Origin of the sequence: Ensifer canadensis (assembly GCF_017488845.2) — a bacterium.
GTDB classification, from domain to species: Bacteria; Pseudomonadota; Alphaproteobacteria; order Rhizobiales; family Rhizobiaceae; genus Ensifer; species Ensifer canadensis.
In genome coordinates this window covers 3,122,959-3,180,341 of record NZ_CP083370.1, presented here as the reverse complement: position 1 = coordinate 3,180,341, position 57,383 = coordinate 3,122,959, and the positions used below count along the sequence as shown (strand labels likewise).

The following is a 57,383-nucleotide window of genomic DNA, read 5'->3' as shown; positions in this document are numbered from 1 at the left end:
CGGCGCACGTCCTGGCGAACACATAGCTGCCTTATCCTTGCAGCGCGGCGCCCAGCAAGACCAGTCCCAAGATAATCACGAGCAGGGCGCCTGCGATCTCGATGCCGTTCGAGACGCGGGCGGCCGATGCGGCGCTTGACGCGTAGCGCACGGCGAAACCCTTTGCCGTGACGGCCAGCGTCGCCAGGATCGATACCGTGATGGCGGTGCCGATCGACATGGCGAAGACCGACAGGATGCCGCCGAGATAAAGGCCGTTGAGTAAGGCGAAGGACAGCACGATCAGTGCGCCCGAGCACGGACGCAGACCGACGGCGACGATCGCCGACCAGGCCTCGCTGATGGCGAAGCGATCGCCCTTGAGCATCGACGGATCCGGCGCATGCGCATGGCCGCAGGTGGAGCAGACTTCGCCGGCGCCATGGTCGTGGTGATGATGCGTGTGGTCATGGCGATGGTGGGCATGGTCGTGATGATCGTGTTCGTGCTCGACGTGAACATGCCCGCCGCCGGCCGTTGCCATGAGAGCCGTCGGACGCATCATCGAGCGCAGTTTGCGAAACAAGAGCCAGCCGCCGAAGGCTGCGATCAGGGCGTAGCTGGCAATTTCCAGAGAGCGCGTCGCGTCAGTCATGCTGATCGAGGATCCGCGCAAAAGAAGATAAACCGCGCCGACAAGCAGGATGGCGACGACCCCCTGCAGGATCGACGACATGAAGGAGAGCAGCACGCCGCGCTTCAGCTCAGTCTCGTTGGCGATCATGTAGGAGGAGATGACCGCCTTGCCATGGCCGGGGCCGGCGGCATGGAAGACGCCATAGGCAAAGGAAAGGCCAATCAGCGACCAGAGCTGCCAGGGGTTTTCGCGCATGCCCTTCAGCGAGCCTGTCAGCGTGCGGTAGAAGCCCTGCTGCTCTGCATTCACCCAGGCAAAGAAGCCGCCGAGAAAGCCGGTGGTCTGAAACGACGGTTCGGCAGTGCCGATGCCGAGCGGCGATTGCGCCGCGGCAAGGCCGGCCGACAGAGCGGTCAACACGAGCGTCGCGGCAATCAGGCGGCCGATCCTGCGGGTGTTCAGCATGTGATCTCTATCCTGGTTGCAAAGAGCTTCGACATGTCGGTGCCGGTCGGGTCGCTCCAGAAAGCATCGGTCAGCGTGTCCTTGTTCTCGGCAAGGACTTCGTCAGGATCAGGGCGGACGACCTTGTGTTCGCAGGCGGCGATCTTGTCGCCGACCACGGTCAGGTCGTCATCGGTCGGGAAATCCATGGCCGTGTACATGGTCGGGTCGTAGACGCCGAAGGAGAGCTTGCCCTTGAGCGGCATCGGCTCGGCCGGCTTGACCGCGAAGATCATCAGCAACTGGCCGTCCTTGTAGTCGACGGTGATGTGCTCAGGTTTGCTGACCTTGATGGATTTGCCGTTTTCCAGGGCCGTCGTGTAGTAGTTGTACTCCGACAGTGACTCCAGCACGGTCTGGCCGACTTCCGCCAGTTCGTCCGGGTCGAGCGTGGCGTTCGAGTTCTTGTCGAAGTCGAGAACGACACTTGCGGAAAATAGCTCGTCGAAACGCCAGACATTTCTCAGCTCGCTCACCTCACCCTTGTCGTCGGAGGCCACTTCCAGGCGGGCCTCGGCGAAGATGTGCGGATGGGCAAAGGCCAAAGTCGGCGCAAGCAGGATGGCAAGGCCGGCCACGACGAGGCGCTTAATTCTCATGAAACGGCAATCCTTTCAGTCAGGGCGCAGCAGTGCCTTCGAATCGTTCCCGCAATGTACTGGAAATGGGACGGATTTGGGACCTTGCCGCGTCAATGCGGCTTGCGGAACCAGGCGTGCAGGTAGTCGACGAGGGTGCGCACTTTGGCCGGCAGGTAGCGGCGGTGCGGATAGATCGCATAGATGCCGCGGTCCCTGGGCAGGAAATCGTCAAAGAGCGTGACGAGTTCGCCGGTGGCAACCTTGGGCCGTGCGATGAAATCGGGAACCAGCGCCACACCGATGCCGGAGACGGCAGCGCGCACCGAGGCAAGCGGACTGTTGACCTCGATCGGGCCACTGACGGGAACGGTGAAGGAGGAACCGTCAGGCTCGATGAAGCGCCAGTTGGAATAGGACTTTCCATTGGTGTCGAGAATGCAGGGGATCTTCGAAAGGTCGGTCGGATGTGCGATCGGCCCGACCTTCTCCACGAAGTCCGGAGCGGCACAGATCAGGACCTGGAAGTCGTCGAGCTTGCGCGCGATCAGCGTCGAATCCTCAAGTCGGGTGATACGGATGGCGACATCGAAGCCCTCTTCGACGAGGTCGACGAAGCGGTCGTCCGAAACGATCTCCAGCGACAGTTCCGGATGCTGCTTGCCGAAATCGACCAGCGACTGGCCGATCTCGGCGTCGACGAAAGTGCGGGGCGCGGTGATGCGCAGCCGGCCCTTGAGGTCGGAATTGTTGGCGCGCACGAGATCGGCGAGATTGTCGATTTCCTTCAGGATTTCCGACGCGGTGCGATAATAGGTGTGGCCGGCTTCCGTCATCGAGAATTGACGTGTCGTGCGGTTAAGCAGAAGCGCGCCGAGTTCGTCCTCAAGCTCGCGCACATATTTCGACAAGAGCGCCTTCGACCTGCCGACGCGGCGGGCGGCGGCCGAAAACCCTTCGGCGTCCACGACATCGATGAAGGCGCGGATGCGGGTGAGCGTGTCCATGGCCGGTGTTTCCTTCGTCTTTCCTGGTCGCGGGAGCCTTGATTCGCCGCGAATGCTTCTTTCACGTTTCTCTGTTCGGCGGCTGTCTTTGTGGCCGGTTCGGTCCGCTCTTCGAATTTTGACGACCGGATAGGCGAGGTCTTAAAATAAATCCAGTTCTTTCAAGCGTTTGTGGCGGTCACTGCGTCGCTGTCGATTGTTCAGTAAACGTGAACACTGACAGTGTTGCCGGTCTCGAAAAAAATTCAACAGCGGCCGCGAAAAAACTCTTGATTACGACAAGGTTTTTTCTTACCTACGCCCTTGCCCAAAGTCGCACGTGCCTGTGGGTGTCCGCCGACCCTCGATTAGGTGAGGGTATCGGTAAGGTACCTGGAACTAACCCCTCCAGTCGCTATTCCGGCCAACCGGGAAATGCGAGGACATCTTGAAGCAACGACGGTGCGGGCCTTTCTGGTGTCTGCCGGCTCTCCAACAGCCGGGGTTACTGAAGAGGCACACCTTCATTGCCGGAAGTGCGGTTGGGTTATCCCCTCCAATCCATGGCAGACAAAGCCGAATTGAAGCCTAGGCGGGCTTTGATTCACCGTTCGCGCATCGAGCGCATGCTTGGTTCCGGGGTCTCCACCGGCTGGTTCCAGAGCATTCGCGCGTATGCCCTTTGTCCTCCGCGAAAGCGGAGCATTTTGGATCAGGGGAATAAGGCCATGACCACGGCACGCATCATCGACTTCATCAACACCCGACGACCCGACGGCCCTTGCCTCGTTGTCGACCTCGACGTCGTGCGCAACAATTTCAAGGCCTTCCGCCACGCGATGCCGGACAGCTCGATCTATTACGCCGTCAAGGCAAACCCGGCGCCGGAAATCCTGCGCCTGCTCGCCGGCATGGGCTCCTCCTTCGATTGCGCGTCCGTCGCTGAAATCGAAATGGCGCTCGACGCCGGTGCGACCGCCCAGCGCATTTCCTATGGCAACACCATCAAGAAGGAGCGCGACATTGCCCGCGCGCACGCTCTCGGTGTGTCGCTCTTTGCCGTCGACAGCCATGAGGAAGTCGAGAAGGTTGCACGTGCCGCCCCTGGTGCCCGCGTGTTCTGCCGCGTCCTGACCGATGGCGAAGGCGCCGAATGGCCGCTGTCGCGCAAGTTCGGCTGCGTCCCGCAGATGGCTGTCGACGTGCTCGTCTACGCCCATCAGCATGGCCTCGTTTCCTACGGCGTCTCGTTCCATGTCGGTTCGCAGATGACGAAGCTCGACGCCTGGGATTCGGCTCTTGCCGATGCCAAGCGCGTCTTTGTGCAGCTGGCCAAGCAGGGCATCGAGCTCAAGATGGTCAACATGGGCGGTGGCTTCCCGACGAAGTACCTCAAGGACGTGCCGACCGCTGAAGCCTACGGCCAGGCGATCTTCGGCGCGCTGAAGAAGCACTTCGGCAACCACATCCCGGAAACGATCATCGAGCCGGGTCGCGGCATGGTCGGCAACGCCGGCGTGATCAAGGCGGAAGTCGTTCTCGTTTCGAAGAAGTCTGATAACGACAGCCACCGCTGGGTGTTCCTCGACATCGGCAAGTTCGGCGGTCTCGCCGAAACCATGGACGAGGCGATCCGCTACCCGATCCGCACGGCCCGTGACGGCGACGAAATGGAGCCCTGCGTGCTTGCCGGCCCGACCTGCGATTCGGCCGACGTGCTGTACGAGAAGAACATGTATCCGCTGCCGATCACGCTCTCGATCGGCGACGAGGTTCTGATCGAAGGCACCGGCGCCTACACCACGACCTACTCGGCCGTCGCCTTCAACGGCTTCGAGCCCTTGAAGTCCTACGTGATCTGATCCGGTTTGCTCCCGTCCTCGGGCGGGAGCGCCATTTCACAATTTCCTTAGATGCCGCCTGAAGCGGTTTTGATGACGGGAGGCCCGGATGGCCGCTGTTGTTGATGCCCTGCGCGCGTTTTTCGCGCCGTCCACATTCGTTATCGATAACGAAAACCCGGGTGACGTCGTTGCCCGCGAAAACCTGCTCGATCGGGCGATGGGGCCGGAGCGGCGTCGCAAGTCGTCGGAAAAGCTGCGCAGCGGCCGCGTGCCTGCCGAAGGCCTCGCCTTCGTCGCCCGCGATCTCGATGGTCACGTGATCGGCACCGTTCGCCTGTGGAATGTCGAGGCCGGCGTCAGCCGCGAAGGCCACAGCATTCCAGCCCTGCTGCTCGGTCCGCTGGCAGTCGATCCCGCCCATGAAGGCAAGGGCATCGGCGGCATGCTGATGCGTGCAGCGATCGAAGAGGCCAAGAACCGCGGTCACGGCGCGATCCTGCTGGTCGGGGATGCCGCCTATTACGAGCGTTTCGGCTTCTTCGCCGCGCGCACGCAGCATTTGGTCATGCCCGGTCCGTTCGAGCGCAACCGTTTCCTGGCGCTTGAGCTTCGGGATGCCTGGCTCGAGGGCGCTGCCGGCCTCATCGTCGCCAATGGCCGCAAGTTGGCGCTGCCGCCGGTCAGGCGCGCGGCCTGATCTCTTTCCGTCTCCAACCCTGCGGGGGCGGATTTTTCGCTGCTCCCCCATCCGCCTCATGCGAGGGGTGGGGGAGCAGGTCATAAAAACCCGAGATCACGCCTCCGTGGCAGACGGTCGCGCGTCGTAGCAGACGAAGGCAAGCTTGTTGCCATCGGGATCGCGCACATAGGCGGCGTAGAAGCCGTCTCCGTATTGCGGGCGAAAGCCCGGTTCGCCCTCGACACTGCCGCCCTGTTCCATCGCCGTTGCAAACAGCCGGTCGATGATCGCAGCGCTTGGCACGAGGAACGCGGTCATGGCGCCATTGCCGATGCCGGCGGGATTTCCGTCGAAGGGATAGCCGGTGAAGAAACGCGGCGCGCGGTCATCATCCTTGCGTCCCCAGGACGCCACCTGCTCGTCGCACCAGCAGCGCTCCTGACCGATCAACGCCATCAGCGGATCGTAGAACCGTTCGGCGCGTTTGAGATCGGTCGTTCCGACCATCGTATATCCGATCATGTCTTCTCCCTTGTCTTGGCTGGCATCGCTCATACCTGGCTAAGGAAGGACCGTCCGCGCGGCGACAGCCGATAGCCGACCGTCAGGCTTTCCGTCAGCCCTAGTTCCTTCAGTTTGCGGATGCGTGGCTTGAGCTTGAGTTTATCCATGCCGACCTGTTCAGCGATCTCGGCGGCGGTAATCCCGTCGCGCGAAGCAATCAGGCGGAGTGTCGCTTCGGCCCAGATCTGACCGGCGGCCTCGTCAAAGCGGGCGAGCCTGGCGGCAATCTTGGCCCAGTCGGATTTCGCAAGCGTCGCGTCATCGCGCAAGGACAGACGCGGATCGTCGCCCGCGCGGTGGAAGGCGATGCGGTAAAGCGTGCCATCGGGCCTGCCGTCGAGTTCGGCGAGCAATGCCTCACGCGTCGGGAACCCGGCGCGACGTGCGTCCTCTATGCTGATGTCTTCGGCCTCGGTGGTCTCGATCGCGTCGATCGACAATATGCCGGCCGCTGTGCGCAGGCTGCCGCCGGCCTTGACTGTTGGCCTGGTCCAGCGCCGAAAGGCCAGTGTCACGTCGCCCTTGGCGATCTGGTAGAGAATGGCCTTGCGGAACAGCATGTCAGTTTGTGGCGCGGCGATAGAAAGCGAGGGAACCGGCAAGGGCAAGCAGGGCGCCGCCACAGATACGCTCGAGCCAGACGGCCCCGGAATGCTTGAGAAAACGAGCCGCCTGGGAGCCGAGTAGCGCGTAACCGAGCATCACGGCAAAATCGACAGCGGCGAAGACCAGGGCAAGTACTGCGTATTGCGGCGCCTGCGGCAAGGCGAGGTCAATGAACTGCGGCAGGAAGGCCGAGAAGAAGAGATAACCCTTCGGGTTGGTGACGGCGACCAGAAAGCTCTTCAGAAAAATCGCAGGCGTCGCGACGTCGGCGGCGCCTTTGTCGATGGCGACATCGAGCGTTCCCTTCGACCGCAACAGCATGACGCCGAGAAAGGCGAGATAGGCGGCGCCGAGCCATTTGACGACCGTAAACCAGAATTCCGAGGCAGCGAGTAGCGCGCCGAGACCCAGCGCCACCGCGCCGATCAGCACGAAATCCGAGAGAACGGCGCCGATCATGCCCACAAGCGCACGCTTGATGCCGTAGCGCGAACCGTTGGTCAGCGCCAACAGCACGGTCGGGCCCGGCGTGGCGATACCGATGAAAGCGACAAAGGCGAATGCGAGGATGGTTGTACCGCCCATGGGACACTCCGGTGTGCAGGGCGAATCTGTCTCACACCTTTGGCGTCGGAGCAACCGCCAGAATGCGTTCAGAAAGATCCACCGAGCGCGCGACGACGAGATCGACGCGATGGTCCTTCTCGGGATCGGTCTCGCGCTGGAGGGAGTGGGGGTAATCGACTTCGAGTTGAGGCTTCCTCTCCGGCCCGAGCAGCAGCGATGCCGTCAGCGCCTGCGTTTTGCGCGGTAGAGATAGGCGCAATAGGTGCTGCGTCTCGTCTTGAGACGATGAGCTGATGACCCCCAGACATGTTATCCGCTCTTTTTCTTCGTCGGCAAGGCAAAACGCCGGATTTGACAGTTCAGGTCGCTGGCCCTAATGGACGCGGAGGGCAAGGGCCCCTGCCGTCCGCGAGCGTCATGCTTTGGTGAAGCCCTTCTTTCAGACACGGTCAGCCGAAACGGCATGCGAACCGGTGGCAATGCGGGCTCCCATCTCTGATAATGCATGCCGCAGCAGGAGACCCTGTCATGATGCGCGGATCAAACACGCTACCATCGCTCGATGCCCTCAAGGACCAGGCGAAACGCCTGCGATCGCGGCTATCCTGCGAAGGCGAGAATATCAACCACTCCCGTTCCCTCGAACTGGTCGCCGCCCAATATGGCTACCGCGATTGGAACACGCTTCACGCTGCCGCCGGCAATCGGCCGCCGTTCAATCCCTGGATGCTCGGCTCGCGGGTGAAGGGCCTTTATCTCGGTCAGCCCTTCGAAGGCGAAATCCTTTCAGTGCAGGCGCTGACGGCCCAGCCGGGGCGCTACCGGTTGACGATGAAATTCGACGAGCCGGTCGATGTCGTTACCTTCGAGAGTTTCTCCGCGTTTCGCCAGCGGGTGACCGCGACGGTCGACGAGACCGGGCGCACGATCGAGAAGACGTCCAACGGCCGCCCACAGTTGGAGCTGGAATGGTGAGCGGCCCTTGCTGCTGCCGTGCGATCATCACGGTTGCGACTTGCCGGCTGTTGGCTTTTCAGCAGACTTCCCCGAAGCCAAGTGCTTCGGGGACTTAATCACCGTAGCTTTTCGCGCGACGATACCCCACTGATGCACCAATCCGTTCATCGCATCCGTTGGCATCATCATTAGTTGCGAATGAGTTGCATTTGCATTATCAATGTAGTTGCGAACGGTTCGCAATAAGGCGAGCCGATCAAATCGGGCCTTGTGGCATCGCCTCTGCAATCCGGAGCGGACACGTGGAGCCGTATCGGGCGAGGGGCGACTTCTATGGACAATTCGGTGAGGCAAGATCTGCTGAAACGGCGCAGCCTGCTGATGGGTGGGCTGGCGGCCGCCGGCGGCACCGCGATCTGCGCCGGCGCGGCGCCGGCGCAGATCGCGTCCCACGGTGGCGGCCACCAGATGGCCGCGCGGGCGTCCGAAGGCATGGCGGCACCGATGCCGGCGATGGGGCACGGCGCCATGATGACGGTCGGCGACGTCGATAACACCGCCAACGGTTTCGATCCGACCGACATGCTGACCGACTGGGACACCGGCACCGTCTCGGTACTGCCGGATGGGCGAACGCTCCGGACCTTCGAGATGGCTGCCGAGGATCGCGACATCGAAATCGCGCCGGGCATCACCTTTCCGGCCTGGACCTATAACGGCCGCGTGCCTGGCCCGGCGCTTCGGGCCAAGGAGGGCGAGCGCCTGCGCATCGTCTTTCGCAACTACGCCTCACACCCGCATTCGATCCACTTTCACGGCATTCACGCGGCGCGGATGGATGGCGTACCGGGGGCCGGCATGGTCGATCCCGGCGATGAGTTCGTCTATGAATTCGACGCCAAGCCTTTCGGCTGCCATCTCTATCATTGCCATGCGATGCCGCTGCGTCGGCATATCCACAAGGGCATGTACGGCGCCTTCGTCATCGACCCGGACCCGGAGCGCCATCCGGATCAGATCGACGTCGCCCGCTCGCGGCTCATCGGCACGCCGGAGAACGCCGGCTGGCAGGAACTGGTGATGGTGATGAACGCCTTCGACACCAACTTCGATGCCGAAAACGAATTTTACGCGGTCAACACCGTCGCCCATGCCTTCATGAAGCGGCCCATCCGGATCGTGAAAAGCAAGCCGGTGCGCATCTACCTCATCAATGTCATCGAGTTCGATCCGATCAATTCGTTCCATCTGCACGCGAACTTCTTCGATTATTACGACCAGGGAACGACGTTGACGCCGACGCTTAGAACTGTCGACCTCATCACCCAGTGCCAGGCACAGCGCGGCATTCTGGAGTTCACCTTCGCCGAGCATGAACCCGGCCTCTACATGTTCCATCCGCACCAGACCGAGTTTACCGAACTGGGTTGGGTCGGCATGTTCGACGTCGTGGAGGCGCTGGCATGAACGAAACCCTGCCGAGGGCCGCTATCCGTGCGGCGAAAACCAATCTGGTTTGGCTGGCGCTGCCGCTCATCGCGTTGGCCATCGCCGTCGCCTGGATCCTGTCGGCCGATCCGCTGTCGGGCTTTCGCAACGGCGCGCCGCCGGTGGAAAACCTGACCTTCGAACGAACCGTGCTCGACGACAGCGGCCTTCGCCTCTTTGTTCGCGCCGGTGGATCGGAGCCGATGACGGTGGCGCAGGTTCAGGTGGATGACGCCTACTGGCAATTCACCCAGGATCCGCCTGGTCCGATCGCGCGGGGCAAGGCGGCATGGCTGAGCCTGCCCTTCCCATGGATGCTGGGCGAGGCGCATGCGCTGAAGGTGGTGACCAACACTGGCGCCACCTTCGCCCACGACATTGCCGTTGCCGTGCCGACGCCGCAGGCGACGGCAGGTCAATTGCGACTGCAGGCGCTGGTTGGCATCATCGTCGGCATCGTGCCGGTCGCCGTCGGCCTGATGTTCTACCCGCTGCTGCGTGGCGTCGGCCAGGCGGGCATGGCGTTTCTATTGTCGCTGACGATCGGCCTGCTCGCCTTCCTGCTGATCGATGCAAGTGCGGAAGCCCTGGAACTGGCGTCGCAGGCCGCGGCAATTTTCCAGGGGCCGGTCATGGTGGTGCTTGCGGGGCTTGGCAGCTTCCTGTTGCTGATGGCGATCGGCCGGCGCGGCGGCGTGCCGACCGGGCTGGCGCTTTCCACCTATATCGCGCTTGGCATCGGGCTGCACAATCTCGGCGAGGGGCTGGCGATCGGTGCTGCCTTTGCCGCAGGATCGGCCGGGCTCGGTACCTTCCTGGTGCTCGGCTTCGCCCTGCACAATGTGACCGAAGGCATCGGCATCGCCGCGCCGATCCTGAAACAGCGGCCCTCGCTATGGGTCTTTGTCGGCCTGACGCTGCTTGCCGGCGGGCCGGCGGTGATCGGCATGTGGCTCGGCAGCCTGGCAACGTCGGCGCAATGGTCGGCGCTGGCGCTGGCGATCGGGGCCGGCGCGATCCTGCAGGTGATCGTCGAGGTCAGCGCTTACCTGATGCGCCAGAGCGGAAAGCGGATCGAGGTCCTCCTGACGCCGCCCGTCATGAGCGGGCTCGTTGCCGGCGTCGCCTTCATGTACGTGACCGCGGCAGTGGTGAAAATCTGATTGTTTGTGGATCGCTGTCATGAGCGATTTGGCAGCCCCTCATCCCGCTGCCGCGACCTTCTCCCCGCAGGCGGGGAGAAGGGACTCGTGGCGCGGTTTCGTCCGGCCAGATATTTCGGCATTCTTTGACAGAGCGTATGCCACGTCCCCTCGCCCCGCTTGCGGGGAGAGGGTTAGGGTGAGGGGCAACTGCGCTAACGCCGTCGAAGAGCGTCGAGCGAATGTTATCCGGCGATATCGACGATGCCGCAGTCGCCCTCGGCCGAGCCGAAAACGAGCTGGCGCCCGTCCTTGCTCCAGGCCATGGCGGTGACCGCACCCTTGCCGGGACGGCGCAACAGCACTTCCTTGCTGTCGGCGAAACGGGCGGCGAGGATCATGCCGTCCTGATAGCCGATGGCGACGATGTCTTCGGCCGGATGACAGGCGACGGAAGTCACCATGATGTCGGCGCGGGTGCCGAGTTCCAGCGGCGCCTTGCCCATCGGTCCGTCTTTGCCCTGGAAGGGCCAGACGATGGCGGCCGGCGCGCCCGAAGATGCGAGCCACTTGCCCTTCGCGGACCAGGAGAGCGACTTCACCTTGGCCGGGTAGCCGGTCATGCGCATGTGGCGTGCCTCGCCGCCGGGCTTTGCGTCGAGCTTCCAGCCGTGCAGGGCATTTTCCTGCATCGTGGTCACGAGGAAACGGCCGTCGGGCGAGAAGGTGACGCCGGTATGGGCGCCCTTCCAGTCGAGATCAATCGGCTGGCCCGCGGTCGCGACCCAGTGCATCGACACGCCGTTGTAGCGGGCGGCGGCAACACGCAAGCCCTTCGGCGCAAAGGCGACGCCCTCGACCGTGCGCTCCTCGGCAAATTCTTTCGTCGTGCCGTCGGCCAGCCGCACATGGGTGGTCTTGCCATAGGCATAGCCGACGGCGCCCTGCGGGCCGGCTGCGACTTGGGCGATCCACTTGCGCGGCGCTTCGGCAACCAGCGTCGCGGTGCCGTCGGCAGCCGTGCGCATCACCTTGCCGTCCTCGCCGCCGGTCAGAAGCGTTTCGTTCGCCTCGTCGAGAACCAGAGACAGCAGGCCCTCGTGGACTTCCGTCGTCTTGTGGCCGTGGTCGAGGCGGTGGATGGCGCCGGTGGCTTCGGCGAAGAAAGGTATGCCCTTGAGAAAGGCCACGCCAACGACGTGGCCTTCGAGATCGAGCGGAGCGACTGTCGGCATCAGATTGTCATGGTCCCCTGGTTCGGCATGCTGTTGGAGCATGATGCCGAAAAGGACCGACGCCATGCTCTCCTTAATTTGATCTTAGAGCCGCATCGCGGCTTCCGGAATCAGGCTGAAGCTTCGCAGGCCTTGAACGTGCGCTCCAGCTTTTCGCGGTCGAGGTCGCGGCCGATGAAGACCAGGCGGCTTTCGCGCTTTTCGCCTTCCTTCCAGGCACGCTGATGGTCGCCCTCGATGATCATGTGCACGCCCTGCACGACATAACGCTCGGCGTCGCCGGCAAAGGCGATGATGCCCTTCAGGCGCAGGATGTTCGGGCCGTCCGTCTGGGTGATCTTCTGGATCCAGGGGAAGAAGCGATCAGCGTTCATCTCGCCGCCGCGCAGCGAGATCGATTGCACCGTCACATCATGGATCGGCGAGGGGGCGTGGTCATGGTGGTGATGGTCGTGATCATGATGGTGGTGATGATCATGGTCATGATGATCGTGGTGATCGTGGCCGCAATCCGGGCCGCAGGTGTGATCGTGCTCGTGATCGTCCTGGTCGAGGAAATGCGGGTCGTTTTCCAGCGCTCTCTCAAGGTTGAACGCGCCCTGGTCGAGAACCTTGGTGAGGTCGATCTCGGAGCGCTGCGTTCTGTAGATGCGGGCCGACGGATTTATGACGCGAACCGTCGCCTCGATCCGCTCCAGCTCTTCCGGGCTGACGAGGTCGGTCTTGTTGAGGAGCACGACGTCGGCAAAGGCGATCTGGTCTTCGGCCTCGCGGCTGTCCTTCAGCCGGAGCGGCAGGTGCTTGGCGTCTACCAGCGCGACGACGGCATCAAGCTCGGTCTTGGCGCGCACATCGTCGTCCATGAAGAAGGTCTGGGCGACCGGAACCGGATCGGCAAGACCGGTGGTTTCCACGATGATCGCATCGAAGCGACCGGGCCGGCGCATCAGGCCTTCCACCACGCGGATCAGGTCGCCGCGCACGGTGCAGCAGACGCAGCCGTTGTTCATCTCGTAGATTTCCTCGTCGGATTCGACGATCAGGTCGTTGTCGATGCCGATCTCGCCGAATTCGTTGACGATGACGGCGTATTTGCGCCCGTGGTTCTCGCTGAGGATGCGGTTCAACAGCGTCGTCTTGCCGGCGCCGAGATATCCGGTGAGCACGGTGACGGGAATCGGCTTCTGCGGGGATGTTTCGGTCATGGGAACCTCTGGGATCTCGGGATGCGGGGAGCGGGCATCCATGTCGCGTTTCATATAGGAGATGCGGCGGCGATGCGCAAATGGCGAAGCCGATTTTGGCCACGCCATTGCCGCCTCCGGGACGGGCGAACCGGGCAGCGATAACGCTCCTTTCATCAAAATCAGGGAGAGTTCGCGTCCTACCGAAGGGGTGCATGCGTGAAGACGATTTCCATCAACGGCCGGTTCCTGACTCAGCCGCTCACCGGCGTGCAGCGCTTTGCCCGCGAGATCACCCGCGCGCTCGATGCCCGCATTGCCGCGGGCGACGTGCCGCCGGCGCTGAAGGATGTGCGCTGGCGGTTGCTGGCTCCAGCGTCCGCGCCGGATGATCTGCCACTGTCGGCGATATCGATCGAGCGTTTCGGCTCAGGCCCGGGCCATCTCTGGGAGCAGGGGCCGCTCTATTGGCGGACGCGGCGCGATACGCTGGTCGGCCTCGGGGGCAGCGGACCGGTGCTGCATTCCGACCAAGTGGTGGTGATCCACGACGTCACGCTCTTCCGTCATCCGGCTTCCTTCGGGCGCGGCTACCGGCTGTTCCACGGCGCGCTCGGCTACATCCTGACGCGTCGCGCGAAGATCGGCACCGTTTCCTATTTTTCGCGCGGTGAACTGGCGGATGTCTTTCGCGTTCCAGCATCGGGTATTGACGTGATCTACAACGCCACAGATCACTTTTCCGACCTTCAGCCGGACCGGGAGATCGTTGCGAAGCTGGGGCTTGCCGAGACCCCCTTCTTCCTTCTCGTCGGCACACTGAAGCCCAACAAGAACGTCGAGTTTGCGGTGCGTGCCTTCGAAGCCCTGGGTGCTACCGGCAGCAAGCTCGTGGTCGTCGGCGGTACGGATCCCAGCGTTTTTCGCGACATCGCCCCGACGTCGCGGGGCAACCTGATCTTTCCCGGGCGGCTGACGGACGCCGAGATCGCCGGGCTGCAGCGCCACGCCACCGCCTTCCTGTTCCCGAGCCTCTATGAAGGGTTCGGTATCCCGCCGCTCGAGGCGATGACACAAGGGTGCCCGGTGCTGGCCGCTGACATACCCCCGGTCAGGGAAGCCTGCGGCGAGGCGGCTCTCTATTTCGATCCGGCGAAGGCGGAAACCCTCGTCGAGGTTATGCGGAAGATATCCGCCGATGATGCGCTTCGGCGACAGCTGGGGCGTTCGGGGCATGAAAATGCAATGCGGTTCTCATGGAACGCAAGCGCGGTCATTCTGCTCAACCTGCTGGTCGCAGGGCAGGGCTGACTAGCTTGCTTATTCGGAACTGAACGCGCGATTAGAGTTCGAGTGTGCGCAGCGGATCTATCCTGCCGCGTAGGAGATCTACGAGGGCGATAAGGTTTCCCTTAAGGCGGCCCCGTCTGTCGACAAGCCCCTGAGATTTCAGACTGCCGACGATGTTTGCGGCGATGTTGGAGCTCAAAAGCTTCAATGCCCAGCCCAGACCGACCGTGCCTTTGCGGAAAAGGTAGAGCGGGTTTGCCACCTGTGAGTAACCGAAGCGCAAACCCGAAGTACGTCCCCGTTTGTTGCCGAGATGGACGCCGCGCAGGGTGGCGCTGCGCACAATGCGGCCGTGGCGGGCGAGGCGGCGGCAGAAGTCGACATCCTCCTGCCAGCCGTAAAGCGGCAGGTTTTCGTCGAAGCGGGTGGCGTCGGCTTCAATGGCCGACACGCGAAAAACCATATTGCAGCCATAGGCGTTGTAAACGGGTTCGAGGGTGGCCTGTCTGCCCGTTGCCCGATCGCGCGCAAGGATTTCCAACCCTTCCTTGACCGGGATGCCCGGGCCATGAATGCCATCGGCCAGCACCAGGCCGGTCGCCACGGCAATGTCGGCCCTCTTCTCGAAGAGGGTTTCGACTTCAGCCAGAAAATCGCACTGGGGCAGGAAATCATCGTCGAAAAACACGATGATATCGGCGGTCCCCGTGTGGTCGAGGATGGCGTTGCGCTGCGCACAGGAGCCCTTGCTGCCCGTGACCAGGGTGATCTCCGATGCGAGCGTGCTGACAAAGTCGAGATCGACGTCCTGCGGCGACGAGGGGCAGACGAGGATCGCGTCCGCCTGGCGATCCTGCCGGCTCAGGTGCAGCAGTGTTTCGGACAGCACTTCGCGGCGACCCGCCGTGGCTATTCCGACAATGATCTTCATGGTGTTCTTCGCCTCTCGGTTTGCCCAGATCTAAACCGAAAGAGGTTCAGTTTTCCTTATCGCGCCCGGTTCACTATCGCGCCCGAGATCACGCGGCGGTTGACGCGCGCATGCCGAGCCGCAGGCGATTGAGCGCCAAGAGGCAGCAGACCCCACCAATGACAATCCCGGCGGCAGTAGCGACGGTGGCGGACCGGTAAGACAGCACGAAGGCGACAATGGTGACTCCAAGGCCGGCAGCGGCGAGGAGAACCGGCGACCAGGTGAAGTCGAAGGGCAAGGTCGCCATCAGGCGCAGGCCGATCAAGGATGCGAATATGGCGCCGAGCGCGCCGCCTGCCATCAGTGTGGCGGCGCTTGGCGCCAAAAGGAACGCGCTGGCAAGCGCGAAGAGATTGAGAAGCGCGCAGTCGATGGCCGCGAGCGCGAAGATCGCGGTCAGGCGCTGCTTCAAGTGCAGCGGTGTCGGCAGCATGATCTGGGTCAGAACGCGCGCGAGCGAAAGGATAATGACGAACGGGGCCGTCGCGAGGAAGCCGGCCTGCAGGTCAGGGCTGATGACCAGCCATGTCGCCGGCACCAGAACGGCGAAGATGCCTGCCGCCATCATCAGCGCGAAGCTGGTGAGCAGCGCGTAGTATTGTCCGAGCTCACGGCGAAGCGCCAGGGTATCGCCGCCCTTGTCGTGAGCAGCGACGATTTCGGGATACTGGATCGCCTGGAGGGCGGAGACGATCAGCACGAACGGGCGCTGCAGCAGATCGAGCGCCAGCAGCGCACCGGCAGCGCCGCCGGGGCCGAGGACCGAGGTGAATATCGCCTTCAGCGCAAGCGGTGCAAACATCGAGGCGCTGGCGGCACCCGCCGAAACGCTGCCATAGACGAGGTGCTTTCGCACGCGCGCCATGTCGAGCGAGGCGGAAGACCGCGGGCCTGATCTGCGCGAAAGTAGGGTTGCGAGCAGAGCGTAGAGAGCATAACCGCCAAGCAGGCCGGTGACCGTCGACAGGAAGGTTGGCGATACGAGCGCGCCGATCAACGTTCCCGCCGCCAGGATGGTGGCGCGAGATCCCTGGAGTACCGAGAAGGCGCGAAAATCCTGGCGGAAGCGCAGCATGGTCAGGTGCAGGTCGCTGCCGCCTTGCGCAACGGCAACGAGGCCGCCGACCAGCGCCACCAGCGGCGAGACGCCGAAGGCGAGCGACGCGGCCGCAGCGACAAGGCAGAAAAGCGCGCAGGCCGCTGCCTCCGCAACGATCGTTCGCCGCTCCGCCGCTTCGATTTCCGCCGTCTGGCCGGGATAGAAGCGCATGCAGGAGAAACGCACCCATTCGAAAGCGGCGATCGCGCCGAATTGGCTGAGCGAGATGAACAGCGAATAGGCGGCATAGTCGACTGGGGCCAGCCAGTGGGCGACGACGATCAGCAGGCCGAAGGCGATCAGGGCCTGGTAGAAATAGGCGCCGAGCGCGATGATCTTCGCCATGGGGTTCCGGCCTAGCGCCGCCTGTCGTCGTTTGCTGCTGTCCATGCTGATAGCGCAAAAGCACAAACAAAGTGTTTTGTCGGCGCGCCCTGCCGGTCCTTCAGGCGAATTCGGTCATGTCGAAGTCGGCGACATCGGTCAAAAGCTCGATCACGCCCGTAACCGCGTGGGCCAGCAACTGTTCGCCGCGCGCCGCGGTTGCCACCGAGGCATTGCCGGCAACACCGTCACGGTTGAGGTCGGACATCTTCCAGCCGAAGGCATGCGGGCCATAGGCGCGCAAATGCCGGAAGCGTCCGGCGTAGTCGCTCTGGCGCGAGGGGAAGGCGCGGGCTTTCGCCATCTCGACCTTTTCGGGATGGAGCGCCAGCATCACCGACGTCTCGATCTCGCCGCCGTGAATGTCGATCGCCTTGTCTTCGGGCGCGATCCAGCCATCTGGCTGGCCGAAACGGGTCCAGCTGGTCGCCACCGCCAGCATGCCGAAACGCACTCGCGCCTCAGTCGCAACGATCGTCATCAGCGGCGAATTGCCGCCATGGGCGTTCAGCATCACGAATTTGCTGAGGCCGAGACCGTGCAGGTTTTCGGCGATCCCAAGCCAGCGACGCACGGCTTCGTCGTAGCCGAGCGACCGGCTGCCGGCCACATCCATATGCTCGATCGAATAGCCGACGGGTTCGGTCGGCAGGAAAGTAACGGGCAAGTTCGCGGGCAGGGCGGCGATGCAGCGTTCGACAATACCCTCGGCAATCAGCGTGTCCGTATCGAAGGGCAGATGCGGTCCATGCTGCTCATGGGCGCCGAGCGGCAGCACGGCGATCCAGTCGCGGCGGGCCTGTTGCGGAAGATCGGTCGGATTGTCCTGCCATCGGGCTTGGGGCATCGACATCTCTCTTCGATCCTTCACGTCAATTGTCGTAAAAATGTTATTTGAGTCATACAGTTCGTAATCGCAAGCTGTATTGCTATAAATGTCTGAGGCGGGATTCGGCAGGAGGTCCAATGGGCAAGAAGAACAAGGCCGAAAAGAAGGGCAAGAACGGCAAGAAGAAGGACGATCTTCTCGCCGAACCGCACGATCTTGCCTCGATCCTTGTCCAGGCGGCGCGTTCGATGCGCACGGTGATGTCGCGCAATCTGCTCGAAAGCGGTCTCTATGCCGGCCAGGACGGTGTGATGCTGGCGCTTGCCGAAATGGACGGGCTGACGGCGGGCGGGCTTGCCGCCAAGCTCGGCGTCAAGGCGCCGACGATGACGCGCACGATCGGTCGCATGGAAGCGCAAGGTTTCCTCGAGCGGCGCCCTGATGATGACGATGCGCGGCTGACCAAGGTCTATCTCACCGAACCGGGGCGCAACCGGCTGCAGACGATCGCCGAGGCCGGCCAGCATTCGGAAAACCTTGCGACGCGCGGACTGACCGACAAGCAGGTGCGCACGCTGATGAAGCTTTTGCGGGCTGTCGACAGCAACCTGCAGGCGGCACGCGCAGCCGACTGAGCCTTGTTTCGCGGCATATTGCGGCGGCGATTTAAACAGTTTAAATAGGATTTAAATTTGAGGGTAGGCAACTAGGCTTAAACAGGGGGCATCGTGGCGCAAAAAGTCAAGCTTTCGACGATCGCGGAAACACTCGGTCTTTCGACGGCAACAGTATCCCTGGCATTGCGTGACAGCCCATTGGTGGCGACCCTCACACGCGATAAGATCAAGGAGCAGGCCCGCGCACTCGGTTATATCTATAACCGCCGCGCTGCCAGCCTCAGAACCTCCCGGTCCGGCATCATCGGCGTCGTCGTGCACGACATCATGAACCCGTTCTACGGGGAAATCCTGAAGGCGATCGAAGCGGAGCTCGACCGCGACAAGCAGACCTTCATCCTCTCCAACCATTACGATTCGGTCGACAAGCAGCGCGATTTTATCGAAACGCTGCTGCAGCTCGGCGGCGACGGCGTCATCATGTCGCCGGCGATCGGCACGCCGCCGGAAGATATCCAGCTTGCCGAGGACAACGGCATGCCGGCGATCCTGATCGCCCGTTCGATTGAGGGGCTCGACGTGCCGATCTTCCGCGGCGACGACGCCTATGGCATCTCGCTGGCGACCAACCATCTGATCGGCCTTGGCCATCGCTGCATCGCCATGGTCGGCGGCACCGACCAGACCTCGACCGGTCGCGACCGCTATCAGGGTTATGTCAACGCGCTGCGCAAGGCCAACATCGAGGTCGATCCGGAATTGCGCATTCCCGGCCCGCGCTCCAAGCAGGGCGGCTTCGAGGCGGCTGTGCATCTGCTGTCGCTGCCGCAGAAGCCGACCGCAGTCGTCTGCTGGAACGATCTGGTGGCGATCGGCATGATGAACGGCATCGCGCGTGCGGGCCTTGTTCCAGGCGTCGATATCTCCGTCACCGGCTATGACGACCTCGAGGAGGCCTCGATCGCGACACCGGCGCTGACCACCGTCTGGAACGGCCAGGCCGATGTCGGCCGCAGTGCGGCACGCGCACTTCTCGACAAGCTTTCCGGCAGCCACGAACCCGACGGCATCCACCTGATCAAGCCGGAAATGCGCATCCGCCAGTCGACAGGCCCGTTGCGCGTCACCGCCTGAAGAAATCCCTAATGCATGTCGCGCAAAAGTGTGCAGCGGTTTTGCGAAGGCGACATGCACAAAAGCAAGAACCTAAAGTGCGGCAAGCGAATCCTGGAGATCGCGACGCGCTTTAATACCAGGAGTGCCCATGTCCGCGAGCCTTCCCCGCATCCTCGTGCCCGGAAAAATCAACGAACAGGTGCTGCTGCGGTTGCCCGAGATGTTCGAGATCGTGCGGCTGGACCGTGCGGACCCTGACCTTGTGACGGCAGACATGGCCGATATCAGGGGTATCGCCGTCTCTGGCCGCGTTCCCGCCGGTCTGATGGATGCGCTGCCCGGTCTTGAGATCGTTGCCAATTTCGGTGTCGGTTATGACGGGGTCGACGTGAAACATGCCGCCTCCAAGGGCATCGTCGTCACCAACACGCCTGACGTTCTGAGCGAAGAGGTCGCCGATACCGCCATCGGCCTGCTCATCAACACGCTGCGCCTGCTGCCGCAGGCGGAACAGTGGCTGCGCCAGGGGCGTTGGGTGCGGGATGGCGCCTTTGCGCTTTCGCCCTTGTCATTGCGGGGTCGCACGGTCGGGCTTTACGGCCTCGGACGCATCGGGCTTGCCATTGCCAAGCGGCTCGAAGCCTTCGGCGTCTCGGTCGCCTACCATACGCGCAGCCCACGCGATGGGCTTGCCTATGCCTATCACCCGACGCTCGAACGGCTTGCCGCCGCCGTCGATACGCTTGTTGTCATTGTTCCGGGAACGGAGGCGACACGAAAGACGGTCAACGCCGCGGTGCTTTCGGCACTGGGAAGCAATGGCGTCCTGATCAATGTCGGGCGCGGCTCGACGGTTGACGAGGCAGTGCTGGTCTCAGCACTTCAGGCCGGTGTGATTGCGGGGGCGGGGCTCGACGTTTTCGACAACGAACCGCATGTGCCCGATGCGCTGCTGGGGTTGCCGAATGTTTCGCTGTTGCCGCATGTGGCGTCGGCTTCGGTTGTTACCCGCAACGCCATGGCGGATCTGGTGGTCGATAACCTCATGGCCTGGTTTTCGACCGGCAAGGCACTGACGCCAGTGCCGGAAACGCCGTTCACGCGCCGAGCCGGTTAAAGCGTTGCCGGTTCAGACGGAGGTGCAGAAACGCTCCATCTCTTTGTTTTTGCGCATTTGCTGATGGAAAACCGCTTCGCACTTTTCCTGGAAATGCCCTAGGCGGCCATGCGCCGCGCCGCGTAGGCGCGCACGGCATCGCCGAAAGCCCTGAACAGGCTCGCCGACGGTGCGTCCGTCCGCACCCAGTATTCCGGATGCCATTGCACGCCGACGGCGAACGCCTTGGCGCCAATCACCGAGACCGCCTCGATGGTGCCATCGTCGGCAACGGCTTCGACGGCGAGGCGCGGCGCCGTTGCGCCGATGGCCTGGCGATGCAGGGAATTGACGCGAACGCGACCGGCACCCAGCACCGGCGCAAGACAGCTGCCTTCCTTGACGATCACGTCCTGGCGGATGCCGTAGGCGACATCCAGCTCGGAAACGTCGGGCTTGCGGTGATCCCAGACACCCGGCTGCTCCTGGATTTCGCTTGCGAGCGTGCCACCGAGGGCAACGTTGAGCTCCTGGATGCCGCGGCAGATGGCAAACAGCGGAACGCCGCGCTCGAGCGCGCGCCGGATCAACGGCAGGCTGGTGGCATCGCGGCCAGGATCGAAGGGGCCGTCGGTGTCCTTGGCCTCGCGGCCGTAGAGCGAGGGATGAACGTTGGATCGGGCGCCGCTTGCCAGCACGCCGTCGACGCGATCGAGGATCTCGTCGATATCGTTGCCGGTCTCAAGCGCCGGAATGAGGAAGGGCATGACGCCGGCGCCTTCGACGGCGGCACGGACATACTGGTTGGCAACGACATGCCAAACATTGCCGTCGAATTCGCGGAAATCGCAGGGGATGGCAACGACAGGTTTCGACATCATCAGGCTCCGTATCTCGCTTTGCAAAGCCTTGCCGCCAGATGTGGCTGAAAGTCAACTGCGAAGCGCGCAGATGTGATGGTGATACCGGCCGCAACTAGGCTCGTATGTGCATGGCAGGAATTGATGCGTTTTCTTCAGCTTTGGGTAACCACATCCTGAGTGAATCGGTGGATGTGATGTTTGCCAAGCAGAATTGCCTTAAATACAATGTCAGAAAGCAAAACGTGATTTTGTCTATGCATGGTTGTAGAAGGCATCCGCCGGCCGTTGGTTTCGCAATACTAGGTTGAGTTTGGGAAAAACTCCCATGGGGCACCGTTTGAATGTTGCAATACAAGGCTTGGAGGCGGTGTTTTCACGAAATCTTTCGTTAAATCATCGCCTCTAAAAATCCGGAAAACCGGAGCTATGGGTTCATGACGCGCAATGAACGGGGCGCTCTCCCGACGGATGTCTATCTGTCGTCCGTGAGCTCGCTCTACGAACATCGCAGGACTCTGCTGATCGGCATGCTTTCGCATGTCGTGACTTTCGTGCTCGTCTATTTCAAGACCACCGACCCGCTCTATCTCTTCTGCACGGCCGCCATCGTTGTGCTCTGGGGGCTGCGCAACCTCGACATGGCGCGCTTTGATCGCCAGGATTTCTCCAACGCCGACCGAGCGATGGTCCGGAAATGGGAGAATCGCTACATTCTCGGCGGCGTCAGCGTGACGCTCACCTGTGGTATTGCCTGCGGCTACGCGATCGCCGTCAGCCGGGATTCCTTCTCGGAACTGGCCTGCATCTCCGTCACGCTCGCGTCGATGATCTCGCTGGTCGGGCGAAACTACGGCTCCGAACGGGCGGTGCTGCTTCTGTCCTCGTCCGCCTGCCTGCCGATCGTGATCGGGCTGATCACGCTTCAGGATGGTTTCATGCTCATCCTGGCGGTTCTGATCCTGCCATTCATCTTTTCGACCTGGATGATGGCCAACAATGTGCGCGCGTTTCTCTACGAGAACGTGCTGGCCGCCCGAGAAATCGCAACGATCGCCGGCCAGTTCGACGCAGCACTCAACAACATGACGCACGGGCTGCTGATGCTCGACCGCGACAACCGGATCGTCGTTGCCAACGAGCGCGCCTGCGCGCTGCTGATGCTGGGCGACAAGGCCGACCTGAGGGATCGGCTGCTGGATGACGTCGTGCGCCGCGGCGTCCGGCGCATGTCGCTCAGTGTCGAAGAGACGCGCGCGATCTCGCGGCAGCTCGACCTTCTGATCAAGGGCAAGAAGACTCAGGTTCTGGTGCCGGTCACCGACAACCTCTTTCTCGAGTTTTCCGCTGGGCGACACGAGAACGGTGAGGTCGTGCTGATATTCGAGGACGTGACCGCACGCGTCCAGGCCGACAGACAGATCCTTCAGATGGTGCGCTTCGACACGCTGACCGGCTTGCCGAGCCGCGATTACTTCGCCGAACTTGCCCACAGCGCTGTGGCGCTCGAAGGCAAGGAGGACGTCGAGGTCGGGCTGATGGTGCTCGACGTTGCCGAGTTCAAGCATGTCAACGACATGCGCGGCCACATCGTCGGCGACAGGCTATTGCAGGCGATTGCCGGGCGGCTGAAGACACTGGTCGGCAATACGGCGATCGCCGCGCGCCTGATGGGCGACGAATTCGTCGTCTTCTTCCCCAACAGGATGCATCGGCCGGATCTCGAAGAGCAGATGCGCGCGGTTCACGCCGGGTTGCGCGGTGCCTATATGGCGAATGGCTTTACCTTCAACGTGACCATGAGCGCCGGCGTCGTTCTCGTGCCGAGCAGCGCCTTCCGGCTGGAAGAACTCCAGATCAAGGCCGATCTTGCGCTGTCGGAAACCAAGGCACGCAACAAGGGCGGCTGCACCGTATTCGAAGAAGAGATGGATGCCCGCTATCTCGACCGCCAGAAACTGAAGAGCGATCTGCGCGATGCGATCAATGCTGGTGCCCTGACGCTTTCCTACCAGCCGATGTTCACGCCGAACGGCGCGCGTCTCGAATGCTGCGAGGCTTTGGCGCGCTGGACGCATCCCGAGCGCGGCCCGGTACCGCCGAATGTCTTCATCCAGCTTGCCGAGGAACTGGGGCTCGTCACCGAGATCACCCGCTTCGTGCTGGAGCAGGCGTGCAAGGATTGCATGGGCTGGCCCGGCGAGGTTTCCGTTTCGGTCAATCTGTCGGTGCTCGACCTGCGCAGCAACGACATCGTCACGGTGGTGGCGGATACGCTGCGGGCCACCGGGCTCGATGCTTCGCGGCTGCATCTCGAAGTCACAGAGAGCTGCCTGATGGATGAGCCGGCCAAGGTGCAGGCCATTCTCGGCGAGCTGCGTGACAGCGGCATAACGATCGCCATCGACGATTTCGGCACAGGCTATTCCAGCCTCAGCTACCTGGATGCGCTGCCGGTCAACATCATCAAGATCGATCGCTCTTTCGTGCGCAACATCCGCGAGGACTCGCGCCGCTTCAAGCTGCTGCGCGGCACAGCCAACCTCGGTCGTGCTCTCGGCCTGAAGATCGTCGTCGAGGGTGTGGAGACGGCGGATCAATTGCAGCTGATCAACGACTACCACTGCGCCGATCTGATACAGGGTTTTGTGTTCGCGGCCCCGATGCCGGCGTCCGCCATCGCGGCCTTCTGCAAGAATGGTGTCCAGAAACCGGTCACCACGCCGTCAAGCAAGCGTATCGCCTGACAACTCGCCACGTCGCCCGTCATTTCCTCCGCGATCCGCGTCCTCCATCCTCTTCCTTGCTCCGCCGCTTGTCCAAGATGGTGAGGTGGCGGGCTTAACCAATCGTTAACCATAAAACTTTACGAAATATTAAGGTTAACAATAGGTTAATCGTAATGTGTGCCATTTTGTTGTTGCTGCTGTGCCGACCGTCAATAGGTTAACGATCTGTTAACCATGAGGGTCAGGAAATGGGTGAAGGTCTTCACCGGGCGGAGCCTGGGAGTTTTTCTGAGAAGCTGATGCTTCTTCTCGATCGCGTCGAATACCGGCGGGTCGAGACGGGCGAGGACATGGAGGATATCGCCCGGCTCCGCTACAAGGCCTACAAGGCCGTCAATCTGATGGAACTCACCGGCTCGACCTTGATCGACGATCTCGATTTCGACAGTCACGCCTATGTCTTCGGTATCTATCTCGACGAGAACCTGGTCAGCACGGTGCGTGTTCATCACGTGACGCCTGAGCACAGGGCGAGCACGTCTGGGCTGATCTTCGGGCCCGAGATCGACGTCTTTCTCGACGCGGGCATGGTGCTGGTCGACCCCGGCCGGTTGGCTGTCGACCCCGATGTCACCGGCGACGAGATGCGCGCGCTTCCCTACCTGACGCTGCGCCCGGTGGCGATGGCATGCGAATACTTCACCGCCGACCGGTGCCTGACCGCCTGCCGGCCGCGGCATGCGGCGTCTACAAGCGCATTTTTGCGTCGGAGACCGTTGTCGCCAAGCGCGAGAACCTCGGCGTCTACAATGCCGACGGTGCGCTGCTGGTTGCGCAGGTGAGGGGGCAGCGGCCCTCGATCCTCGATCGCTATCCGATCTTCGATTCGGAGCCGTTCGAGCGTCGCCTGATGTTCGCGGGCCGACAGGAAGTGCCGTTCGCGCCTTTGACGATTCTGCCGACGGCGCGGATCGCACAGAACGGTTCCGGCCGTTCCTATCGCACATCCGTATTCCGCTAGAGACGCACGCGGCATATCGCCCCAGGTGACCGGGCGCAGCGGCGGGTTTTCGTTGCGCCCGGGCCTGGCATTGTGTATGGGCAGCTAAAGGGCTTCCGTGCGGTTTTCCGCCAAAGCCGTTTCGTGGATCAAGGTTGAAGGGCGGCGAGGGCCAAGGGTCGGGCCGCAGCATTCTGGGAGAATTGGACGATGGCTGAGCATCATTCTGGACCGGTCGAAATGGGCGCTCCGATGGATTATGCGGAACACGAGAAGACCTACAATTTCTTCCTCAGTGCAACGAAATACCTCACGCTGTTCTGCGTGGCTCTGCTGATCGCCATGGCTGCCGCCTTCTTCACCACGATGGGCTTCTTCAGCTCGCTGGTGCTGTTCATCCTTATCAACGTCGCTGGTTTCTTCTTCCTTCGTTAATCGGCACTACTGACACGACTTGCCAGGGACAGGCCGGGTGGAGGCTTGCCCTTGGCTGCCGGACTCAAGGTCCGGATTGAAGCCGCATGACATCGACCGGGAGCGTCGATGGTCTTGCTTCGGCTGATGAAAGTTCGCAGCGCCTTGAAGCGTTCGTTGGAGAACGCGCGGCGCTTATCCTCACTGCGTGAGGGGGAGAGTGGAGGACAGGCTGAGCCTGTCTCCAGGGGAATGTGTGCTTTGCACATGGGAGGGCGCCTGCTCGCATGAGCGGCCGCTTTGCAGTCGGACAGGATGCCCGCATTCCAGCCTTGGCTCGATTGCGGCCAGGGAGGGGACTTGTGAGCGAAATTGTCTTTATTGCCAAGGAAACGGATCCGAACGAGGGTCGCGTTGCGGCATCGCCGGATAGCGTGAAGAAACTGAAAGGGCTGGGCTTCGACGTCGTCGTCGAGACCGGCGCCGGGTTTCTGTCGCGTATTCCGGATACAGAATATGAGAAGGCTGGTGCCAGGATCGGTGCTGTTGCCGATGCGAAGACGGCGGATGTCGTCCTTCGGGTTCGCCGGCCGAACAGCGCCGAAATCGCCGGCTATAAGTCCGGCGCCATCGTCATCGCCATCATGGATCCCTACGGCAACGAGGATGCGGTCGCCGAAATGGCCAAGGCCGGCCTTAGCGCCTTTGCGATGGAGCTGATGCCGCGCATCACCCGCGCGCAGTCGATGGACGTGCTGTCGAGCCAGGCAAACCTTGCCGGCTACCAGGCGGTGATCGATGCGGCCTGCGAATATGACCGGGCGCTGCCGATGATGATGACGGCGGCCGGCACGGTTCCCGCGGCGAAGGTCTTCGTCATGGGTGCCGGCGTTGCCGGCTTGCAGGCAATCGCGACGGCCCGCCGTCTCGGCGCCATGGTTTCGGCGACCGACGTGCGTCCCGCCGCCAAGGAGCAGGTGGCCTCGCTCGGCGCCAAGTTCATCGCCGTCGAGGACGAGGAATTCAAGGCGGCCGAAACCGCCGGCGGCTACGCCAAGGAAATGTCCAAAGAGTATCAGGCGAAACAGGCGGCACTCGTCGCCGAGCACATCGCCAAGCAGGACATCGTCATCACCACGGCGCTGATCCCGGGCCGGCCGGCGCCGCGCCTCGTCACGCGCGAAATGTTGAAGGCGATGAAGCCTGGTTCCATTGCGGTCGACCTCGCTGTCGAGCGCGGCGGCAACGTCGAAGGCGCCGAGGCCGGCAGGGTCGCCGATGTCGAGGGCGTCAAGGTCATTGGCCACCTCAACGTGCCCGGTCGGATCGCCGCATCGGCTTCCGGTCTCTACGCCAAGAACCTCGTGACCTTCCTCGAGACCATGGTCTCCAAGGAAACGAAGGCGCTGGCGCTCAACATGGAGGACGAGCTCGTCAAGGCGACGGCGCTCACCCATGGCGGCGCCATCGTCAATGCGAATTTCGAGCCGAAGAAGAAGGGGGATCTTTGATGGCGAACGAAGCATTGGAAAAAGCGCTCGATGCGCTCGACAAGGCGGTTGCCGCTGTCCAGCAGGCAGCGCTGAACCTTCCCGATGCCGCGGAAGCTGCCGGCGCGCTCGCGCACGGCGCCACCGGCGGCGCAATTGATCCGTTCGTCTTCCGACTGGCGATCTTCGTCCTGTCGATTTTCGTCGGCTACTATGTCGTCTGGTCGGTGACGCCGGCCCTGCACACGCCGTTGATGGCGGTCACCAACGCGATCTCTTCGGTCATCGTCGTTGGTGCACTGCTCGCCGTCGGCATCTCGGCCTCCGGGCTTGCGACCGGTTTCGGTTTCATCGCGCTCGTGCTCGCCTCGGTCAACATCTTTGGCGGCTTCCTGGTCACCCAGCGCATGCTCGCCATGTACAAGAAAAAAGACAAGTGAGGCCGGCCGATGAACGCTAACTTCGCAGCCTTCCTCTATCTCGTCTCGGGCGTGCTCTTCATCACGGCGCTCCGCGGCCTGTCGCACCCGGCCACCAGCCGCAAGGGCAACACCTACGGCATGGTCGGCATGGGCATTGCCATCGTCACCACGCTGCTGCTGGCCAAGCCCACCTTCGGCGGCTTCCTCTTGATCGTGCTCGGCCTTGCCATCGGCGGCGGTGCCGGCGCGGTCATCGCCCGCCGCATCGCCATGACGTCGATGCCGCAGCTTGTCGCCGCCTTCCATTCGCTCGTCGGTCTGGCGGCGGTGATGGTCGCGGCCGCGGCGATGTATGCGCCCGAGAGCTTCGGCATCGGCACGCTCGGTGACATCCACGCCCAGGCGCTGGTCGAAATGTCGCTCGGTGTCGCCATCGGCGCGGTCACCTTTACCGGTTCGGTCATCGCCTTCCTCAAGCTCGACGGACGCATGTCCGGCAAGCCGATCCTGTTGACCGGCCGTCACTTCGTCAACGCTGGCCTGGCGATCGCGCTCGTCGTCCTGGTGATCATGCTGGTCTTCACCCAGAGCACGACCGTGTTCTGGCTGATCGTCGCCCTGTCGCTGGCGCTCGGCGTGCTGATCATCATCCCGATCGGCGGCGCCGACATGCCGGTGGTCGTCTCGATGCTCAACTCCTATTCGGGTTGGGCCGCGGCCGGCATCGGCTTCACGCTCGGCAACCTGGCGCTGATCATCACCGGCGCGCTCGTCGGCTCGTCGGGTGCGATCCTGTCCTATATCATGTGCAAGGGAATGAACCGCTCGTTCATCTCGGTCATCCTCGGCGGCTTCGGCGGCGAGGCGGCGGCAGCCGCTGTTGACGATGGCGTCCAGCGCACCGTCAAGCAGGGCGCGGCCGACGACGCGGCATTCCTGATGGCCAATGCCTCCAAGGTGATCATCGTCCCGGGCTACGGCATGGCCGTCGCCCAGGCGCAGCATGCGCTGCGTGAACTCGGTGATCAGCTGAAGGCGGCGGGCGTCGACGTGAAATACGCCATCCATCCGGTTGCCGGCCGCATGCCCGGTCATATGAACGTGCTGCTCGCGGAAGCAAACGTGCCCTATGACGAGGTGTTCGAGCTCGAAGACATCAACTCGGAATTCGCCCAGGCGGATGTCGCCTATGTCATCGGCGCCAACGACGTGACCAACCCGGCAGCCCGCGACGACCCGTCGTCGCCGATCTACGGCATGCCGATCCTCGACGTCGACAAGGCCAAGACCTGCCTGTTCGTCAAGCGCTCGCTCGGCTCCGGTTACGCCGGCATCGACAACACGCTGTTCTACAAGGACGGCACCATGATGCTGCTCGGCGACGCCAAGAAGGTGACGGAAGACATCGTCAAGGCCATGAACCACTGAGGTTCCTTGCCATTCGGGTGAGCGACACAAAGGCGTCTATCCGTTGGGTCAAATGTTGGAAAAGAAAACGCCCGCCACATGGCGGGCGTTTTCGTTTGATGCGTCGAACTGCCGGCGAAGGTCGTCTTGCCGACTTTTCGTCATCTCGCCTTATCAGCTAGCCGGGGCGAGCGTCAGTTCGTCGACGCCGATCGCGATGTTCAGTCCTTCCTGGACCTGCACGTTAACTGGCTGCAGCATGAAGGCCTTGTTGGTACCGCCGCCGATCACCTTGGCGCCGCCGCCAACGGCAAGGCTCGCGTCGGCGCCGATGCCGTAATATTCACCGGCAAGCGCGTATTTGGTGATCGGAGTACCTGTCTTGGCCAGGACATCCCAGACCATCGTGCTCTTGCCGGTCTTGCCGATGTCGATGCCGATCTTGCGAATGGTGCCGGCATAGCTTGCGGCCGGCGCGCCGTTGGCGGGCCTGAAGGTGCACAGCAGGTTCTTTGTCGAGGTCAGAATCTGCCCCGTGCCGCCGTCGGAGCCGCAGACAAGGCGGCCGAGCGCGACATAATTCTGCGCTGCGGACGGGCCGGCGCAAAGGGCTGCCAGGGCCAGTGTCGCGATGAAGGTTTTCTTGATCATTGGCTCAGTCTCCGTTTTTCGTTCCTGGGCAAACGGATGGTGGCCGGGAAGGTTCCGTTCGTCATTGGAGGAGCAAATGGCTAATTCCTTAAATCGACATCGATTTATGGACAAAATTACGCAGCAGGTTCAGGGCGTTACGGCGTCCTTTACGCGTCATGCCGGACGCGCGGCGCAACGACGTGACGAAAAAACGAAAACGGCCGCGAACCGGTCGCGGGCGTTGAAACGGGAGAAGTGCTTTTCTCTCCTAAGAGGCTAAGCGGCTTTCACGCGGGCGAGACCTGCGCGCGCCGGCTCGTATTTCGGGTCGAGCTGCAGTGCGTGCGAGTAGGACTTCGCTGCCTTGGCCTTGTCGCCCTTGCGCTCGTAGACCAGCGCCTGGTTTGCCCAGGATTCGGCAACCTTGCCGTCGAGCGTGATCGCGGTGTTGAAGTCGGAGAAGGCATTGTCGTCATCGCCCTGGGCGACGTAGGAGATGCCGCGGCCGTTATAGGGCTCCGGCGAGCTCGGCGACAGCGAGATCGCCGTCGAGAAGTCTTCGATCGCCTGGCCGTGCTGGTTGCGGGCCTGGTAGATCAGGCCGCGATTGTGGTAGGCGCGCGGGTCGGTGGTGTCGAGCTGGATCGCCTTGTTGAAATCGTTGAAGGCGGAATCGAGCTGGCCGGCCTGGCGATAGAGATTGCCGCGGCCGATATAGGCGACGTCGTAGTTGGGGTTCAGCTGCAGCGCCATGTTGTAGTCGGCAAGTGCGGCCTGGGTGTTGCCCATGTTGCGGTGAACGAGCGCGCGGTTGGCATATGCCTGGTAGAAGCGCGGGTTGAGCTGGATCGCCTGATCGAAATCGGCCAGGGCGCGGCGGTATTCGCCTGCACGGCCATAGGCGGAGCCGCGGACGTTATAGCCCTCGGGGTCGCTCGGGTTGGAGGCGATCACGCTCGACAGCGATGCGATATTTCCCTGGGAGCCCTGTTCGCGCTCGACCTTGGCCATCGATTCCGGCCCTTCGGTCTGGCATGCCGACAGAAGCAGAGCCGATCCGAGGAGGAACAGGGCCGCAAGCTTCGGCTTGCGCTGGTGGCGGCGGCGCGCCTCTTGGGTGGTGAAACCGGCGACGTCCGCAGTCATGGCAGCAAGTGTCAAAGGTCGATCCCTCAATGCGACTAGGTCCGAAAGCCAACGGCTTCCCGTTCAAGGAGGCCGGCGAATTTCGCGGGGCCCCACAGCCGAGGCTACCAGGGCCTGCGGCAAACCGTCCGGCGTCAAGCGCCGCGACCGGCTACCGTTGCCGGCTGCATTGTCACGCTAGCCCGACGACGGAAAAGATGTCCATACCAAAAGAAAGGCGGCGGCGATATTTCGCCCCCGCCACGACTTAGATCGAAAAGTGTCGAAAAATCGACAAATTAACGGGCCACGAGGCCTTCGCGCTGTGCACGCTTGCGCGCCAGCTTGCGAACGCGGCGAACGGCTTCAGCCTTTTCGCGGGCGCGCTTCTGGGACGGCTTTTCGTAGAAATCACGCATCTTCATTTCGCGGAAAATGCCTTCGCGCTGCATCTTCTTCTTGAGAGCGCGGAGCGCCTGGTCAACATTGTTATCGCGGACAAGTACCTGCACGTGAAATCCCGTTCCTTTGGTTGTTTCGAGTTGTTGCCTCACGTCAGGTGTCGGAGGCAAAAAAAGCTACGTTCGCTGAGCCGAAAGCTCGACGATTGAAGGTGCGGATACCAGATCGTCAGCGGAAAGTCCAGCGAGGACATGAGGCTGTGCTGAAAAATCCGCAATGACGCCACGCTATGTGTATCATCGCGCCGCAGATGGTGTGATGCAGCGATGTCGCAACTCCGCGCAAGTCCGCCCGTTTGCGTCGCAAAAGAAACGTTGCGCAGGCGTCGGATTTGCGATTTCTAACGCCAACGAGAATGATCACCGGGGTTCATGGAGTAACAGGCGGATGCGCAAATATTCAGTTTTTGCCGTGGCGCGCGAGGCTTTGCGCGGCCACAAGGGATGGGGTCCGCAATGGGCCTCGCCCGAGCCCCGCAAGGACTATGATGTGATCATCATTGGCGGTGGTGGCCATGGGCTGGGCGCTGCCTACTATCTTGCCAAGGAGCATGGCATCACCAATGTCGCGGTGCTCGAAAAGGGTTGGATCGGCGGCGGCAACACCGGCCGCAACACGACGATCATCCGGTCCAACTATCTCTATGAAGAGAGCATGGACATCTACGAGCATTCGCTGAAGCTCTGGGAAAACCTGTCGCAGGACCTCAACTACAACGTCATGTATTCGCCGCGCGGCGTCATGATGCTCTCGCACAACATCCACGACCAGCAGTCGTTCAAGCGCCATATCAACGCCAACCGCCTCTATGGCATCGACAATGAGTGGCTGACGCCGGAACAGGCCAAGGCCTACTGCCCGCCGCTCGATATCGCCAAGAACGCCCGCTACCCGATCAACGGCGCAGCGCTGCAGCGTCGCGGCGGTACGGCTCGGCATGACGCGGTTGCCTGGGGCTATGCCCGCGGCGCGTCCGACCGTGGCGTGCACATCATCCAGAATTGCGAAGTGACCGGCATCCGCCGTGACGAGAACGGCCGGGTGACCGGCGTCGACACCAGTCGCGGTTTCATCGGCGCCAAGAAGATCGGCGTTTCTGCCGCCGGCCACTCGTCGGTGCTGATGGAAATGGCCGACGTGCGCGTGCCGCTGCAGAGCCAGCCGCTGCAGGCGCTGGTCTCCGAGCCGCTGAAGCCGATGTTCCCCTGCGTCGTCATGTCGAACTCGGTGCATGCCTATATCTCGCAGTCCGACAAGGGCGAGCTCGTCATCGGCGCCGGCACCGACCAGTACAATTCCTACTCCCAGACGGGCGGCCTGCAGATCATCACCCATACGCTGGATGCGATCTGTGAACTCTTCCCGATGTTCCGCCGCGTCAAGATGATGCGGCAGTGGGGCGGCATCGTCGACGTGACACAGGACCGTTCGCCGATCCAGGGTGTCACCCCGGTTCCGGGCCTGTTCCTCAATGCCGGCTGGGGTACGGGTGGCTTCAAGGCGACGCCGGGTTCGGCCAACCTCTTTGCGCACCTCATTGCGAGGGGCGAGCCGCATCGGCTGGCTGCCGGGCTGACGCTCGACCGTTTCCGCACCGGCCGACTGATCGACGAGGCGGCAGCTGCCGCCGTTGCGCACTGATTGCCAAGGATTTCGAGATGCTTTTGATCTATTGCCCCTATTGCGAAGAAGAGCGCTCCGAGCTCGAATTCCGCAATGCCGGTGACGCCCACATCGTCCGCCCTGCCAACATTGCCGAGATCAGCGACGAGGAGTTCGAGGAATTCTTCTTCCTCCGGCAGAACCCCAAGGGCCTGATCTTCGAACGCTGGCGCCATATCCACGGCTGCGGCCGCTTCTTCAATGCCGCGCGCGATACGGTCAGCGACCGGTTCTACACCACCTACAAGGCGGGCGAACCAAAGCCCGATGTTGCCGCCATTCTGAACAGCGAGCAGGACAAGGGAGCGGCACGATGAGCGGCACCAACCGTATTGCAGGTGCCGGCCGTCTGACGCCGGCGCGTACCGCCCGCTTCACCTTCGACGGACGCACGCTGACGGCGCTCGAAGGCGATACCGTCGCCTCGGCATTGCTTGCCAACGGCATCCATCTCGTCGGCCGCTCGTTCAAGTATCACCGTCCGCGCGGCATTCTTTCCGCCGGAGCCGAGGAGCCGAACGCGCTGCTCGATATTTCGCGCGATGCGGCCCGCCGCCAGCCGAACGTGCGCGCGACGGTGCAGGAAGTCTTCGATGGCATGAAGGTGGAATCGCAGAACCGCTGGCCGTCGCTCGCCTTCGACGTCGGCGGGTTCAACGACCTGCTGTCGCCGTTCTTTGCCGCCGGCTTCTACTATAAGACCTTCATGTGGCCGAAGGCTGCCTGGCACGCGATCTACGAACCCTTCATCCGCCGTGCGGCCGGTCTCGGCGTCGCGCCGACGGAAGCCGACCCGGACCATTATGCCAGTCGCTATGCCCATTGCGACGTGCTGGTGATCGGCGCCGGTGCTGCCGGCCTCTCCGCAGCGCTTGCAGCAGCCAAGGCCGGTGCCAAGGTGATCGTCTGCGACGAGCAGCCGGAAGTCGGTGGCGCGCTGCGCTATGAAGGCGGCACGACGATCGACGGCAAGGACGGCTGGGACTGGGCGCAGGCGACAGCCAGGGCGCTTGCCGCGATGGACAACGTCACGGTGCTCACGCGCACCACCGGCTTTGGCTACTACAACCACAATTTCGTCGGCCTCGTCGAAAGGGTGACGGACCATCTGTCCGTGCTCGACAAGGCATTGCCGCGCGAGCGCCTCTGGCAGGTGCGGGCGAAGAAGGTGATCCTCGCCAACGGCTCGATCGAACGCCACATGGTGTTTGCCAACAACGACCGCCCGGGCATCATGCTCGCTTCGGCCGGACGTACCTATCTCAACCATTACGGCGTTGCCGTCGGCTCCAAGGTCGGCGTCTACACCGCGCATGATTCCGCCTATGAGGCGGCCTTCGATCTCAAGCGCGCCGGCGTTGCCGTTCCTGCCATCGTCGACTGCCGCGACAATCCCGGCGAAGCGGTGCTTGCGGAAGCCCGTCGCCTCGGTATCGAGGTGCTGACCGGCCACTTCGTCGTCAATGCCGGCGGCAAGCTGCGCGTCTCCTCGATCAGCGTTGCCCGCAATGGCGGCGGGTCGGCGCGCAAGATCGCGGTCGATGCGCTGCTGGTTTCATCCGGCTGGACGCCGTCGGTGCACCTGTTCTCGCAGTCACGCGGCAAGGTGAAGTTCGATGCGGCAACGCAGCGCTTCCTGCCGGGCACCTATCTGCAGGATTGCCTGTCGATCGGCGCCTGCAACGGCACCGACGACCTGCAGGCAACGATCGACGAGGCGTTGGCAGCCGGCGAACTGACCGCACGCGCGGCAGGCGCCGAAGGTGGCGCCCAGGTGACGCTCCACGGCGACAATGCCTTCAGCTGGACCGGCGGCATGATCGGCGCTGCCGAAGGGGCCGGACCCGACACCACCGTCAAGGCCTTCATCGACTTCCAGCATGATGTCTGCGCCAAGGATATCCGGCTTGCGGTGCGCGAAGGCATGCATTCGATCGAGCATATCAAGCGCTTCACCACCAACGGCATGGCGTCAGACCAGGGCAAGCTGTCCAACATGCATGGCCTTGCCATTGCCGCCGAAGCGCTTGGCAAGGACATTCCGCAGGTGGGTCTGACGACCTTCCGCCAGCCCTACACGCCGGTAACCTTCGGCACGATCGTCAACCATTCGCGTGGAAGCCTGTTCGATCCTGCCCGCAAGACGCCTGTTCATGCCTGGGAAGAGGCGCATGGCGCCGAGTTCGAGGATGTCGGCAACTGGAAACGTGCCTGGTTCTACCCGAAGGCGGGCGAGAGCATGCATGAGGCGGTCGCGCGCGAATGCAAGACAGTACGCGAGGTCGCCGGCCTGTTCGACGCCTCGACGCTCGGCAAGATCGAGGTGGTCGGCCCGGATGCGGCCCAGTTCCTCAACCTGATGTACACCAACGCCTGGGACACGCTGAAGCCCGGCCGCTGCCGCTACGGCATCATGCTGCGCGACGACGGCTTCGTTTATGACGACGGCGTGGTCGGCAGGCTTGCCGAGGACCGCTTCCACGTGACGACCACCACCGGCGGTGCGCCGCGGGTGATGCACCATATGGAAGACTACCTGCAGACGGAGTTCCCGCACTTGAAGGTCTGGCTGACGTCGACGACGGAACAATGGGCCGTTATCGCCGTGCAGGGTCCGAAGGCGCGCGAGATCATCGCTCCGCTCGTCGAAGGCATCGATCTTTCCAACGAGGCTTTCCCGCATATGAGCGTGACCGAGGGCAAGATCTGCGGCGTGCCGACCCGGCTGTTCCGCATGTCGTTTACCGGCGAGCTCGGCTTCGAAGTCAACGTGCCGGCCGATTATGGCCAGGCGGTCTGGGAAGCGATCTGGGAGCGGGCCGAACCCATGGGCGCCTGCGCCTACGGCACCGAGACCATGCACGTGCTGCGCGCCGAGAAAGGCTACATCATCGTCGGCCAGGATACCGACGGGACGCTGACGCCCGACGATGCTGCCCTGTCCTGGGCAGTCTCGAAGAAGAAGGCCGATTTTGTCGGCATCCGCGGTCTCAAGCGCCCTGACCTCGTCAAGGATGGTCGTAAGCAGCTGGTCGGGCTCCTGACCAAGGATCCGAAGGTGGTGCTGGAGGAGGGCGCACAGATCGTCGCCGATCCGAACCAGCCGAAGCCGATGACGATGCTTGGCCATGTGACGTCGTCCTACTGGTCGGAAAATTGCGGCCGTTCGATCGCGCTCGCCGTCGTTGCTGGTGGCCGCGCACGCCTCGGTCAGACGCTGTACGTGCCGATGGCCGACAGGACGATCGCCGTCGAGGTGAGCGACATGGTGTTCTTTGACAAGGAAGGGGGTCGCCTCCATGGCTGATCTGGCAACTGCAACCCGCAAGGCTGCTCTTACTGCCCGCGGCGGTTTCGCCGAGGTGGTCCTGACGCCGGCACCCGCCGCTTCGCGCCTGTCGCTGCGCGCCGGTGCCGATGCGCTCTCCGGTCTTTCGGCGGCACTCGGCGTGACCTTGCCGGCACGGCCGAAGACCTCGGCTTTGAGCGGCAAACGCCATGCGCTCTGGCTCGGGCCGGACGAGTGGCTGGTGATCGACGAGAGCGAAGGTGACCTGATGGCCGCGGCCGCATCGAGCGGCACGCTGCACTCGGCGGTCGATGTCTCCCATCGCAACGTCGCCGTCATCGTCAGCGGTCCGGGCGCCGAAGTCGCGATCAACAGCGGCTGCCCGCAGGACCTGTCGCTGCCGATCTTCCCGGTAGGCGCCTGCTCGCGCACCATCCTCGGAAAGGTCGAGATCGTATTGCTGCGCCTCGCCGAGGACACGTTCCGCGTCGAATGCTGGCGGTCGTTTTCCCCCTATGTCTTCGGCATGCTGTCCGAAGGAGCGGCGGACGCTGGCCACTAAAGCTTTTCCAGGAAAACTGCGAAGCGCTCTTTCGTCAGGAAATGCGTACAACAAAGAAATATAGCGTTTTCAGGCGTTAAGCTGGAAACGCTCTCGGGCCGGCAAATTGCTGCGCGATCTTCGGGATGCGCAACGCCCTGTGGCCGGGTCCGCAATCCGACCTTGCCGCCGGCCTTCTCCGGCGGCTAAGCTGCCCCCGTTTGCAAGCGGGAGGACATCTTGAAGACACGGGCAGCAGGGCAGCAGTGCTCAGGCACGCACCGGTCGAGCGGCCCTATGCCAGGTCGCGACCGCTCTCGATCGAGACCGTCGACCTCGACACACCGGGACCCGACGAACTGCTGGTTCGCATCGGCGCTGCCGGTCTCTGCCACTCCGATCTTTCGGTGATCAACGGCGACAGGCCACGGCCCGTGCCGATGGCGCTCGGGCATGAGGCGGCAGGCACGGTGGAGGCCGTCGGCAGCGCAGTGCGCGATCTCAAGCCCGGCGATCGGGTGGTGATGAGCTTCATGCCGAGCTGCGGCGACTGCCAGCCTTGTGCGGAAGGGCGTCCGGCGCTCTGCATTCCAGGTGCCGAGGCGAATGGCAGGGGAACGCTGCTTTCCGGCGAGCGCCGGATTCGTTGCGACGCTGTTCCAGTCCATCATCACCTCGGCGTTTCCGGCTTTGCCGACTATGCGGTCGTCTCGCGCCATTCGGCAGTGAAGATCGAGGCGGACCTGCCGCTGGTCGAGGCGGCACTCTTCGGCTGCGCGGTGCTGACCGGCGTCGGTGCGATCGTCAATACCTGCCGCGTCCAGGCGGGCCAGTCGGCCGCCGTCGTCGGTCTCGGTGGCGTCGGGCTTGCCGCGGTGCTCGGAGCGGTCGCGTCGGGCGCGGAGCGGGTCGTCGCGATCGATCTCTCAAAGGACAAGCTGGCGCTGGCACGCTCGCTTGGCGCGACCGACACTTTTGTCGCCACCGATCCGGATGTGGGGGATGCGATCCGCGAGGCGACGTCAGGCGGTGTCGATCATGCGCTGGAGGCGGCCGGTTCGGTCAAGGCGTTCGAGCTTGCCTATCGCATCACCCGCCGCGGCGGAGCGACCGCGTCGGCCGGCCTTGCCCATCCCTCAAGCCAGATTGCCATCCCAGCCGTCAGCCTGGTCGCCGAAGAACGCACGCTTCGCGGCAGCTACATGGGAAGCTGCGTGCCGAGCCGCGATATTCCGCGCTTCATCGGGCTTTATCGGCGTGGCAAGCTGCCGGTCGACAGGCTGCTATCGAGCACCGGTCCGCTCGAGGAGATCAACGAGGCCTTCGACCTGCTCGACCAGGGCAAGGTCATCCGGCACGTGATTGCGTTTTGATCAGAGCCGCGCCGTAGAGGGTGAGCTTGGGCTGCCATCGCAGGATTTAGGCATCGGCAGGGCGGTCCTTCGGATCGAACTGGATGATCGTCTGCCAGGTGGCCGTCAGTGCCGGTTTGCGTTCACCCTCGATTTCGACCGTGACCTCATAGGTGATCATCAACATGCTGCTGCCACGGAAGCGCGCGTCTGCGATGGTGAAGTGCCCGCGCACGCGGGTGCCGCTCTTCACCGGTGCGATGAAGCGCACCTTCTCGAAGCCGTAGTTGATGCCCATCGTCTGTTCGCGGATTTTGGGCAGGCAGCTGTAATTCATCGCCGACAACAGCGACAGCGACAGGAAGCCGTGGGCGATCGTGCCGCCGAACGGCGTCTCGGCGGCGGCGCGCACCGGGTCGACATGGATATACTGATAATCGCCGGTTGCCTCGGCGAACTTGTCGATCGTGTCCTGCGTGACCGTGATCCAGTCGGAGACGCCGATCTCGGTGCCGACCAGCGGTCTGATTTCGGAAAGTGAAATATCCTTCAGCATATGGCTGTCCTGAAAGTGGCCCCCCAACGAATCTATAGGACGGTCGGGTGAGTTCTAGCAAGTGGTGGGAATAGTTCAGAAATTTTCGACGAAGAAGGAAACGGAGCGAGGAGGGACAAAGGTGGGTGGGAGTTCTGCAGAAAGCGCATCTTGCCACTGGCCGTCGAGGCTTTCGGGCAGATGGATCGGGTGCGGCGCGTGGCTGCGATTGACGACGACGGCAAGCCGCGTCGATCGCGTCTTCTTGCCGTCGCGTGTGGCAAGCACCATCGTCAGGTTGTCCGTTGCCGGGTGCTCCCAATCGGTCACCGCCATCGGGCGACCATCGAGGCGCAGCCATTCGACATCGTCCTTGCCGGTAAAGAATGTCGTCTCGCCGAACACACCGAAGCGCTTCCTCAGCGACGAAAGCGCTGCCGTATGGGCGACCAGCGTCTCATCCATCGCGCTCCAGTCGATCCAGGTGATGGCGTTGTCCTGGCAATAGGCATTGTTGTTGCCACGTTGGCTGCGTCCGCCTTCGTCGCCGGCGGTCAGCATGATCGTGCCGCGGGACGCAAACAGGGTGCCGAGAAGCGCCGCCACGTCATGCCGGCGCGCAACCGTGATCTCGGGGTCGGTTGTCGCGCCCTCGGCGCCGTTGTTCCAGGAATGGTTCTCGTTGTGGCCGTCACGGTTCTCTTCGCCGTTGGCCTCGTTATGCTTGCCGGCATAGGCAACGATGTCGGCAAGCGCAAAACCGTCATGGGCGGCGATGAAGTTGACCGTTCGGGTGCCGGTGTCGCCCCAGCGGGAAAACGTATCCGAAGAGCCCGCAAGCGCTGTCGCAAGCGCACCGATCACGTGCCGGTCGCCGCGCCAGTAGAGCCTGACGTCGTCGCGCGCCCGGTCGTTCCATTCCAGAAACGGAGCGGGAAAATTGCCGAGCTGGTAACCGCCGGGGCCGACATCCCAGGGCTCGGCGATCAGCACGCGGTCGGCAAGCACCGGATCGGCTTGGATTGCCTCAAACAGGGGAGCGTTCCGATGGAAACCGGTCATGTCGCGGCCGAGGACAGAGGCGAGATCGAAACGGAAGCCATCGACGCCGGCGGCCAGCACGAAGTGGCGCAGGCTGTCGAGGATCAGCGCCTGGACGACAGGGTGGTCGCAGGCGATCGTGTTGCCGCAGCCGGTGTCGTTGATGAGATCGCCCGGCCTGTCGGTGACGTGGCGATAATAGGCGAGGTTGTCGAGCCCTCGCATCGACAGCGTCGTGCCGAGCCGATCGCTTTCCCCGGAATGGTTGAAGACCAGATCGAGGATGACGCCGATGCCGGCCTTGCGCAGTGCCTCGACAGTCTGGCGAAGTTCCTTCAACCCGCCCGGCACCAGCCGTGGATCGAGCGCCATCGGCGCGATCGGATTGTAGCCCCAGCCATTGCTGAGCCCCAGTAGCGGCAGGTGACGTTCGTCGATCCAGGCGACGATCGGCATCAGTTCGACGGCGGAAACGCCGAGCCGCTTCAAATGGTCGATGATGACGGGCTCGGCGAGCGCTGCGACAGTGCCGCGTTTCGCCTCGGGAATGCCTTGATGCAGCGCTGTGAAGGGTTTGACGGCGATCTCGTAGATCAACCCGCCCGCCCTGAAGATCGGCGGCTTCGGCTTGGCTGTCTTGACGTCCCTGACGATTGCCTTAGGCACCAGATCGGCGGTGTCCTCGCCGAAGATGGTGAGCCTCGGATCGTGCCGGAAAGGCCGGTCGAGTTCGATGGCGTAGGGGTCGACGAGCAGCTTCGCTGGATCGAACCAGAGGCCGTGGTCGGGCGAATAGACCCCATCAGCGCGAAAACCGTAGCGGGTTCCCTTCGGCGCATCGGCAACCATCAGGCTATGCACATCGCCGTCGCGCAACATCGGCAGCTGACGCAATGCCTTGGCGCCCGCCTTGTCGAACAGGCAGAGGTCGATGCACGCAGCATTGCGCGACCAGACGGCAAACCGTGTACCGTCAGGGGTAAGCGTGGCGCCGAGGGGTAACAATGCATCGGTCGGCATTAATCAGTCACCCCTCGGGTTTTCTTGCTATATCAGTCTCTTGCGCGCCCCTGATGGGCGCTCCGTCAGGTGATCACGCTCGGCTCGGTGCGGCCGGTGCGGGTCTTGATGCCGGCGATCTCATCGGCAACGAGGATCAGGTCGGCGAGCGCCTCCTGGGTGTCGATATCATGGCGGGCCGGATCCGGCTCGAAACGCTCGATGTAGACACGCAGCGTTGCGCCTGATGTGCCGGTGCCCGACAGGCGGAAGACGACGCGCGATCCGCCCTCGAACAGGATGCGGATACCCTGGTTCTTGCTGACGGAATGGTCGACCGGATCGTGATAGGAAAAGTCGTCTGATGTCGCGACCTTGAGCGCGCCGAAGGATTTCCCGGGCAGGGTCGCGAGCTGGTCGCGGAGCGCTGCCACTAGGCCGTTGGCGGCATCGCTGTCCACTTCTTCGTAGTCGTGGCGCGAGTAGTAGTTGCGGCCGTAGGTCGCCCAGTGCTTGCGGGCGATGTCGAGCGCGCTTTCCTTGCGCACGGCAAGGATGTTGAGCCACAGGAGGACCGCCCAGAGGCCGTCTTTTTCGCGGACGTGGTTGGAGCCGGTGCCGGCACTTTCCTCGCCGCAGATCGTTGCCATGCCTTCATCGAGAAGGTTGCCGAAGAACTTCCAGCCGGTCGGCGTTTCGTAGAGGCCGATGCCGAGTTTTTCGGCGACACGGTCGGCGGCGCCGCTTGTCGGCATCGAACGGGCGATACCGGCAAGTCCCTTGGCATAGCCCGGCGCCAGATGGGCGTTGGCGGCCAGCATCGCCAGACTGTCGGACGGGGTGATGAAGATGCCGCGGCCGATGACGAGGTTGCGGTCGCCGTCGCCGTCGGAGGCTGCGCCGAAATCGGGGGCGTTGGGCGCCATCATTGTCTCGTAGAGCGCGCGGGCGTGTACGAGGTTCGGGTCCGGGTGATGGCCGCCGAAGTCCGGCAGCGGAATGAAGTTCATGACCGAGCCCTTCGGCGCGCCCAGACGCTTCTCGATGATCTCCTTGGCGTAAGGCCCGGTGACCGCGCTCATTGCATCGAAGACGACGCGGAAGCCGCCCGAGATCAGCTTGCGGATAGCGCCGAAGTCGAACAGGCTTTCCATCAGCGCGGCGTAGTCGGCCACCGGGTCGATGACGGTCACAGTCATGCCGTCGATCTCCTGCGAGCTCTCGGCATCGAGGTTGACGTCGGCGACATCCGAGATCTTGTAGGTGTCGATCACCTGGCTGCAGGCATAGATCGCGTCGGTGACCTTCTCCGGTGCCGGACCGCCATTGCCGATATTGTACTTGATGCCGAAGTCTTCGGTCGGGCCGCCGGGGTTGTGGCTGGCGGAGAGCACGATGCCGCCGAAGGCTTCGTATTTGCGGATGACGTTGGAGGCGGCCGGCGTCGACAGAATGCCGCCGCGGCCGACGAGTACGCGGCCGAAGCCGTTGGCGGCCGCCATCTTGATGGCGATCTGAATGACTTCGCGGTTGTAGAAGCGGCCGTCGCCGCCGATCACCAGGGTCTGACCGGCAAAGCCTTCGAGCGCGTCGAAGATCGACTGGATGAAGTTCTCGGCATAGTTCTTCTGCTGGAACACCGGAACCTTCTTGCGCAGGCCCGACGTGCCGGGTTTCTGATCGCCATAGGGTGTGGTGGTGACTGTTCTTATCATTCTGACTTAGCCTTTCCCGAGAAGACCGGAATATAGTGAGACGTAACGCTCGGCACTTCTGGCCCAGGAAACGTCCGATTTCATGCCCTGGGTCTGCAGACGCGCCCAGACTTTCGGTTCGTTGTATGCACGGAAGACGCGCCGGATCGCAAGACGCAACCCGTCGGCGGTGACCGGCGTGAACTGGAATCCGGTCGCCACCTTGGCTGACAACCCGGCTTCGTTCGCGTCGATGATGGTGTCGGCGAGGCCGCCGGTACGGGCAACCACCGGCACGCAACCGTAGCGCAGGCCGTAGAGTTGGGTCAGCCCGCAGGGCTCGAAGCGCGACGGAATGAGGATTGCGTCGGATCCCGCCTGCATCAGGTGCGACAGCGGTTCGTTATAGCCGGTAACCATGCCGACATGGCCGCGATGGCGCGAGGCGGCGGCGAGAAGCGCGCCTTCGAGCGCCGTGTCACCGGAGCCGAGAACGATGAGCTTGCCGCCCATCGCGACGATCTCGTCGGTGACTTCGGCGAGAAGGTCCATACCCTTTTGCCAGGTCAGCCGGCTGATGACGCAGAAGATCGGGCCGTTACCCTGTTCGAGCCCGAAGCGTTCCTCCAGCGCCCGGCGGTTGGCGGCGCGCTGCTTCAATGTCGTCGCGCTGAAATGCTGGGCGATAAAGGGGTCGCTGGCCGGATCCCAGACGTCGGCGTCGATGCCGTTGACGATGCCGGAGAGGTCGGAAACCCTGCTCTTGAGCAGGCCTTCAAAACCCATGCCGAAGTCCGGAGTCAGGATCTCCTGCGCATAGGATGGGCTGACGGTGGTGATCGCATTTGCGGTCTGCAGGCCACCTTTGAGGAAGCCGACATCGCCGTAATATTCGACGAACTGCGTCGAGAAGGCTTCGGGCGGAAGTGCCAACTCGGCGAAGATTTCCGGCCCAAATTGCCCCTGGAAGGCGATGTTGTGGATCGTCAACACTGTCGGCGTCGAGGCGGCGCGGCCAAAGCGCATATAGACCGGCGTCAGTGCCGTCTGCCAGTCGTGCACATGGACGATATCGGGCTTCCAGCCGGACACGACATCGCCGGCGGCGATTTCGGCCGCAGCCAGCGACAGGGCGGCGAAGCGGCGAAAGTTGTCGACATAATCGCGGCCGGTGGCGTCGACATAGGGGCCGCCGTCGCGCTCGTAGAGGGCAGGCAGATCGAGCACCAGCAGGTCGAGGCCGTCAAGATCGGCCGCGAGAACCGAGGCCGGGCTGCCGAACAGATTGGCAAAACTGCCGACCTTCTTTTTCTTCTTCAGTTTCTGCAGCACCGCGGGATAGCCGGGCACCAGGGTGCGGGTGCGGATGCCGTGCGGCGACAGTGCGGCCGGCAGGGCGCCGACGACATCGGCGAGCCCCCCGGTCTTGACCAGCGGATACACTTCGGACGCAACGGAGAGGATGTTCATCAGCGGCGGACCTACATTCCCAGTTTGTCGATCATTGTCTGGGTGATCAGGCAAACGCCGTTTTCCGAACGGCGGAAGCGCTTCGCATCCAGTTCCGGGTCTTCACCGACGACGAGGCCCTCCGGAATGACCACGCGGCTGTCGATCACCACGTTGCTGAGCAGCGCGCGGCGACCGATCTTCACATCGGGCAGTATGACGGCATTTTCCAGTCGCGAATATGAATTTACTCTGACGCCGGTGAAAAGCAGGCTGCGATTGAGGGCAGCGCCCGAGATGATGCAGTCGCCCGACACCAGCGACGAGGTCGCGGAGCCGCGGCGGTTCTCGTCGTCATGCACGAACTTTGCCGGCGGCTTGATCTCGGCGAAGGTCCAGATCGGCCAGGTGCTGTCGTAGATGTCGAGTTCGGGCGTTACATGCGTCAGGTCGATATTGGCCTGCCAATAGGCATCGATCGTGCCGACGTCGCGCCAGTAGGCTTCGCGTTCGAAGTCCGAGCGCACACAGGACTGGTTGAAGCGGTGGGCGACCGCCTTACCGTTGTCGACGATATACGGGATGATGTCCTTGCCGAAGTCGCGGCTCGACTTCGGATCGGCCGCGTCGCGGCGCAACAGATCCATCAGGAACTTGGTGTGGAACACGTAGATGCCCATCGAGGCGAGCGCCATCTCGGGATTGCCGGGAATGCCCGGCGGATCGGCCGGCTTCTCGACAAAGGCGATAATGCGATCCTTGTCGTCGACATGCATCACACCGAAGCCGGTCGCTTCCATGCGCGGCACTTCGAGGCAGCCGATGGTGACGTCGGCGCCGGAATCGACGTGCTGCTGCAGCATCAGTTCGTAGTCCATCTTGTAGATGTGGTCGCCCGCCAGGATGACCATGTATTCGACGCCGTGATCCTCGATGATGTCGATGTTCTGGTAGACCGCGTCGGCGGTGCCTTCGTACCACTGCGTTTCGGAAACGCGCTGGCTTGCCGGCAGGATATCGAAACTTTCGTTTCGCTCGGGGCGGAAGAAGTTCCAGCCGCGCTGCAGGTGGCGGATCAGCGAATGGGCCTTGTACTGCGTGGCGACGCCGATGCGACGGATGCCGGAGTTGAGGGCGTTCGAGAGTGCGAAGTCGATGATGCGGGCCTTGCCGCCGAAATAGACGGCCGGCTTTGCCCGTCGGTCGGTCAATTCCTTCAGGCGGCTGCCGCGGCCGCCAGCGAGAACATAGGCCATGGCATCACGGGCCAAGGGTTGCGTACGCTTTTCCACCATTTGTCCTCCCCAAAATCATTGTTCTTCGGGATCGTCACGGCGACCTTTGGCGACGCCTTGCGGCCCTCGAAATTTCTTCTTGCACTCCCGCCGTCCGGTTCACCCCGTCGGGCTGGAACACTCTGCAGCGCCGCGCGTCTTATTAGACTTAGACGCGCAAAGGTCGCTGTAGCACTTTGAATTGCTGCATGTTTTTATCCTTAAATCGAATAGGATTTAAGGAAACATGCAGCAGCATTTCCGATTTGAACCAAGTCGAAGAAACGCTCTATCCCTTTGTTTTTGCGCATTTCCTGACGGAAAACCGCTTCGCACTTCCTGGAAATGCTCTAGAGCGCCGTGCGTTCAGATGAACGCACAAAGGACGCTCTAGCACTTTGATTCTAGAGCATCTTATCCGCTTTCAGTGATTCCACTTGAAAGCGGGATGCTCTAGTCCTGCTCCAGCATCAGCGTTGCCAAAGGCGGCAAGGTGATGGTGGCTGCTATTGCTCCTGTCTGATCCTTTTGTGCCTGAACGGCGCCGCCGTTGCCCTTGCCACTCCCCCCATAGATTTCCGCATCGGTGTTCAATATTTCCTTCCAGCGACCCGCGACCGGAAGCGGGATCGTGTAGTTTTCCCGATAGACGGGCGTGAAATTGGTGATGACGGCGACGAGCTTTTCACCCGGCGCCTTGCGCAGCCACGCAAAGACCGAGTTGTCCCGGTCGTCTGCGAGCAGCCATTCGAATCCGTCGCCTTCGCAGTCGCGCGCATGCAGCGCCGGCTTCGAGCGATAGGTGCCGTTGAGATCGCGCACCAGTCGGCGCATGCCCTCATGCAGGTGATATTCCAGCAGGTTCCAGTCGAGCGCGCGCTCCTCCGACCATTCGCGCCACTGCGCAAACTCCTGCCCCATGAACAGGAGCTTCTTGCCGGGGTAGCCCCACATGAAGCCGTAGTAGGCGCGCAGGTTGGCGAACTTCTGCCAATCGTCGCCGGTCATCTTGGCAATGAGCGAACCTTTGCCGTGCACGACCTCGTCATGGGACAGCGGCAGCACGAAGTTTTCGCTGAAGGCGTAGAGCAGCCCGAACGTCAGGTCGTTGTGGTGGTGGCGACGGTGGATCGGCTCGCGCGACATGTATTGCAGCGTGTCGTGCATGAAGCCCATGTTCCACTTGAAGCCGAAGCCGAGACCGCCGGCATGGACCGGATGGGACACCTTGGGCCAGGACGTCGATTCCTCGGCGATCGTCAGGATGCCTTTGTGGACGCCGTAGATTTCGGTGTTCATCGTCTGAAGGAAGCGGACCGCCTCCAGGTTCTCGTTGCCGCCGTATTCGTTCGGCACCCATTCGCCGTGTTTGCGCGAATAGTCGAGGTAAAGCATCGAGGCGACGGCATCGACGCGCAGCCCGTCGACGTGGAATTTCTCCGCCCAATAGAGCGCGTTGTTGACGAGGAACGACAGCACTTCCTGCCGACCGAAATTGTAGATCGCCGTATTCCAGTCGGGGTGGAAACCCTGGCGCGGATCCTCATGCTCGTAGAGCGCGGTGCCGTCGAACCAGCGCAGCCCGTGCTCGTCGGTCGGGAAATGCGCGGGCACCCAGTCGAGGATGACGCCGAGGCCGACTTTGTGGCAGCCGTTGACGAAACGCGCAAACCCTTCCGGCTCGCCGAAGCGTGCCGTCGGCGCATAGAGGCCTGTCGTCTGGTAGCCCCAGGAGGGATCGTAGGGGAATTCGGAGATCGGCAGGAATTCGATATGGGTGAAACCCATGTCGACGCAGTAGGGGATCAGCCGGTCGGCGAGCTCATCCCAGGACAGCATGTCGCCATTGTCGCGGCGCTGCCACGAGCCGGCGTGGACCTCGTAGATCGAGATCGGCTGGCGGCGGGCGTCAGTCGATGCCCAATGGGCGCGGTGCGCCTCGTCTTCCCACACCTGTGCGATCTCAGGCGTCGTCACCGAGGCGGTGTTGGGCCGAAGCTCCGAACGGCGTGCGAAGGGATCCGCCTTCAGCGGCAGCAGCGTACCTTGGCGGTCAAGGATTTCGTATTTGTAGGCAAGGCCCGCCTCGACACCGGGGATGAAGATTTCCCAGATGCCGGTGTCGGTCCGCAGCCGCATGACATGGCGCCGCCCGTCCCAGCCGTTGAACTGGCCGACCACCGACACGCGCTTGGCGTTCGGGGCCCAGACGGCGAAATGGTAGCCTTGAGCGCCTTCATGGTCGGTCGGATGGGCGCCCATCTTGTCGAACAGCCGGAGATGCGAGCCCTCGCGGATGTAGTAGTCGTCCATCGGTCCGAGTACGGGGCCGAAGCTGTAGGGATCGACGACGATCCACTCGCCGCCATCGTTGCGGGCGCGATAACGCACCGGCTGGATCTTGCGCAGCGAGACCGGTCCCTCGAAGAAGCCGGCGTCGTCGCGCCGCTCGAGGGTTCCGAGTTCCTTGCCCGCCAGCGTTTCCGCAACGACGCTAGCGGCATCCGGGATGAAGCAGCGGGCGACGTAGTTTTTTCCCGCCGGATGCACGCCAAGAACGGCAAAGGGATCGTCGTGCGTGCCCGAAAGAATGGCCGCAATGGCCGGCATTGACAGCAGGGCTGCGGCTGCGGGTTCCGGGTCCTTGCCGGCCGAAGGGGTCATCCGGCTCTCCAAATTTCCCCGGCATATTGCCGGATGGTCCGATCGGACGAGAACCAGCCCATGCGCGCGGTGTTGCGTACGGCCTGCGAATACCACGCCGACGGCGTCGTCCACAGCTGGTCGATTTCACGCTGCGCCCGGGCATAGGCTTCGAAGTCGGCCGCGACCATGAACCAGTCGTGATTGTAGAGGCCATCGACGAGGCTGGTGAAGCGGTTGCGGTCATCGGGCGAAAACACACCCGAAGCGATCGCCTGCAACGCCTGCGACAGCTCGCGCGACCCTTCGATGATGGCGCGCGGATTGTGGCCTTCGGCGCGGGCGTTGGTGACTTCCTCGGCCGTCAGGCCGAAGATCTTGATGTTTTCCTCGCCGACCCAGTCGCGCATTTCGACATTGGCGCCGTCGAGCGTGCCGATCGTCAGCGCACCGTTCAGCGCAAACTTCATGTTGCCGGTGCCGGAGGCCTCCATGCCGGCCGTCGAGATCTGCTCGGACAGGTCGGCTGCGGGGACCATGATCTCGGCCAGCGAGACGTTGTAGTTCGGTACGAAGACGATCTTCAGAAGACCGCGCACCGCCGGGTCGTTGTTGACCACGCGGGCGACGTCGTTGGCCAGTTTGATGATCAGCTTGGCGTTGTGGTAGCTCGGCGCCGCCTTGCCCGCGAACAGCTTGACGCGCGGCACCCAGTCGAGCTCGGGATGCGAGCGGATCTGGTCGTAGAGCGCCACCGCCTCGATGATATTGAGGAGCTGGCGCTTGTACTCATGGATGCGCTTGATCTGGATGTCGAACATCGCCGACGGGTCGAGCCTGAGGCCGAGGCGGCTTTGCACAAGCTGCGCCAGCTTCACCTTGTTGGCGCGCTTGACCGCGGCAAAACGCTCCTGGAAATCCGGTTTGTCGGCGAAGGCATCGAGTGCCTGCAGCGCCTCGGTATTGTCCATGAATTCGTCGCCGATCGCCTCGCGGATCAGGCTGAACAGGCCGGGATTGCACTGCATCAGCCAGCGGCGGGGGGTGATGCCGTTGGTCTTGTTGTTGATGCGATCTGGATAGAGCCTGTGCAGGTCGGCAAAGACCGTTTCCTTCATCAGCTCGGTGTGCAGCGCCGACACGCCGTTGATCGAATGGGAGCCGACAAACGCAAGGTTGCCCATGCGCACCCGGCGGTCGCCGCTTTCGTCGATCAGCGAGATGTTGCGGATTTCCTGGTCGGTGGCGCCCTTCTGCTTGCGCGCCTCGATCAGGATCTTGGCGTTGATCGCATAGACGATCTGCATGTGGCGCGGTAGCAGACGTTCGAAGAGCGGCACGGGCCAGCTTTCGAGCGCTTCGGGCAAAAGCGTGTGGTTAGTGTAGGAAATGGTCCGGCGGGTGATCTCCCAGGCCTGTTCGAAATCTAGGCCGTGCAGATCCGTCAGCAGCCGGATCAGTTCGGCAATCGAGACCGCCGGATGCGTATCGTTGAGCTGGATCGCGACGGCATCGGGCAGCGAGGTGAAGTCGGGATACTGCTGCAGGTGGCGGCGCAGGATGTCCTGCAGAGACGCGGACGAGAAGAAATATTCCTGGCGCAGGCGAAGCTCCTGGCCGGCGGGCGTCGCGTCGGCGGGGTAGAGCACGCGGGTCAGGCTTTCGGCCTTGTTGCTTTCGCGCAGCGCGCCGATGTGGTCGCCGGCATTGAAGGCATCGAGCAGGATAGGGTCGATCGGCTGCGCCGTCCAGAGCCTGAGCGTATTGACGCGCTTGGCGCGCCAGCCGACGGCAGGCGTGTCGAAAGCGGTGGCGATCACACGCTCGGCCGGCTTCCACACGAAGCGCTGGATCTCCTCGTCGACATTGGCGGTTTCGACAACGCCGCCGAAGCCGATCTCATAGGAGCTTTCGCGCCGCTCGAACTCCCAGGGATTGCCATGGGCAAGCCAGGTCTCCGGCAGCTCTACCTGCCAGCCATCGGCCATCTGCTGGCGGAACAGGCCGTGCATGTAGCGGATGCCGTAGCCATAGGCTGGAACGTCCACCGTCGCCATCGATTCCATGAAACAGGCTGCAAGACGGCCGAGACCACCATTGCCGAGTGCTGCGTCGGGCTCGAGCAGGGCGATGACATCGATATCGACACCGAGCGAGGCGAGCGCATCGCGCATCTCCTCCATCAGGCCGATATTGGTCATGGCATCGCGCATCAGGCGGCCGATAAGGAACTCCAGCGACAGATAATAGACGCGCTTGGCACCGGTCGCGTAGGTCTGGCGGGTCGAATCCATCCACTTGTCGGTGATGCGGTCGCGCACCACGAGGATAGCCGCGGTCAGCCAGTCATGCGGCTTGGCGACCTTCGGATCCTTACCGATACGATACTTCAGGCGTTCGAGAATTTCGACGGCAAGCTGATCGGGTTCGGAAGAACGAAGTGCGGGCTGCGGCAGTTCGTTGGCGGAAATCTTGTTCATCATCAGAACTGTCTTACCCTTTTGCGTTGGGAGGTCGCAGGCCGGAACCGACCGGGGATGGGCAATTTATGCATCGATCCGAAGCGCTTGCAACAGCTGTTTTTAAAAGGATTAGAATTGCCTGAATAGAAGGGATACGCGACGAAGAGCCATGGGCTTGACGATTGCGCGAACGAAAAATGCCGCCCGGCGGGACCGGGCGGCACAGTGGTGCGCGCTTTTGTTGTTTACTTGGTCAGGCGGGTCGCCATGGCCGAAGCCTTCTCGCCGATCGCCTTGAAGGCCGCGATCAGGTCGGCGGCTTCTTCCGCCTGGAAGTAGTTGGCGGTGGTGGTGGCGCAGGACTTGAGCAGTGCTTTGCCGCGGTCCGGTGCCATGAAGGCGACGGTATAGACCTGGATGTTGTTCTTGCGTGCCGTATCGCACCACGTCAGTGTCGTCGTGTCGTCGCTCGTGTTGTTGTTGTCGCCGTCGGTCATGAACACGATGTATTTTGTCGGTACCTGACCGTTCTTGGCCTTGTGCGCGGTATTTTCCGTCGCGGCAGTGACCTTGTTGTATGCGGTCTTAAAGGCATTGCCCGATGCTGTGCCGCCGGTTGCAACGAGGGCGTTGACATAGGTTGCCGTTCCCGTCGTGCCCCAATCGAGATTACCGGCCGTATCCTGCGCCGAATTGTAGGAAACGGCTGCCGTGCGGACATAGAGATCCTTCGGGTCGGCAATCTTCAACTGCGCGAGCAGATCCTTGACCGCGGTCTTGAGCGCATCGACCTTGGTGACGTAGCAGGGCTTGGTCGCCTTCAGGTTCGGATACTTGCTCCAGTTGTCCTCGGTGTAGTTGGCGCACGACGTTTTCGTCGTGTCCAACGCGTTGGTCTTCCAGGCCATCGAGCCGGAGCGATCGAGCACGAGATACATCGACAGCGCGTTCTTGGTTTCGGTTGCGCTGTCCGCGGTGGCCCGGGTTTCGAGCTGGGTCCATTTCCGCCCGAGCAGGCGGGTCATCGCGTTGAATTCGATCGTGTGCTTGTTGACGATCGAGACTTTGAAGGTCTTGCCCGTCGCGCCGTTGCTGCCCTCGATGATGTCGACGGTTGCCTCATCGACGGGCGGCTTGTCTTCTGCGGCCGGATCGGCGGCGGATTTGAACGATGCCGCAGTTCCGCCATTCTCGCCCCAGCCGTCAGTGGCACTGCCTGCGGCCGTGGACTGAGCCTTCAGGAAGTTCAATGCGATTTCCTTGGCCTCTTCCGGCGTAGGCGGAGTTTTCGACACCAGTGCAGACGCTGCGGCCAACGCTGCGGCGTCGGCCGCATCTTGCATCTGGTTCTTCATCGTCACCATGTTCGCCAGGTCGATGGCGACGCCACCGGCCGCAAGTATCAATGGCGTTGCCAAAGCCGCCATCATGCCGAAATTGCCGCCGCGGTCCTTCAGCATAGCCATGAAGGACCGGTTGATCGTGGATCGTTTTCCCATCTCTGCACACCCCAAGGAACGCGTTGCAAGCTTGAGGGGGACATTAGCGGGGGTGACTTACGATATCGTTCAGGCGATCGATTCAATTTTAGCGGAATGCAGGAAAACCAGTGGTTACAGCGGGTTCACGCGACACGGAGGCGTGCGAAAACGGGAACGTCGTGTCTCAAATCGGGTCAGGTGACCGGAATGACGTCAACGGCCTGTTCGGTCTTCTGCCCGCCATAGCTCTTCAGCACGCCGATGACGGGTGCAACGTCGCCGTAGTCGCGACCATGACCGACGACGATATGGTCGGTTCCAGCAGGGATATTGTTGGTCGGATCGAGTTCAAGCCAACCAGCGGTGGTGCCACACCAGATACGAACCCATGCGTGCATGGCGTCAGCCCCTTCCAGGCGCTCCTTGCCGGCGGGAGGAATCGTTCTCAAGAATCCGCTAACATACCCAGCGGGAATGCCGAGGCTCCTGAGCGCCACGATCATCACATGGGTGAAATCCTGGCAGACACCGCGTTTGAGTTCGAATGCTTCCGCCGGTGTGGTGCTTACCGTCGTCGCCTCGGCGTCGTAGACGAAGTCCCGGTGGATGCGGGCGCAGATTGCCGTTGCGATCTGGCGGATCGTCATCCCGGGAGTGACCACGGCTTGTGCGTAGGCCGCAATCTCCGGGACCTCCGTCAGAAGCGGACTGGGGCCGATGAAATGATGCGGCGCTTCCGGGTCGACGGACCACGAGGCGGCGAGCTCCGTCGGCAGGCGCGACAGATCGGCCGAAAAGTCGGCCGTCAGCGGCAACGGCTCCACCTGCACCCGCGCCTGCATGCGGATCACGAGGTCGTCATGGGCGGAGCGAAACAGGATCGCGGTGAAGGGATTGGCGAAGAAATCGACGCTTTCGGAGCGTTCCGCCGGCATCGGGTGACAACTGAGCGAGCCGACGACGAGCCGCTGCCGGCCGGGCAGCGTCGCCGGCATGACGCGCACGAGGTGGCGCCCGCCGGACACCGGCACTTCGTAGCCGTAGGTGATCTTCAGGCTGATATCATAGAGCATGGGTGTATCCTGCCGGTCAGCCGAGATAGGTGTTGGCGAGAATATTGGAGAGCGCTTCCAGGTCCCGCTCCAGCCTGTTGTAGACGCCGAGGTTCATCGCCTCCGGCGTCATGACCGCAAGGCCGGAATGCAGGCGCATCGCCTCGCGGTAGAAGGGCGACATCTGGCCGTTGACATAGGCGTTCGGCAGAAGCTCCACCTCGGTCTTGATCTCGTTCAGCTGGTAGAGCACCGAGCGTGGGTTGAGCGGGTCGAGCGCCAGCAGGTCGGTCACGGTGAGTGCCGCGGTGTTGACGTTGTAGCGCCGGCGGTGGGTCATGACGCTGTCGCCGATCTCAAGCAGCATGTCGTAGGCGCCATCGGGGGCGTCGGGGCCGGACATATGACCAAGCAGCCGCGTCATGTGCAGCCCACGTTCGATGTAGCGGCCGATCGACAGAAAGCGCCAGCCGGTAAAGCGATACATGTTTTCGTGCACGAGACCGGCAAACCCAGCGAGCTTGCGCAAAAGCACGGTCATGGCGCGGGTGGCATCGTCGCCCGACTGCACGGTCGCATGAAACTTTCGTGCCGTCTGCGACAGATCGTTGAGCGCCAGCCAGCCGTCCGGCGAGAAGCGGTCGCGGATGTTGCCGGCGCTGAAGAGCGCGCTTGCGATATTGGCCAGCAGGCTGTCGGGCACCGCCTGGCGGGTATCGATATCGAGGGCGGCAAGATAATCGGTGACGTCCTGAAGCAGCGGCAGGCTCGGGTCGGCAGTCTCGGCAAACCGGCCGTGCCAGGCGCGCAGGATGCGCAACGCCCCTTCCGCGCGCTCGATATAGCGGCCAAGCCAGAACAGGTTGTCGGCCGCCCGGCTCGGCAGGCTTCCCGGCATGTTGCGGGTGAAGCTTTCCTCGGCCGGCAGCAAGGTGGTGCGTTCGACCGGCCGGTCGCTGACGATCCAGACGTCGGCCGCCGTGCCGCCGGCCTGCATGGCGATCGCGGCAACATCGTCGCCGGATCCGATGCGGGCAAAGCCGCCGGGCATGATCTGCCAGCCATCGCGGGTGCGGGCGGCAAAAACGCGCAGGCTCATCGGGCGCGGCGTCAGGCGGCCGCGCACCCAGGCCGGCGTGGTCGACAGCGTGACCGCCTCCTGGCCGACAAGTTTTCCGGCCTCGGCATCGAGCCAATCGGAGATCGACGCCTTGTCCTTTTCGCCCAGTGACGCTCCGAGCACCGACTGGCCGTTGTCGTCGAAGAACGGGCGCGTCGCATAGGCCGGGCCGATGACCATGCGCTCGATATTGGCGGCGACCTGCGCACGCTCGGATGTCTGGCCGCACCACCAGGTGGCGATCGATGGCAGCTTCTGTTCCTCGCCGAGTAGATGCCGGCAGATGGCCGGCAGGAAGGCGAGGAAGGCGCGCGTTTCGACGATGCCGGAGCCGAGCGCGTTGACGATCGCGACGGAACCGGCCCGCAGAGCCTCGACGATGCCGGGGGTGCCGATGTGCGACGACTGGTTCAATTCCAGCGGATCGGCGAAGGCGGCGTCGAGGCGGCGCCAGAGCACGCCGACCGGCTTCAGCCCGGCGACCGTGCGCACCATCACCCGTCCGCCGACAACAGTCAGGTCTTCGCCTTCCAGAAGCATGAAGCCGAGATAGCGGGCGATATAGGCGTGCTCGAAATAGGTCTCGTTGGCGATCCCGGGCGAGAGCACGGCGATGCGATCGTCCGGATGCAGCTTGCGCGCCTGCAGCGTGTCGCGGAAGGCGCCGAAGAAGCCGGCGAGGCGATGCACATGCGTTTCGGCATAGAGATTGGAGAAGGCACGCGTGGTGGCGACCCGGTTTTCCAGCGCGAAGCCGGCACCGGACGGCGCCTCTGTGCGATCCGAGAGGACCCACCAGTTACCATCAGGCCCACGGCCGATCTCGAAGGAGATGAATTGCAGGAAATGGCCATCGGCCGGTTTGACGCTGACGAGCGGTCGGAGAAAATCGGGGTTGGAGGCGATCAATGCCGGCGGCAGCAGGCCTTCGCGCACCAGGCGGTTTTCGCCGTAGACGTCGGCGACGACCTTCTCCAGAAGTTCGGCGCGCTGGATGAGGCCTTGCGAGACCGTCGCCCATTCGTGCTCGTCGATCAGGACCGGGATATGCGACAGCGGCCAGCTTCTCTCCGAGCTGTCCTTGCCGCCATAGACCCGATAGAAGACGCCGGCGTCGCGCAGATAGCGGTCGGCGCGTGCGAAGCGATTGACAAGGTCCGTTTCGTCGAGGCGGTCGAGCGTCGAAAGCAGCCGCTGCCAGACGGGCCGGACATTGCCGTGCGCGTCGAGCATCTCGTCGGCAATGCCTGGAAGTGCACGGTAGCCGAAAACCGGATCGTCATCGATGCCCAGCCGGCCTGCCGCTGCTGTCTGCTTCTTCGCCATTTACGCTCCTGGCGGACGCCTGAGATCAAGCGTCATCGGAAATTCCATCGACGGGCTTTCCGGATGAAGCAGGTAGCCTCCCGGAGTGTGGCCCCAGGGCTCGAACCGCGCCAGTCGCCGCGCTTCTGCCTCGTTGCCGTTGACCGGAAATGTCTCGTAACTGCGCCCGCCCGGATGGGCGACGTGGTAGACGCATCCGCCAATCGCCCGATTCGACCATGTATCATAGATATCGAATGTAAGGGGAGTGTTCACGGGCAAAACCGGGTGAAGGCCGGCGGCCGGTTGCCAGGCCTTGTAGCGAACGCCGGCAACGGCGCTGCCATTGACACCCGTCTTGGCGAGAGGCACGGGACGGCCGTTGCAGGTGACGGTGTAGCGCTCGGGATTTGGCGTGTCGAGCCTGACCTGCAGCCGCTCGACGGAGCTGTCGACATAGCGCACGGTGCCACCGATTGCGCCCTGTTCGCCCATGACATGCCAAGGCTCCAGTGCCTGACGAATTTCCAGCCTGCCGCCTTCGTATTCGACCTCTCCGCAGAAGGGGAAGCGGAATTCGAGCTGGGCCTCGAACCATTCCGGCCGAAGATCGAACCCATGGGCGCGCAGATCGGCGAGCACTTCGAGGAAATCCTGCCAGACGTGATGCGGCAGCATGAAGCGGTCATGAAGGGCGGTTCCCCAGCGCACGAAGCGGCCGTCGAGCGGGTGTTTCCAGAAACGGGCGATGAGCGCGCGCACCAACAGCTGCTGCGCAAGCGACATGCGGGCATTGGGCGGCATCTCGAAGCCGCGGAATTCGACGAGGCCGAGGCGGCCGGTCGGCCCGTCGGGCGAAAACAATTTGTCGATGCAGATTTCGGCACGGTGGGTGTTGCCGGTGACGTCTACGAGCAGGTTGCGGAACAGCCGGTCGACCAGCCAGGGCAGGGGCGGCGGTGTTGCGGAACCCGGCAGCGGGACCTGCGCGAGCGCAATCTCCAGCTCGTAGAGCTGATCGTGCCGAGCCTCGTCGATGCGCGGGGCCTGACTGGTCGGCCCAATGAACATGCCGGAGAACAGGTAGGAGAGCGACGGATGGCGCTGCCAATAGAGGACAATGCTCTTCAACAGGTCGGGCCGGCGCAGGAACGGGCTGTCATTGGGATTGGCGCCGCCGACGACGACGTGATTGCCGCCGCCAGTGCCGGTGTGGCGGCCGTCGATCATGAACTTGTCGGCGCCGAGCCGGCTTTGACGTGCCTCTTCGTAGATCGCGGTGGTGATATCGACGCACTCCTGCCAGCTGGCGGCCGGATGGATGTTGACCTCGATGACACCGGGATCGGGTGCCACGCGGATGACATTGATGCGCTCGTCGTGTGGCGGCGCGTAACCTTCTATGTGAAGCGGCAGGCCGAGTGCGGCGGCGGCCCGTTCGGTCGAAGCGATCAGGTCGAGATATTCCTCGATGCTCGTCGTCGGCGGCATGAAGACGCAGAGCCTGCCGTCGCGCGGCTCGACACTGATCGCCGTGCGCACCAGCCCGGCGATCTCGTCGCGTGGCTGGGGTTGCGGGGTTTCAGGCGCTTCCGAGGCCTGGAAGCGCGAATGCTGCGGGCGGGCGCTGGTTTCGGCGAAATCGGGCAGATCGTCGCGCGGAACGGTCGGGTCGACCGGATGGATATAGGGATAGGCGGACGGAGCGACATAGGGCAGGGCGCCGAGCGGCAGGCGATAGCCGACGGGGCTGTCGCCTGGAACGAGGAAGATGCGGCCGCGGCGGGTCTGCCACTTCTCGCTCATCCACCGCACGCCGGTGGCACGCGCATTCCAGGCCTGCACCGGCAGCACGTAGCCGGTCGGTGCCGTCAGGCCGCGCTCGAACACGCGGGCCATGCGGCTGCGTTCCTCTGGATCCTTCAGCTTGGAATTGGCCGGATCGACGTTGTCGGGAAGGTTTGCTTCCTTGAGCAGCCAATCGGCCGGGTCTTCGAAAGCCGGCACGACCATCTCAGTCGGCACGCTCAATTCGGCTGCCACCACATGCAGCAGGCGTTCGGCATCTTCTGCCGTCACGTCATGCTGGCCGTTCTCCTCGGCAATGAGATCGGCCTGACGCCAGATCGGCACGCCGTCCTTTCGCCAGTAGAGCGAGAAGGTCCAGCGCGGCAGGCTTTCGCCCGGATACCACTTGCCCTGGCCGTAATGCAGAAAACCGCCGGGCGCGAAGCGTTCGCGCAGCCGACGGATGAGGATATCCGCCTTCTCGCGCTTGGTCGGCCCGACAGCTTCGGTGTTCCATTCCTCTGCTTCGAAATCGTCGATCGATACGAAGGTCGGCTCGCCGCCCATCGTCAGGCGCACGTCGTTTTCGGACAGCACCTGGTCGACTTGCTCGCCGAGCGCGTTGAGGGCCTGCCAGCTTTCATCGGAGAACGGCTTGGTGATGCGCGGATGCTCGGCGACGCGCGAGACCTTCATGTCGAAGGCAAAGTCGGTACGAGTTTCAAGATCGCCGAAGAAGCCGCCGGAAATCGGGGCGGCGTTGCGGTAATGCGGCGTGGCGGCGAGCGGAATATGGCTTT

At 62.9% G+C, this 57,383-nt stretch carries 47 protein-coding genes (1 of these 47 running past the window's edge); 20 read left to right on the top strand and 27 right to left on the bottom strand.

All coding sequences use genetic code 11. From position 1 onward, the window contains the following. Positions 1–31: 31 nt before the first annotated feature. The 3 genes from J3R84_RS15530 to J3R84_RS15520 form a co-directional block, all read right to left on the bottom strand. The gene (locus J3R84_RS15530) at positions 32–1,081 is read right to left on the bottom strand and encodes a nickel/cobalt transporter (protein ID WP_025424888.1); all 1,050 of its coding nucleotides are present in this window, start codon (positions 1,079–1,081) and stop codon (positions 32–34) included. After that, the gene (locus J3R84_RS15525; RefSeq protein ID WP_025424887.1) at positions 1,075–1,719 is read right to left on the bottom strand and encodes a DUF1007 family protein; all 645 of its coding nucleotides are present in this window, start codon (positions 1,717–1,719) and stop codon (positions 1,075–1,077) included. The genes J3R84_RS15530 and J3R84_RS15525 overlap by 7 nt, the downstream gene beginning before the upstream one ends. Before the next feature lie 92 nt (positions 1,720–1,811). Then, the gene (locus J3R84_RS15520) at positions 1,812–2,705 is read right to left on the bottom strand and encodes a LysR family transcriptional regulator (protein ID WP_025424886.1); all 894 of its coding nucleotides are present in this window, start codon (positions 2,703–2,705) and stop codon (positions 1,812–1,814) included. Positions 2,706–3,412: 707 nt separating this feature from the next. Between J3R84_RS15520 and odc2 the strand changes: the two genes are divergently transcribed. Together odc2 and J3R84_RS15510 are read left to right on the top strand one after the other, a co-directional pair. Next, entirely contained in the window at positions 3,413–4,546 is a 1,134-nt protein-coding gene (gene odc2, locus J3R84_RS15515) for an ornithine/lysine decarboxylase (protein WP_025424885.1), read from the top strand. A gap of 88 nt (positions 4,547–4,634) precedes the next feature. Next, positions 4,635–5,225: a GNAT family N-acetyltransferase gene (locus J3R84_RS15510; protein ID WP_025424884.1), complete on the top strand. Its 591-nt coding sequence runs from the start codon at positions 4,635–4,637 to the stop codon at positions 5,223–5,225. 96 nt (positions 5,226–5,321) lie between these two features. On the opposite strand, the gene J3R84_RS15505 is transcribed toward J3R84_RS15510, so the two are convergent. Genes J3R84_RS15505 through J3R84_RS15490 form a run of 4 tightly spaced genes read right to left on the bottom strand, consistent with a single transcriptional unit; the run spans position 5,322 to position 7,203 of the window. Then, positions 5,322–5,729: a VOC family protein gene (locus J3R84_RS15505; RefSeq protein WP_025424883.1), complete on the bottom strand. Its 408-nt coding sequence runs from the start codon at positions 5,727–5,729 to the stop codon at positions 5,322–5,324. Between the two features lie 29 nt (positions 5,730–5,758). Continuing rightward, complete coding sequence (locus J3R84_RS15500) at positions 5,759–6,331, bottom strand: hypothetical protein (RefSeq protein WP_025424882.1); 573 nt, start codon at positions 6,329–6,331, stop codon at positions 5,759–5,761. A 1-nt stretch (position 6,332) separates the two neighbouring features. Continuing rightward, a complete protein-coding gene (locus tag J3R84_RS15495; protein ID WP_025424881.1) occupies positions 6,333–6,962 on the bottom strand; it encodes a LysE family translocator in 630 nt (209 codons plus the stop codon). Between the two features lie 31 nt (positions 6,963–6,993). Next, the gene (locus J3R84_RS15490) at positions 6,994–7,203 is read right to left on the bottom strand and encodes a hypothetical protein (protein WP_038575712.1); all 210 of its coding nucleotides are present in this window, start codon (positions 7,201–7,203) and stop codon (positions 6,994–6,996) included. 272 nt (positions 7,204–7,475) lie between these two features. Between J3R84_RS15490 and J3R84_RS15485 the strand changes: the two genes are divergently transcribed. The 3 genes from J3R84_RS15485 to J3R84_RS15475 all read left to right on the top strand — a co-directional run bounded on the left by J3R84_RS15485 (position 7,476) and on the right by J3R84_RS15475 (position 10,552). Next, entirely contained in the window at positions 7,476–7,919 is a 444-nt protein-coding gene (locus J3R84_RS15485; protein ID WP_057207659.1) for a glyoxalase superfamily protein, read from the top strand. A gap of 363 nt (positions 7,920–8,282) precedes the next feature. Further along, positions 8,283–9,368 (top strand): multicopper oxidase domain-containing protein, encoded by a 1,086-nt coding sequence (locus tag J3R84_RS15480; protein WP_171520449.1) that lies wholly within the window; start codon positions 8,283–8,285, stop codon positions 9,366–9,368. Beyond that, positions 9,365–10,552 (top strand): ZIP family metal transporter, encoded by a 1,188-nt coding sequence (locus J3R84_RS15475; protein ID WP_203528337.1) that lies wholly within the window; start codon positions 9,365–9,367, stop codon positions 10,550–10,552. Before J3R84_RS15480 ends, J3R84_RS15475 begins: the two co-directional genes overlap by 4 nt. Positions 10,553–10,776: 224 nt before the next feature. On the opposite strand, the gene J3R84_RS15470 is transcribed toward J3R84_RS15475, so the two are convergent. Next, positions 10,777–11,766: a WD40 repeat domain-containing protein gene (locus J3R84_RS15470; protein ID WP_025424876.1), complete on the bottom strand. Its 990-nt coding sequence runs from the start codon at positions 11,764–11,766 to the stop codon at positions 10,777–10,779. Between the two features lie 110 nt (positions 11,767–11,876). Beyond that, positions 11,877–12,971 (bottom strand): CobW family GTP-binding protein, encoded by a 1,095-nt coding sequence (locus J3R84_RS15465; RefSeq protein WP_025424875.1) that lies wholly within the window; start codon positions 12,969–12,971, stop codon positions 11,877–11,879. A gap of 198 nt (positions 12,972–13,169) precedes the next feature. Here J3R84_RS15465 and J3R84_RS15460 point away from each other — a divergent pair, with 198 nt between their 5' ends. Next, the gene (locus tag J3R84_RS15460) at positions 13,170–14,261 is read left to right on the top strand and encodes a glycosyltransferase family 4 protein (protein WP_025424874.1); all 1,092 of its coding nucleotides are present in this window, start codon (positions 13,170–13,172) and stop codon (positions 14,259–14,261) included. A 31-nt stretch (positions 14,262–14,292) separates the two neighbouring features. Here the strand turns inward: J3R84_RS15460 and J3R84_RS15455 are convergent, their stop codons facing one another. From J3R84_RS15455 to J3R84_RS15445, 3 genes are all read right to left on the bottom strand, one after another. Continuing rightward, positions 14,293–15,171: a glycosyltransferase family 2 protein gene (locus J3R84_RS15455; protein WP_025424873.1), complete on the bottom strand. Its 879-nt coding sequence runs from the start codon at positions 15,169–15,171 to the stop codon at positions 14,293–14,295. Between the two features lie 88 nt (positions 15,172–15,259). After that, positions 15,260–16,657, bottom strand: a complete 1,398-nt coding sequence (locus tag J3R84_RS15450; protein WP_025424872.1) for a hypothetical protein — start codon at positions 16,655–16,657, stop codon at positions 15,260–15,262. Positions 16,658–16,757: 100 nt separating this feature from the next. Further along, the gene (locus J3R84_RS15445; protein WP_025424871.1) at positions 16,758–17,549 is read right to left on the bottom strand and encodes a creatininase family protein; all 792 of its coding nucleotides are present in this window, start codon (positions 17,547–17,549) and stop codon (positions 16,758–16,760) included. Between the two features lie 113 nt (positions 17,550–17,662). Between J3R84_RS15445 and J3R84_RS15440 the strand changes: the two genes are divergently transcribed. From J3R84_RS15440 to J3R84_RS15430, 3 genes are all read left to right on the top strand, one after another. Beyond that, positions 17,663–18,160, top strand: coding sequence for a MarR family winged helix-turn-helix transcriptional regulator (locus J3R84_RS15440; protein ID WP_025424870.1), 498 nt, complete (start codon positions 17,663–17,665; stop codon positions 18,158–18,160). A 93-nt stretch (positions 18,161–18,253) separates the two neighbouring features. After that, the gene (locus J3R84_RS15435) at positions 18,254–19,276 is read left to right on the top strand and encodes a LacI family DNA-binding transcriptional regulator (RefSeq protein WP_025424869.1); all 1,023 of its coding nucleotides are present in this window, start codon (positions 18,254–18,256) and stop codon (positions 19,274–19,276) included. Positions 19,277–19,406: 130 nt separating this feature from the next. Continuing rightward, on the top strand, positions 19,407–20,375 hold the full coding sequence (locus tag J3R84_RS15430) for a 2-hydroxyacid dehydrogenase (protein ID WP_025424868.1): 969 nt from the start codon (positions 19,407–19,409) through the stop codon (positions 20,373–20,375). A gap of 98 nt (positions 20,376–20,473) precedes the next feature. Here the strand turns inward: J3R84_RS15430 and J3R84_RS15425 are convergent, their stop codons facing one another. Next, entirely contained in the window at positions 20,474–21,232 is a 759-nt protein-coding gene (locus J3R84_RS15425; RefSeq protein ID WP_025424867.1) for a gamma-glutamyl-gamma-aminobutyrate hydrolase family protein, read from the bottom strand. Positions 21,233–21,651: 419 nt separating this feature from the next. Between J3R84_RS15425 and J3R84_RS15420 the strand changes: the two genes are divergently transcribed. The 6 genes from J3R84_RS15420 (at position 21,652) to J3R84_RS15395 (ending at position 28,697) form a co-directional block, all read left to right on the top strand. Then, positions 21,652–23,961 (top strand): putative bifunctional diguanylate cyclase/phosphodiesterase, encoded by a 2,310-nt coding sequence (locus J3R84_RS15420; RefSeq protein ID WP_025424865.1) that lies wholly within the window; start codon positions 21,652–21,654, stop codon positions 23,959–23,961. 281 nt (positions 23,962–24,242) lie between these two features. Continuing rightward, positions 24,243–24,785 (top strand): N-acyl amino acid synthase FeeM domain-containing protein, encoded by a 543-nt coding sequence (locus J3R84_RS15415; protein ID WP_373688528.1) that lies wholly within the window; start codon positions 24,243–24,245, stop codon positions 24,783–24,785. Positions 24,786–25,153: 368 nt separating this feature from the next. Next, positions 25,154–25,378, top strand: a complete 225-nt coding sequence (locus J3R84_RS15410; protein WP_025424863.1) for an aa3-type cytochrome c oxidase subunit IV — start codon at positions 25,154–25,156, stop codon at positions 25,376–25,378. A gap of 341 nt (positions 25,379–25,719) precedes the next feature. After that, positions 25,720–26,868 carry a Re/Si-specific NAD(P)(+) transhydrogenase subunit alpha gene (locus tag J3R84_RS15405; RefSeq protein ID WP_025424862.1) on the top strand — a complete coding sequence of 383 codons (1,149 nt, stop codon included), beginning with the start codon at positions 25,720–25,722 and terminating at the stop codon, positions 26,866–26,868. Next, positions 26,868–27,287 (top strand): proton-translocating transhydrogenase family protein, encoded by a 420-nt coding sequence (locus J3R84_RS15400; RefSeq protein ID WP_025424861.1) that lies wholly within the window; start codon positions 26,868–26,870, stop codon positions 27,285–27,287. The genes J3R84_RS15405 and J3R84_RS15400 overlap by 1 nt, the downstream gene beginning before the upstream one ends. Before the next feature lie 9 nt (positions 27,288–27,296). Further along, positions 27,297–28,697, top strand: a complete 1,401-nt coding sequence (locus J3R84_RS15395) for an NAD(P)(+) transhydrogenase (Re/Si-specific) subunit beta (RefSeq protein ID WP_025424860.1) — start codon at positions 27,297–27,299, stop codon at positions 28,695–28,697. Between the two features lie 153 nt (positions 28,698–28,850). Here J3R84_RS15395 and J3R84_RS15390 read toward each other — a convergent pair whose 3' ends face one another. From J3R84_RS15390 to rpsU, 3 genes are all read right to left on the bottom strand, one after another. Continuing rightward, complete coding sequence (locus tag J3R84_RS15390) at positions 28,851–29,327, bottom strand: DUF992 domain-containing protein (protein ID WP_025424859.1); 477 nt, start codon at positions 29,325–29,327, stop codon at positions 28,851–28,853. Positions 29,328–29,585: 258 nt separating this feature from the next. Then, entirely contained in the window at positions 29,586–30,470 is an 885-nt protein-coding gene (locus J3R84_RS15385; RefSeq protein WP_038575705.1) for a tetratricopeptide repeat protein, read from the bottom strand. A gap of 263 nt (positions 30,471–30,733) precedes the next feature. Then, positions 30,734–30,946 carry a 30S ribosomal protein S21 gene (gene rpsU / locus J3R84_RS15380; protein WP_025424858.1) on the bottom strand — a complete coding sequence of 71 codons (213 nt, stop codon included), beginning with the start codon at positions 30,944–30,946 and terminating at the stop codon, positions 30,734–30,736. Between the two features lie 337 nt (positions 30,947–31,283). Between rpsU and J3R84_RS15375 the strand changes: the two genes are divergently transcribed. The 5 genes from J3R84_RS15375 (at position 31,284) to J3R84_RS15355 (ending at position 37,761) form a co-directional block, all read left to right on the top strand. Next, positions 31,284–32,537 carry a sarcosine oxidase subunit beta family protein gene (locus J3R84_RS15375; protein WP_025424857.1) on the top strand — a complete coding sequence of 418 codons (1,254 nt, stop codon included), beginning with the start codon at positions 31,284–31,286 and terminating at the stop codon, positions 32,535–32,537. A 17-nt stretch (positions 32,538–32,554) separates the two neighbouring features. Next, on the top strand, positions 32,555–32,875 hold the full coding sequence (locus tag J3R84_RS15370; RefSeq protein ID WP_025424856.1) for a sarcosine oxidase subunit delta family protein: 321 nt from the start codon (positions 32,555–32,557) through the stop codon (positions 32,873–32,875). Then, positions 32,872–35,865 (top strand): sarcosine oxidase subunit alpha, encoded by a 2,994-nt coding sequence (locus J3R84_RS15365; RefSeq protein ID WP_025424855.1) that lies wholly within the window; start codon positions 32,872–32,874, stop codon positions 35,863–35,865. The genes J3R84_RS15370 and J3R84_RS15365 overlap by 4 nt, the downstream gene beginning before the upstream one ends. Further along, positions 35,858–36,409, top strand: a complete 552-nt coding sequence (soxG, locus tag J3R84_RS15360) for a sarcosine oxidase subunit gamma family protein (RefSeq protein ID WP_025424854.1) — start codon at positions 35,858–35,860, stop codon at positions 36,407–36,409. Before J3R84_RS15365 ends, soxG begins: the two co-directional genes overlap by 8 nt. A gap of 200 nt (positions 36,410–36,609) precedes the next feature. Continuing rightward, the gene (locus J3R84_RS15355) at positions 36,610–37,761 is read left to right on the top strand and encodes a zinc-dependent alcohol dehydrogenase family protein (RefSeq protein WP_051509185.1); all 1,152 of its coding nucleotides are present in this window, start codon (positions 36,610–36,612) and stop codon (positions 37,759–37,761) included. A 46-nt stretch (positions 37,762–37,807) separates the two neighbouring features. Here the strand turns inward: J3R84_RS15355 and J3R84_RS15350 are convergent, their stop codons facing one another. The 11 genes from J3R84_RS15350 to J3R84_RS15300 form a co-directional block, all read right to left on the bottom strand. Next, the gene (locus J3R84_RS15350; RefSeq protein WP_025424852.1) at positions 37,808–38,296 is read right to left on the bottom strand and encodes a MaoC family dehydratase; all 489 of its coding nucleotides are present in this window, start codon (positions 38,294–38,296) and stop codon (positions 37,808–37,810) included. 75 nt (positions 38,297–38,371) lie between these two features. After that, positions 38,372–40,336 (bottom strand): glycogen debranching protein GlgX, encoded by a 1,965-nt coding sequence (gene glgX / locus J3R84_RS15345; RefSeq protein ID WP_025424851.1) that lies wholly within the window; start codon positions 40,334–40,336, stop codon positions 38,372–38,374. A gap of 65 nt (positions 40,337–40,401) precedes the next feature. Then, positions 40,402–42,030, bottom strand: a complete 1,629-nt coding sequence (locus J3R84_RS15340) for an alpha-D-glucose phosphate-specific phosphoglucomutase (RefSeq protein WP_057205618.1) — start codon at positions 42,028–42,030, stop codon at positions 40,402–40,404. 6 nt (positions 42,031–42,036) lie between these two features. Further along, the gene (gene glgA, locus J3R84_RS15335) at positions 42,037–43,479 is read right to left on the bottom strand and encodes a glycogen synthase GlgA (protein WP_025424849.1); all 1,443 of its coding nucleotides are present in this window, start codon (positions 43,477–43,479) and stop codon (positions 42,037–42,039) included. A gap of 11 nt (positions 43,480–43,490) precedes the next feature. After that, positions 43,491–44,753: a glucose-1-phosphate adenylyltransferase gene (glgC, locus tag J3R84_RS15330; protein ID WP_025424848.1), complete on the bottom strand. Its 1,263-nt coding sequence runs from the start codon at positions 44,751–44,753 to the stop codon at positions 43,491–43,493. 432 nt (positions 44,754–45,185) lie between these two features. Then, positions 45,186–47,396 (bottom strand): 1,4-alpha-glucan branching protein GlgB, encoded by a 2,211-nt coding sequence (glgB, locus tag J3R84_RS15325; RefSeq protein WP_057217968.1) that lies wholly within the window; start codon positions 47,394–47,396, stop codon positions 45,186–45,188. Continuing rightward, a complete protein-coding gene (locus tag J3R84_RS15320; RefSeq protein ID WP_107027701.1) occupies positions 47,393–49,858 on the bottom strand; it encodes a glycogen/starch/alpha-glucan phosphorylase in 2,466 nt (821 codons plus the stop codon). Before J3R84_RS15320 ends, glgB begins: the two co-directional genes overlap by 4 nt. Before the next feature lie 224 nt (positions 49,859–50,082). Then, complete coding sequence (locus J3R84_RS15315) at positions 50,083–51,336, bottom strand: TadE/TadG family type IV pilus assembly protein (RefSeq protein ID WP_081788819.1); 1,254 nt, start codon at positions 51,334–51,336, stop codon at positions 50,083–50,085. Between the two features lie 176 nt (positions 51,337–51,512). Further along, complete coding sequence (locus J3R84_RS15310) at positions 51,513–52,391, bottom strand: transglutaminase family protein (RefSeq protein WP_025424844.1); 879 nt, start codon at positions 52,389–52,391, stop codon at positions 51,513–51,515. A 16-nt stretch (positions 52,392–52,407) separates the two neighbouring features. Continuing rightward, a complete protein-coding gene (locus tag J3R84_RS15305; protein ID WP_203528339.1) occupies positions 52,408–54,816 on the bottom strand; it encodes a circularly permuted type 2 ATP-grasp protein in 2,409 nt (802 codons plus the stop codon). Further along, positions 54,817–57,383 carry the 3' portion of a transglutaminase family protein gene (locus tag J3R84_RS15300; RefSeq protein ID WP_057221581.1) on the bottom strand. It continues 760 nt past the right edge of the window, so 2,567 of the gene's 3,327 nt are visible here — the last part of the coding sequence; its start codon lies off the right edge, out of view; its stop codon occupies positions 54,817–54,819.

What these genes read in the sequence shown, in the direction of transcription:
- glgA (WP_025424849.1), bottom strand. Translation starts at nt 43,479, where the DNA reads ATGAACATCCTCTCCGTTGCGTCCGAAGTGTATCCGCTGGTCAAGACC.
- J3R84_RS15455 (WP_025424873.1), bottom strand. Translation starts at nt 15,171, where the DNA reads ATGAAGATCATTGTCGGAATAGCCACGGCGGGTCGCCGCGAAGTGCTG.
- J3R84_RS15485 (WP_057207659.1), top strand. Translation starts at nt 7,476, where the DNA reads ATGCGCGGATCAAACACGCTACCATCGCTCGATGCCCTCAAGGACCAG.
- soxG (WP_025424854.1), top strand. Translation starts at nt 35,858, where the DNA reads ATGGCTGATCTGGCAACTGCAACCCGCAAGGCTGCTCTTACTGCCCGC.
- odc2 (WP_025424885.1), top strand. Translation starts at nt 3,413, where the DNA reads ATGACCACGGCACGCATCATCGACTTCATCAACACCCGACGACCCGAC.
- J3R84_RS15465 (WP_025424875.1), bottom strand. Translation starts at nt 12,971, where the DNA reads ATGACCGAAACATCCCCGCAGAAGCCGATTCCCGTCACCGTGCTCACC.
- J3R84_RS15520 (WP_025424886.1), bottom strand. Translation starts at nt 2,705, where the DNA reads ATGGACACGCTCACCCGCATCCGCGCCTTCATCGATGTCGTGGACGCC.
- J3R84_RS15310 (WP_025424844.1), bottom strand. Translation starts at nt 52,391, where the DNA reads ATGCTCTATGATATCAGCCTGAAGATCACCTACGGCTACGAAGTGCCG.
- J3R84_RS15410 (WP_025424863.1), top strand. Translation starts at nt 25,154, where the DNA reads ATGGCTGAGCATCATTCTGGACCGGTCGAAATGGGCGCTCCGATGGAT.
- J3R84_RS15440 (WP_025424870.1), top strand. Translation starts at nt 17,663, where the DNA reads ATGGGCAAGAAGAACAAGGCCGAAAAGAAGGGCAAGAACGGCAAGAAG.
- J3R84_RS15365 (WP_025424855.1), top strand. Translation starts at nt 32,872, where the DNA reads ATGAGCGGCACCAACCGTATTGCAGGTGCCGGCCGTCTGACGCCGGCG.
- glgC (WP_025424848.1), bottom strand. Translation starts at nt 44,753, where the DNA reads ATGGTGGAAAAGCGTACGCAACCCTTGGCCCGTGATGCCATGGCCTAT.
- J3R84_RS15425 (WP_025424867.1), bottom strand. Translation starts at nt 21,232, where the DNA reads ATGTCGAAACCTGTCGTTGCCATCCCCTGCGATTTCCGCGAATTCGAC.
- J3R84_RS15505 (WP_025424883.1), bottom strand. Translation starts at nt 5,729, where the DNA reads ATGATCGGATATACGATGGTCGGAACGACCGATCTCAAACGCGCCGAA.
- J3R84_RS15370 (WP_025424856.1), top strand. Translation starts at nt 32,555, where the DNA reads ATGCTTTTGATCTATTGCCCCTATTGCGAAGAAGAGCGCTCCGAGCTC.
- J3R84_RS15395 (WP_025424860.1), top strand. Translation starts at nt 27,297, where the DNA reads ATGAACGCTAACTTCGCAGCCTTCCTCTATCTCGTCTCGGGCGTGCTC.
- J3R84_RS15400 (WP_025424861.1), top strand. Translation starts at nt 26,868, where the DNA reads ATGGCGAACGAAGCATTGGAAAAAGCGCTCGATGCGCTCGACAAGGCG.
- J3R84_RS15430 (WP_025424868.1), top strand. Translation starts at nt 19,407, where the DNA reads ATGTCCGCGAGCCTTCCCCGCATCCTCGTGCCCGGAAAAATCAACGAA.
- J3R84_RS15510 (WP_025424884.1), top strand. Translation starts at nt 4,635, where the DNA reads ATGGCCGCTGTTGTTGATGCCCTGCGCGCGTTTTTCGCGCCGTCCACA.
- J3R84_RS15390 (WP_025424859.1), bottom strand. Translation starts at nt 29,327, where the DNA reads ATGATCAAGAAAACCTTCATCGCGACACTGGCCCTGGCAGCCCTTTGC.
- J3R84_RS15340 (WP_057205618.1), bottom strand. Translation starts at nt 42,030, where the DNA reads ATGATAAGAACAGTCACCACCACACCCTATGGCGATCAGAAACCCGGC.
- glgB (WP_057217968.1), bottom strand. Translation starts at nt 47,396, where the DNA reads ATGACCCCTTCGGCCGGCAAGGACCCGGAACCCGCAGCCGCAGCCCTG.
- J3R84_RS15470 (WP_025424876.1), bottom strand. Translation starts at nt 11,766, where the DNA reads ATGCCGACAGTCGCTCCGCTCGATCTCGAAGGCCACGTCGTTGGCGTG.
- J3R84_RS15320 (WP_107027701.1), bottom strand. Translation starts at nt 49,858, where the DNA reads ATGATGAACAAGATTTCCGCCAACGAACTGCCGCAGCCCGCACTTCGT.
- glgX (WP_025424851.1), bottom strand. Translation starts at nt 40,336, where the DNA reads ATGCCGACCGATGCATTGTTACCCCTCGGCGCCACGCTTACCCCTGAC.
- J3R84_RS15315 (WP_081788819.1), bottom strand. Translation starts at nt 51,336, where the DNA reads ATGGGAAAACGATCCACGATCAACCGGTCCTTCATGGCTATGCTGAAG.
- J3R84_RS15500 (WP_025424882.1), bottom strand. Translation starts at nt 6,331, where the DNA reads ATGCTGTTCCGCAAGGCCATTCTCTACCAGATCGCCAAGGGCGACGTG.
- J3R84_RS15305 (WP_203528339.1), bottom strand. Translation starts at nt 54,816, where the DNA reads ATGGCGAAGAAGCAGACAGCAGCGGCAGGCCGGCTGGGCATCGATGAC.
- J3R84_RS15375 (WP_025424857.1), top strand. Translation starts at nt 31,284, where the DNA reads ATGCGCAAATATTCAGTTTTTGCCGTGGCGCGCGAGGCTTTGCGCGGC.
- J3R84_RS15445 (WP_025424871.1), bottom strand. Translation starts at nt 17,549, where the DNA reads ATGTCGATGCCCCAAGCCCGATGGCAGGACAATCCGACCGATCTTCCG.
- J3R84_RS15350 (WP_025424852.1), bottom strand. Translation starts at nt 38,296, where the DNA reads ATGCTGAAGGATATTTCACTTTCCGAAATCAGACCGCTGGTCGGCACC.
- J3R84_RS15475 (WP_203528337.1), top strand. Translation starts at nt 9,365, where the DNA reads ATGAACGAAACCCTGCCGAGGGCCGCTATCCGTGCGGCGAAAACCAAT.
- J3R84_RS15525 (WP_025424887.1), bottom strand. Translation starts at nt 1,719, where the DNA reads ATGAGAATTAAGCGCCTCGTCGTGGCCGGCCTTGCCATCCTGCTTGCG.
- J3R84_RS15420 (WP_025424865.1), top strand. Translation starts at nt 21,652, where the DNA reads ATGACGCGCAATGAACGGGGCGCTCTCCCGACGGATGTCTATCTGTCG.
- J3R84_RS15530 (WP_025424888.1), bottom strand. Translation starts at nt 1,081, where the DNA reads ATGCTGAACACCCGCAGGATCGGCCGCCTGATTGCCGCGACGCTCGTG.
- J3R84_RS15495 (WP_025424881.1), bottom strand. Translation starts at nt 6,962, where the DNA reads ATGGGCGGTACAACCATCCTCGCATTCGCCTTTGTCGCTTTCATCGGT.
- J3R84_RS15415 (WP_373688528.1), top strand. Translation starts at nt 24,243, where the DNA reads ATGCTTCTTCTCGATCGCGTCGAATACCGGCGGGTCGAGACGGGCGAG.
- J3R84_RS15480 (WP_171520449.1), top strand. Translation starts at nt 8,283, where the DNA reads ATGGGTGGGCTGGCGGCCGCCGGCGGCACCGCGATCTGCGCCGGCGCG.
- J3R84_RS15450 (WP_025424872.1), bottom strand. Translation starts at nt 16,657, where the DNA reads ATGGCGAAGATCATCGCGCTCGGCGCCTATTTCTACCAGGCCCTGATC.